This is a genomic window from Streptomyces sp. NPDC057099 (assembly GCF_042671245.1).
In the GTDB taxonomy this organism is placed as follows: domain Bacteria; phylum Actinomycetota; class Actinomycetes; order Streptomycetales; family Streptomycetaceae; genus Streptomyces; species Streptomyces purpurascens.
The window spans coordinates 1-56,361 of the sequence record NZ_JBHUTX010000010.1 but is presented as its reverse complement, the minus strand read 5'-3'; the positions used below and the strand labels follow the sequence as shown (position 1 = coordinate 56,361).

Genomic DNA, 56,361 nt, shown 5'->3' with positions numbered 1-56,361 from the left:
AGAGGAAGTCGGACACGATCATGCCGAGCGTGTCCAGGTACCAGTTCAGGGACCGGGTGAACACGCGGGTCTCCAGGACGACATGGCCCAGCCGCTGGATGCGGGACGGTTCGCGTGGGGGCCGTTGAGTGGCGTTCGTACGGCAGTGCTCGGTGCCGGTGTTGAGGAGGAGCGGCCGTTGTTCGGGCAGCGGCGGCAGGTCCTCGCCGCAGTACGCCACGCGTACGGGGAAGCCCGAGGGGTCGAGCAGGTCGACTGCCTTTCCGCCGCCCGGCACATCGGTGTCCCGTACGGCCGTGCCCGTCGCCCGGGCCAGCCGGTCCAGGTCGGGCCGCTCCGCCGCGCGGAAGGCCGGGCCGATGAAGCGGGACGTACGGCCGCGCCGGATCACCATGCACGGTGAGCCCGCGAAGGTGCCGCGCAGCCACAGTTCCCGCTCGGTGCGGGCGGCGATGGCGAAGCCGAAGTCCCGGGCGAAGACCTCGGCGCGGTCCAGGTCCGGCTTCTCGAACTCCAGCCAGGCCAGGTCGGCCACCTTGATCACCGGGTTCCGGGAGCGACCGGGGGGTTCGCCGCGCAGGGCGCCCTGGTCGCTGTGGAGGTCCTGATGAGCCGTCTTGGACATGACGTCCTCCCACCAACCTTTCCGTAGTGATGAAATCATCAGCATTGACTCTTCGATCGTCAATACCTGCTCCCAGTGCAGGCTGAGGATTTCGTCAGAACTGTGACGCCCTGAGTCGGGTTGTTAGACTCGCGCGCATGCCGTCGTCAGCCCCGCCCCGCAACCGCTTCGAACGGCGCCGTGCCGAGACCCGTCAGGCACTCGTCCGCGCGGCGCGGCAGATCCTCGCCGAGACCGGGGACACCAGCGCGAGCATCCAGCTGATCGCGGAGCGCGCGGACGTCGGCTTCGGCTCCTTCTACAACCACTTCGAGTCGAAGACGGAGCTGTTCGACGCGGCGGTGCGGGACGCCCTCGAAGAGCTGGGCCAGGCCTTCGACGAGCATCTGCGGGATGTCGGCGACCCGGCGGAACTCGTCGCGACCGGTTTCCGCCTCAGTGCGCGTCTGGCCGACTCCCGGCCCGAGCTGATGCAGGTGCTGCGCCATCGCGGCCTCGGGTACATCCACTCGGAAGCGGGCCTGGCACCGCGCGCGGTGCGTGATCTGGAGGCCGGTATCGCCTCCGGCCGGTTCACCATCGCCGATCCCACCGTCGCCGTGACCGCCCTGGGCGGCTCGCTGCTGGCGCTGGTCGAGCTGCGGTTCGCCCGGCCGGAGCTCGACGGCGACGAGGCCGCGTCCAACCTCGCCGAGATGCTGCTGCGCATGCTGGGAGTGCCGCCCGAGGACGCCCGTGACGTCGCCCGCCGCCCCCTGCCCGACCTCGACTGACAGGGGCTTGAGCGCCATGACCAAACCCGTCGTCCGCGAACCGCTGCGCCGCAACTCCCGTTCCAACCGGGCCCGTATCCTCGCCACCGCCCGGCAGGAACTCGGCCGGAACCCCGATGTGACCCTGGAGGAGATCGCCCGGGCCGCCGGGGTGGTCCGCCGTACGCTCTTCGGGCACTTCCCGGGGCGCGCGGCCCTGCTGGAGGCGCTCGCCGAGGAGGCGTCCGAGACCCTGCGCGGCATCGCGGCCGGAGTCCCCGACGCCGAGGAGGCGCCGGAGCGGGCCCTGGCCCGGTTCGTCCTGTCGATCTGGCCCGTCGGCGACCGCTACCGGCTGCTCCTCGCGCTCGCCCGCCAGGATCTGGGCACGCAACGGGTGTCCGAGACCCTCGCCCCGGCCCGTGACGAGGCCACCGCGATCCTGGAGCGCGGGCAGCGCGCGGGCGTGTTCCACGACCATCTGCCGGCGGCGGTGCTGAGCGCGGCGCTGGAGGCCGTCACCCTCTCCCTCCTGGAGAGCGTCAATACGGGTGCGTGGGAGGACGACGGGACCCGGACGGCGGTGGCCTCGCTGGTCGCCGCGGGAGTGTCGGACGAGGCGGCCACGGCGATCGTCCGGGATGTGGCATCGGAGATGCGGGACGGCGACGCGTCCGACAGCTGATCGCGGCGGCACTGGTGAGCCGCTGACCTGCGTGTGAGTTCATCCCGGGGGCCGCATGGTGGTGTCCGCTCCCACCGCGATCAGCGCCGCCCTCGCGCTGCGCGTCCCGTCGTCGCTCCAGGCGCCGGCGTTCACGCAGTCCAGGAGGGCGAGGAGGAGTTTCTCCAGTGCTCTGGCGAGCGGGGCCGGTGGGATGGCCGTGCGGAAGACGCCCTGTCGCTGTCCGCGTTCGATGATCGCCGTCGCCATGTCACGTGCGGGGGCGAGGATTTCGTCGACCCGTGCCGCGCCCAGGTCCTGCGGCGCGAGTCTCAGCAGGATGCGATAGCGGTCGCCGACCGGCCAGAGGGCCAGGACGAAGTGCCGTAGGGCGGTGGCGGCGTCGTCAGGGGGGCCGGGGGTCGCCGCCAGGGCGCCGCGCAGTGCCTCCGCGGCCTCAGTGGCGAGGCCCTCCACCAGTGCGGACCGGCCCGCGAAGTGGCCGTAGACCGTGCGGCGCACCACCCCGGCGGCCTCGGCGATGTCCGTGAGGCTGCTGTCGGGGTCGCGGCCCAGTTCCCGTCTCGCCGCTTCCAGGATGCGGGCCCTGGTGGGGCGTGCCGGGCGGCGTGGGCGGGTCATGGCGGATCTGACCTCCGGGCGACGAGGGAGGGCGGCTCGACGGGCGACTCGATATTTGCACACCGGTGGGCAATAAACTAGTCTGCACATCGTTGGGCAAATAACTGCCCCGTCGCATTGCCCGCCGCTTCGCCCCCGAGGAGCCTTCGATGCCGCTGCTTGCCGACACGCCCGCCGAGAAGACGACAGCCCCCTATCCACGGCGCTGGTGGGCCCTGCTGGTGCTCTGCCTGAGCCTGCTGATCGTCGTCATGGCGAACACGTCGCTGATCGTGGCGGCGCCGGACATGACGAAGGACCTGGGGCTGACCAGCAGCGACCTGCAGTGGGTCGTCGACGGCTACACCGTCCCGTACGCCGCGCTGATGCTCGTCCTGGGCGCGATCGGCGACAAGTACAGCCGTCGCGGGGCGCTGGTCCTCGGTCTGCTGATCTTCGCGGGCGGCTCGGTGATGGGCGGCATGGTCGACGAGACCACCCTGGTCATCACGGCCCGCGCGATCATGGGCATAGGCGCCGCCGTCGTCATGCCGGCCACCCTGTCCCTGCTGGTCGCGATCTTCCCGAGGGGTGAGCGGGCCAAGGCCATCACGGCCTGGAGCGCCACCTCGGGCCTCGCCATCGCCGCCGGTCCGCTCGCCGCGGGCTGGCTGCTGGAGAGCCACGCCTGGGGCTCCACCTTCCTGATCAACGTCCCCATCGCGGTCCTCGGCGTCGTCGGCGCGTTCCTTCTGGTGCCGGCGTCCAAGGCCGAGCGGATGGGTGCCATCGACTACGTCGGCGGGCTGCTCTCCATCGTCTCCATCGGCTCGCTGGTCTACGCGGCCATCGAGGGCCCGCACTTCGGCTGGGGCACCGGCCCGATCACCGCGGCCGTGGCCGCCGGTGTCGGCCTGCTCGCCTTCGTCGCCTGGGAGCTGCGCCACCCCAACCCCATGCTGGACGTGCGCAAGTTCAGGGAGCGCCCCTTCAGCGGGTCGATGCTCGCGGTGCTGTTCTTCTTCTTCGGCACCTTCGGCTCGATCTACTACGCGACCCAGTTCCTGCAGTTCGTCCTCGGCTACAGCGCGCTGGAGACCGGCGTACGGCTGCTGCCGCTGGCCGGAGCCGTCTTCGCCGGTGCCGCGGTGACCGGCCGGCTGGCCCCGAAGCTGGGCGTGAAGCTGGTGGTCGGGACCGGTATGGCGCTAGGCACGGTGGGCGTCCTGCTGCTCACGCAGATCGAGTCGGGCTCCACCTACACCGACTTCCTGGCGCCGCTGCTGCTGCTCGGCTTCGCGATCGGCCTGAGCCTGTCCCCGGCCACCGACACCATCATGGGCTCCTTCCCCGAGTCGGAACTGGGCGTCGGCGGCGGCGCCAACGACACCGCCCTGGAACTCGGCGGCGCCCTCGGCATCGCCGTCCTCGGCTCGCTCCTCGCCACCTCCTACAAGGACAAGCTGACCGACCTGGTCGGCGGGCACCTCCCGGCCACCGCGATGGACACCGCCCAGGACTCGGTGGGCGGCGGCCTCGCGGTCGCCGAGCAGGTCGCGAAGACCCCCGACGGCGGCGCCCGGCAGGCCCAGGCCCTCGTCGACGCGGTCCACGAGTCCTTCGCCCACGCCATCGCCCAGACCAGCCTCGTCGGCGCCGTCATCATGGCCGCCGGAACCATGATCGTCATCGCCGTGCTGCCCGGCCGCAAGGCCACGGTCGAGCCCGGCGACGACGACCCGGCGGCAGAAGCGGACCGGGACGAGGAGTACGCGGAGTCGGCCCAGCGGTAACGCCGCCCGGCCTACCCCCGCAGGAACCCGGTGAAGGACCTGGCCCACCCCTCGACGGTCTCCCTGGTGAACAGGTCCGTCGAGTACTCGAAGGTGACCGTGATGCGGTCGCCTTCGGGCGCGATCACCACGTACAGCTCGTTGCGGGCCACGCCCCGGACGGGGAGGGCGTGTACGGCGGTCGAGACGCCCTGGAGGTCCAGGGCCGGTGGCTCCGTGGTGATCACCGTGAACAGGACCGTCGGGAACAGGGCGCCCTTCAGGTCCGGTGACACCAGGGACACCACATCCGTCAGGGGGAGTTCCTGATGGTCGAGGGCCGTGAAGAGGGAGGCGCCGAGTCGCGCGACCAGGTCGTCGAAGGTCTCGGCCTCGCCCAGCCGGGCGCGCAGCAGTACGGCGTCACCCAGGAGGCCCACGATCTCCGAGCGGTCGCGCCGGACGCGGTTCGCACTGGACGCCGCCAGGACGATGTCGTTCCCCTCGCCGCACAGGTCGCCCAGCCACCTGGCGAACAGGGCCGCCAGGACCGTGTAGGTGGTGGTGCCCAGGCGGGTCGCCGTGTCGGCCAGGAGGGCGGGGGTGTCGTCGTCGATGACCCAGGTGTGCAGGGCGCCCCGGCCGGACAGCGTGCCGGGGTGCGGATGGTCGTAGGGGAGGGACGGGCGCAGGGGGACGCCTTCGAGTTCCGTGCGCCAGAAGCGTTCCAGGGCTGTCCTGCGGTCGTCCGGCAGGGCGTGTTCCGATCGGGCGTAGTCGGTGAACTGCCTTATCTCATCTTGCAGTTGATGAGTTCTTCCCGCCCGTCGCGCGTTGTACAGCTCCGCCAGGTCGCGTCGGACGATGCCCAGGGACCAGCCGTCGCAGACCGCGTGGTGGAAGACCGTCACCAGGATCCAGTGGTCCGGGGTGAGCCTCGCCAGACGGAAGCGGTGCAGCGGGGCCCGGTCCATCGCGAAGGGGGTGGACATCTGCTCGTCGCACCAGTGGTCCACCGCGTCCGCAGACGCCCCCGTGAGGTCGGTGACCGGCAGCGGGACGGGGATCTCCGCCAGGACTTCGACCTCGTACTGCCCGTCCTGCCGCCGGACGGAGCGGCTGCGCAGGGCGTGATGGCGGGCCACCAGGTCCGTGAGGGCCTGGTGCAGGGCGCCGGGGTCCACATCGCCGCGCAGGTCCATGCGGTGGGCGATGTTGTAGACGCTCGGGTCGGTGAGCGCGTGGTGGCGGCGCCACAGTCGGCGCAGGGTGGACGGCATCGGTGCGGTGTCCACGACACGGGGACGGGTCGCGATGCCCCGGATGGTCGGATCCAGGAAGAAGTCGGCCATCGTGAGGTCGACGCCGGCCTCGTCCCGCATGCGGTTCAGCAGCCTGATCGCGCTCAGGGAGTGGCCGCCGAGTTCGAAGAACGACGTGGTGACCGGGACCGGGTCCGCCTCCAGCTCCTCGCACCACAGGTCGTGCAGCGTCTTCTCCAGGACCGTGGCCGGTACGGCGGCCGGAGCCTCGCCGGAGCCGTCGCCCGGCTCGGGCAGGGCGGCGCGGTCCAGCTTGCCCGAGGCGTTCACCGGGAGGCGGTCCAGGGACACCCAGCGGCGGGGCACCAGATGGTCGGGGAGGTCGGCGGCGAGTGTGGCGCGCAGGGGGTCGAGGCCGGCCGTCGGGTCGGCGGGGACCACGTACGCGACCAGTTCCGTGTCGCCGTGGCGGTCGCGGCGCGTGAGGACCGCCGCGTCCCGGACGGACGGGAGTGCCGTCAACGCCGCCTGGATCTCGCCGGGTTCGACCCGGTAGCCGCGGATCTTGACCTGGTCGTCCGCCCGGCCCAGGTAGTCCAGGCTGCCGTCCGTCCGCAGACGGCCCAGGTCGCCCGTGCGGTACAGCACCCCGCCCGTGCCGTCGTCGAGGAACGCCGCGGCGGTCTCGGCGGGGCGGTCGTGGTAGCCGTACGCCACCGGCGTCCCGCCCACATGGATCTCGCCGACCGCCCCGACCGGGACCTGCCGGCCCGTGCCGTCCAGCAGCAGGACGCGTGCTCCCGGCACCGGGGTGCCGATCGGCGGCCACTCCTCGCCGTCCGGGTCGACGCGGTGCGAGGTGACGATGACCGAGGTCTCCGTGGGGCCGTACTGGTTGTACAGCGCGCAGTGCGGGTGCGTGGCGAGGAAGCGGCGGAACGCGGGGGTGAGCTGGAGCGCCTCGCCGGCCGAGAACAGCTCGCGCAGGGAAGGCAGTTCGGGGGCGGTCTCCATCAGGTACTTCAGCGGGGTGCAGGGCATGAACATCCGCTGCACCTCATGGCGGCGCACCGCCTCGGCCACCGCCGCCGGGTCGTGCCGTACCGCGTCGTCGACGAGGACCAGCGCGGCTCCCGAAGCCAGCGTCGTGAAGATCTCCTGCACGCTGACGTCGAACGCCGGTGACGTCCATTGCAGGGTGCGCAGGGCCGGGTGGCGGCTCAGCTGGCCCCGGATCAGATTCGCCGGGCCCCGGTGGGGTACGACGACGCCCTTCGGACGGCCGGTCGAGCCCGAGGTGTGGATGCAGTACGCCGGGTCCTCCGGGCGGGCGCTGTCCGGTACGGGGCCGGTGGGGAGTGTGTCGTCCACCTCGTCCATCCGCTGGACGGGCAGTCCGGTCGCCAGCTCCGGGTGCGTGGTGAGGGCGGTGTCGGAGGTGAGGAGGAGGGCGGGTGTGGCGTCGGCGAGCAGCAGTGCGAGACGGGGGGTGGGCAGGGACGGGTCGAGGGGGAGGTAGGCCGCCCCGCTCTTGAGCACCGCGAGCAGGGCCGTGATCAGGTGCGGGCCGCGCGGCAGGAGCACCGCCACCCGTTCCCCGCGTGCCGCTCCCCGGGCCCGGAGCTGCCGGGCGAGACGGTCGGCCGCCGCGTCCAGATCCGCGTAGGAGAGCCGCTGGTCCCCGCTGATCAGCGCCACGGCTTCCGGAGTGCGGCGGACCTGTCGCTCGAACAGGCCGTGCAGGGTGCCGGGGGAGGACTCGTCGTCCACGCCCGCCGGGTGCTCCCAGCGGGCCAGGGTCTCGTGGTCGGCGGCGGTGAGGGCGGTCAGTTCGGGGAGGGGCGCGTCGGGGGCGGCCAGGGCGCGGCGCAGCACCTGCTCGACGTAGTCCACGAAACGGCGCACCGTGGTCTCGTCGAAGAGGGCCGTGTCGTACTCGACCATGAACCGGACGCCGCCCGTGTGATGGGTGAGATAGACGCTGAGGTCGAACGGGGCACGGGCGCTCGGCACATCGAGCAGGGTGGCCGTCAGACTCGGCGGGTCGAACGGGGCCTCGCCCTCGTTCTCGTACTCCACCATCACCTGGAACAGCGGATTGCGCCCCGGGTCGCGACGCGGGTTGAGCGCGCCCACCAGCTCGTCGAAGGGGACGCCGCTGTGTTCGTACGCCGAGGTGCTGCTCTCGCGGACCCGGCGCAGCAGGGCCGGGAAGTCCGGGTCGCCGGTGAGGTCCAGGCGCAGCGGCACGGTGTCGAGGAACAGGCCCACCTGGTCCTCGGCGCCGGCGGGACGCGCGGCGACCGCCGTACCGATCACCACGTCCCGCTGCCCGCTGAACCGGCCCAGGACCGCGCCGATCGCGCCGGTCAGCGTCATGAAGAGCGTGGCGCGGTGGCGGGCCGCGAACGCCCGCAGGTCGCCGGTCAGTTCGGCGTCGAGGGCGTGGGTGAGGCTCGCGCCCGCGCCTGATCTGACCGGCGGGCGGGGGCGATCGGTGGGCAGGGCCAGCTCCGGCGCGTCGCCGAGTCGTTGCCGCCAGAAGTCGAGGGACGCGGGGTCCGGCTCGGCGGTCGTCGGCAGGTCGGACAGAGGCGGTGGTACGGAATCCCCGCCCCGCCGGGCGCGGTAGTACGCGGCCAGGTCGCGGGCCAGGACGGCCGTGGAGGAGGAGTCGAAGACGATGTGGTGCGCCATGAGGAAGAGCAGGTGGTGCTCCGGAGCGAGGCGGAGCAGGCGGGCCGCCACCAGCGGGCCCGAGGCGAGGTCGAGTCCGTGGTCTGCCGCGAGCAGCGCCCGCAGGGCCTCCTCCTCCGTCGCACCCGTGTGGTCCTCCACCGGGCAGTCCAGCGGCATACGGTCGCTTATCTCCTGGTACGGGACACCGGCCGTGTCACCGAAGACCGTGCGCAGCGCCGGGTGCCGGTCGGCGACCCGGTCCAGCGCCCAGCGCAGCGCCGCTACGTCCAGGGGGCCGTCCAGCCGGATCGCCTTGGGCTCGTGGTACATGGCGGTGCCCGGGTGCAGTTGCTCCAGGAACCAGATACGGCGCTGGGCCGGGGTGAGGGGGGTGCGGGGCGGCGTACGGCGGGGCTCGGGCAGGGACCGCGCCTCAACTGCGGGGGTCGCCCGGCGCAGGCGGTCCAGCACCGGCAGCGCAGCCAGCACCTTCTCCTTCGGTACGCCGAAGTCCACGAAGCAGGCGATCTCGTCCGCTCCGGCGGCCAGCAGCCGCGCTACGGTCTCCGCCGCCGTGCGCTCGTCGCCGATGAGCGCGCGGGACTCGCAGTAGCGCTCGTAGGCGCGTCCGAGAAGGAACTCCACGTCCTCCTCCGGGGTGTTCTCCAGGTCCACCTCGAAGCCGAGACTGTTGGTGACCTGGTCGAAGAGGGAGAGGGAAGACCGCAGATACGACAGGAACGGCCGGTACGCCTCGGCCCGCGCCCGCTCCGCGTCGTCCTCCAGGTACGTGTGCACGAGCACCACGACCCGCCCCGCCGCCGGGTCCAGACCGTGCTCGGCACGACAGCGCCGGTACAGCGCGATGTTCTCGGCCAGCTGCTCCACCGTCTGCGTCATCAGATTGGTGACCACGCCGAGGTCCTCGGCGGCCGCCCGGCGGTAGCTGTCCGGGTTCCCGACGACGGCCACGTACATCGGCGGCCGTTCCTGTACGGGGCGCGGGTGCAGGCGGATCTCCACCGGGGAGCCGTCGCCCGCCGTGGTCTCCAGCGCCTGCCCCGACCACAGGTCCCGTACGGCCGCCAGCTGCTCGTACATCACCTCGCGGTGCCGGCCGAAGTGCTGCGGGGCGAGAGCGAAGTCGGTGGCGTGCCAGCCGCTCGCGAAGCACAGGCCCGCCCGGCCGCCGGAGATGTTGTCGACGACCGACCACTCCTCGGCGACCCGGGCGGGATGGTGCAGCGGCAGCACCACGGAACCGGCGTGCAGCCGGACCCGGCTGGTCCTCGCGGCGAGGGCCGCGGCCAGGACGGAGGGGTTGGGGAAGAGCGCGCCGAAGGAGTTGAAGTGCCGTTCGGGGAACCACAGGGCGTGGAAGCCGTGCTGGTCGGCGAAGTCGGCGGCGGCCATGATCAGGCCGTATTTGTCGTGGTCGGAGTGCTGGGGGTAGTCGCCGAAGAAGTAGAGGCTGAAGTCGACGGCCCCTGAGAAGGTGGCGGGCTCGGGGGCGAGGGGCGCCGGTACCGGTTCCGGAGTGGTCGGTGCCGTGATGGTGCCGGGCGCTGCCGCGAGTACGTCCAACTGGCGGGAGATCATCCCACCCACCTGGTCCACCAGTTGCTCCGCCAGCCGTAGTTGCTGGCCGAACAGGGCGTGGAGGTCCGAGGGCGCCTCCTGGGGAGCGGCGGGCGCCGCCGGTGGGTCCTCGGCCACGGGCTCCCGCACCACCGGCGCGGCCACCGGTGCGACAACTGGTGCGACCACCGGCGCGTCGTCGCCGCGCAGTCGCGCGACGCGTTCGGCCAGTCGGCGCGGTGTGTCGGCCGAGTCGAACACCTCACGGACCGGGACCCGGACGCCGTAGCGCTGTTCCAGCTCCGTCGTCATGCTCATCAGGGAGAGCGAGTCGGCGCCGAGTTCGAAGAAGGAGCTGTCGGGGGTGACGTCGGCGGTCGGGCGGCCCAGCTTGTCCGCCGTCAACTGCCGTATCGCGTCCAGGACTTCATCAGTGCGCGGTTCCGGCCGCTCCGGTGCCGACACCGGTGTCCCGGTTCGGTACGGCACCCTGCTCCGGCGCAGGGGATGCCCGGGGAGCGGCACCCGGCCCCCGTCGTCGCCGGTGAGCGTCCGCCAGTCCAGGTCGGCACCCCTGCGGTACAGCGAGCCGAGCGCCGTCAGGAACCCCTCGGCCTGTTCGGCGGCCCCGTCCCCTTCGCCCTGACCGCTCAGCCAGCGGCTGTCGGGGACGCAGTGCCGGCCGAGCCCGGTGAGGGTCCGCCCGGCGCCGGTCTCCACGAAGTCCCGGAAGCCCTGCTCGACGGCCGTGTCCATGGCGAGGTCGAAGCGGACCGGCTGCCGTGCCTGCCGGCAGAGGTACTCCACGTCGACCGTCCAGCCCGCCGGGCGCGGCTCGCCGTCGGCCGTGGTCACCAAGGGGGTGTGCAGCGGCCGGTACGTCACCTCGCGCGCCCGGGTCCGGAACTCGTCCAGCGCGCTGTCGATGTCCGCGGAGTGGAACGCCCGGTCGACCGGCAGCGCACGCCACCGCAGGCCGTCCAGGTCGAACAGCCGTGCCGCCTCCTTCAGGGCCCCCGGCGGCCCCGAGAGCACCTGGGCGTGCGGGCCGTTGACCGCGGCGAGTTCCGCACCGGCGGCGTCCGCGACGCGTCGGGCGGTGGCCTGGTCGGCCCGGACGGCGAGCATGCCCCCGGCCGGGCAAAGGGCCTGCATGAGGCGCCCGCGCCAGGCGGTGAGCCGCAGCCCGTCCTCCAGGCTCAGGGCGCCGGCCGCGTACAGGGCGGCGTACTCGCCGACGCTGTGGCCGAGCAGGAGCCCGGGGCGTATACCGGCGGCCCGCCAGGCGTCCGCCAGCGCCGCCTGATGGGCGAAGAGGGCGGACTGCGCGGTCTCGGTGGGCCAGATGTCGTCTTCCGCGGAGGGTCCGGCGTGACCGGGGGCGGCCAGGAGCGGTTCCAGCAGGCTGCCGCCGAACTCCCCGACGTAGAGCTTCTCGCACCGGTCGAGCGTGGCCCGTGCGGCCGGGTGCGTGGCGTAGAGGCCGCTCGCCATGCCGTGGCGGGCGCTGCCCTGGCCCGGGAAGGCGAAGGCGACCGGACCGGGAGGTGCGGCCTCGAAGCGGACGTCTTCCTCCAGCGCGCGGGCGAGTTCCCCGGCCGTGCGGCCGACCACGGCGGTGCGTGCCGGGCGGTGCGGTCTGCCCAGGGCCAGGGTGGCGGCCACGTCGGTGGCCGGGAGGTCGGGCCGGGCCAGCAGCCGGTCGCGGAGCCCGGCCGTGAACTCGGCGAGGGCCTCGGTGTCGCGGGCCGACACGGGGACCAGGACGGGACGTTCGAGAGCGGGTCGGGGGCGAGCGGGCGGGGCCTCCTCCAGCACCACATGGGCGTTGGTGCCGCCGACACCGAGTGCGCTGACCCCGGCCCGGCGGGGCACACCGTCCGGCACCGCCCAGGGCCTTAGCTCCGTGGCCAGCGTCAACGTGCCGTCGGCCAGCGGGAGTTCCGGGTTGGGCCGGTTCAGGTGCGGTGTCGGCACCAGGGTGCGGTGGCGCAGCATCAGGACCGTCTTGATGAGCCCGGCCATCCCGGCACAGCTGTCGAGGTGCCCGATGTTCGGCTTCACCGAGCCGACGACGCAACCGCCGGAACGGCCCGAGCCCCCCGCGTCCTCGCCCAGCACCCGGGCCAGCGCGGTGAGTTCCACCGGGTCGCCGAGCCGCGTCCCCGTGCCGTGCGCCTCCACGTACGAGATCGTCCCCGCGGGGACGTCGGCCCTGCGCAGGGCCTGCCGTACGACCTCGGCCTGCCCCTCGACTCCGGGTGCGCTGAAGCCGACCTTGGCGGAGCCGTCGTTGTTGACCGCGGAGCCCAGGATCACCGCGTGCACGGTGTCGCCGTCGGCCAGCGCCCGGTCGAGGCGCTTGAGCAGGACGGCGGCCACGCCGTTGCCGCCGACCGTGCCGTCGGCCTCCGCGTCGAAGGCACGGCACCGTCCGGTGGGGGAGAGGATCGACCCGGGGTGGCTCTGATAGCCGGACTCCTGGGGCAGATGCACGGCCGCGGCGCCCGCCAGTGCCAGGTCCGTGTCCCCGGTCAGCAGCGCCTGGACCGCCAGGTGCACCGCGACCAGCGACGTGGAACAGGCCGTCTGCACACCGATCGCCGGGCCGGTGAGACCGAGCCGGTAGGCGACCCGGGTGGCGAGGAAGTCGGGCTCCTGGCCGATGGCGGTCTGCATTCCGGCGGCCGGGTCGGCCGGGTCGTACGGCGAGCCCGTCGCGGACGGCTGCTGGTGGTCGTAGAGGTTCATGCCCGATCCGGCGAACACCCCGACCCTGACGCCCGGCGCGGTCGCCGCGTGGCCGCCGTCCTCCAGTGCCTGGTGGCAGCACTCCAGGAACAGCCGGTGCGCGGGATGAGTGAGCCCGGCCTCCTTGGGGCTCAGCCCGAAGAAGTCCGTGTCGAACTCCTCGACGCCGTCGAGGACTCCGGCGACGGGTACGTGGCCGGAGGCCGTGAGCTGCGGCTCGCCGAAGACCCGGACACTGTCCACGCCGTCCCGCAGGTTCGCCCAGAACCCCTCCGCCGAGTGCGCGCCGGGGAAGCGCAGCGCCAGTCCGATGACGGCGACCCGTCGCTCGGGGGAGGTGACCTCGTCGAAGACCGCCTCGGGCCCGGCCGTCGCCACCGGCCCGCTCGCGAGATGCGTGGCGAGCGCCGTGACCGTCGGATGCTCGAAGAACGCGGTCTGCGCGATCGGTATGCCGAGACGTTCCGTCAGCCGGTTCCGCAGGCGCACCAGGAGTACGGAGGTCAGTCCGAGTTCGTAGAACGGCACGTCCACGTCGACCGGGCGGCGGCCCAGTACGGCGGACAGTTCCTCCCGGACGGCCCGGGTCACGGTGTCCGCGTCCGGCCGGGCCTCCGGGGCAGCCGTGCCGTCGAAGTCGCCGTCGATCAGCCTGCGCTGGAGTTCCGCGCGGCGCACCTTGCCCGCAGGCGTGCGCGGGAACTCGTGGGCCGGCACGGGCAGGACGTACGCGGCGGTGAGTCTGAGGCGGGTGAACAGCGCCGCCTTCAGCTCCGTGACGATCCGGGTGTCCTCGGGGGCGCCGCGGCTGACGAAGAACACCGCGAGTTCCTCCGTGCCCCGCTCCGGATGCGGGATGCCGCACGCGGCGATCTCGCCCTGCCGGACGCCCTCGACGGCGGTGGCGGTCTCCTCCACCTCGTGGCAGTACACGTTGTGGCCGTTGAGGATGATCAGGTCCTTGCGCCGGCCCGTGATGACGACCTGGCCGGAGTCGAGGAAGGCCAGATCGCCCGTGTCCAGCCAGTCCCGCCCGGCGGGGTAGGCCGCGGCGTCCGCCTCGGGGTTGTCGACGTAGCCGGGGGTGAGCCGCGCGGGGGAGTGGACCTGGAGCCGCCCGATCCGGCCCGGCGGGGCGAGGTCGCCCTGGTCGTCGACGACGCGCAGGGTGACGCCGTGCGCGGGCGAGCCGGAGGCGACGAAGGTGACGCAGTCGGCGTCCGGGGCGTCCGCACCGGCCGGGACCAGGTCTCCGCCCACGCTGCTCTTGAGCAGGCGGTGCACGGTCCCGGGCCGGTCGAGCCGGCCGTAGGTGACGGCCGTGACCGTCTCGGCCATGCCCCACGCCGGGGCGATCTGCTCCTCGCGCACCCCGTACGGGGCCGTCGCGTCGAGGAAGCGGCGCAGCACCGGCAGCACGACCCGCTCGCCCCCGCACACCAGGGACTTGAGGCCGCCCAGGTCCCAGTGGCCGTCGGGCCGCTCGGCGAGCGCGTCCGCGACCAGCCGGTAGGCGAAGGTGGGCGCCCAACTGTGTCGCGCCCGGTGTTCGTGGAGGAGGTCCAGCCAGCGCAGCGGGTCGGTGAGCACATGCTCGGTGGGCGCGTGGACGTTGGTGCAGCCGGTGAAGACCGCGAGCAGGTGGTACAGCAGGAAGGCGCCGCTGTGGTCGACCGGCAGCCAGTTCACCATGGTGTCGTCCGGGCGGACGTCGAGGATCCGCCGGCTGCTCGCCGCGAAGTCGGCCAGCCCGGCGTGCGTCAGCCGCGCCGCCTTCGGTACGCCGGTGCTGCCCGAGGACAGCATCAGCAGGGCGGTGTCGGACGGGTCCGGCGTGACGTGGTGGTCGTCGGCGTCCCCGGCCGGCGTGTTCAGGCAGTCCCCGGAGAGGGCGACACGCGGTGCGGGCGTGGCGTGGGCGAGTGCGGCGGCGCCGGGCGCGTCGGTCAGGACCAGGGGCCGGTCGAGTAACGCGCAGGCCTCCCGCAGCCGTTCGAAGGCCGGGGATCCCGGCGCGGGATGCTCGGCGATGGCCACCGGCAGGGCGCCGCCCAGCACACAGGCCCAGAAGGCGGGGAAGAACTCGGCGAGCGGCAGCCCGCACAGCACCACCGTGTCGCCGCGCCGCAGCCCGTGGGCCCGCAGGCCGGCGAGCATACGGCGGGCCGCGTCCAGCAGTTCGGGATACGACCGCGAGGCGGTCGTGCCGTCGGCGGCGACGGTGACGACGGCCCCGCCGGAGGCGGACCGGGCGGCGCTCAGCAGCGCCCGCACGGCGTCGACCGGATCGGCCTCGGTGCGCTCGGGCTCAGGGCCCTGGCAGAGGGCGTGCCCCCGTAGACGTTCCATGCGTGTTCTCTCCCTTTTCCCCGCTGGTGGACGAACGGTCCGGTTCCCCGCTGGTGGACGATCGGTCTGAGTGGTCCCGGTCTCTACGCGCGTCGCGCCGCCGGAAGGTGAGCAGCAGCAGAAGCAGCGCCCCGCACGCCGCCGCCCCGTGGAAGACACCCACGACGGCGAGCGCGGGCACGGCCTCGAGCGCGGCCGCGGCGGCGATCGTGCCCAGGGCGAACCCGGACTGCTCGGCGGTGGCGGACAGTCCGAACAGCCGGGCGCGCTGCCGGTCGGGGGCCGCCTGGAGGCGTGAGGTGTAGACGATCTCGGTCCAGCCGTCCGCGAACCCGGCCGCCACGGCCGCCGCGATCAGCGCCGGGGCGGGCGGTCCGGTGAACGCGGCCACGAAGCACAGCGACATCGCGCAGGTGCCGACGGCGAACGCGCGCTCGCCCCAGGACGTCCCCTGCGAGCGGCGTTTGAGGACCTGGTGGGCGAGCAGGGTGCCCACCGCCCACGCCGCCCAGAACCGGGCCATGAACACCGCCGGGTCGGACGGCTCGGCCGCGTGCGCCGCCAGCGGCAGGGCGACGTTGTGCGACGCGGAGGCCAGCGCGTCGAGCCCGCGCAGCGCGATCAGGGCGAGCAACGGGCCCGCGAGGCCCGCGATGCGGCGCCGCAGCCGCCCGCCACGCTTCGGCGCGGACCCGTCCCCGTCGTCCTCCGTACCGCCCGGGTCGCTACCCGAGGCCCCGTCGTCGCCGGTGTCCGTACGGGGCCGGAGCAGCAGTACCGCCGCGGCGGACACCGCGAAGCTCGCCGCGTTGACCCCGAACGCGACACCGAAACCGCCGAGCGAGATGACCGGCGCGGCCGACGCGAAGCCCAGCACCGTGGCGACGGACCGGGCCGTGACCAGCACGCCGTTCGCCCGGGCGCGGTCGTCCTGCCCGACCATGACCGGAACCGCGCTGCGCAGGGCGACGTTGAAGTACGTGTTCCCCGCGCCCAGTACGACCACCGCCCCGAGCAGCACCCACAGCGGCGTGCGCGACGCCCAGAGCGCGAGCACCACCATGGCGAGGGTCTGGGCGAGGTCCGTCGCCACCATGACGGTCCGGCGCGTGAGCCTGGCGGTCACGGCACCGGCGGTGAGACCTGCCGTGACACCGGACAGCAGCCGCACCGCCATCACCGCGCCCACGCCCAGGGCGCTACCGGTGACCTCGTACGAGAACAGGCTGAGCGCGATCAGATTCAGGTAGGTCCCGTAGGCCGACACGGCGTGCGCGACCACCAGGGACCGGAACCGTAAGTCCACCCCCGTCACCAGACTCCTCAACCCACAAGGGCCAGGATTCGGCCGCTCGGCATATTCGTTCGCAGCGTAGCCCGACGAAGCGGCGGGGGCGGGGTGTTGTGGAGTATCGGGTGATCAGCGTCGGCGAGTTCGGGTGTTCAGCCCGGCGAGGCGAGCGACCGCTGCCTCACCCGCTCCAGATGCCGGGCGAACACCTCGCGCGCGTCCGGCGTCAGGGTCCGCAGGGCCATCAGGGCCGTGATCGCCACGTCGCACAGCTCCGACTGGACGTCGTCCCAGTCGTGGGTCACGCCCTTGCGCGGGTTCTGGCCGGTCGCGCCGATCACCGCCTCGGCGACCTCCCCGACCTCCTCGGACAGCTTCAGGATGCGCAGGAGCACGCCCTCGCGGCCCTCGACGGGGCGGTTGGTCTCGAGCCACTCCCACAGGGTGTCGATGGTGCCCCACAGCTCGGGCGAGGCCGGGGCGGGCGATGTCTGATCGTTCATGGGGCGGCAGCCTGCCACGAGGGTCTGACAACGAGCCCTCGCCCTACTCCAGGTACTCCTCGTCGAACAGCGGGTCCTGCTCACCCTCCTTCGCCTTCCGCAGCCTCCTCGTGCGCGCCCCCACGACCAGCACCGTCCCGGCCGCCGTCGCCGCGAACGCCGCCGGGATCATCCAGCCCCGGTTCACCGCGTGCCCGAGCAGATGGTCCAGGGAGAGCCGCCCCGGGCCGGTGACGGCCAGACCGGCGGCCGTCAGGCCCAGCGTCGCCGCGTACTCGTAGCCGCCGCCCTGGTTGAAGAACCCGTTCGGGGTGTGCACCGCGGCCGCCCCGGCCATCGCCCCGGCCGCCGCGGCACCGGCCGCCGGAGTGGCCAGGCCCAGGGCCAGCAGCGTGCCGCCGCCGGTCTCCGCGAGGCCCGCGGCCGTCGCGCTCACCTTGCCCGGGACGTAGCCGACGGCCTCCATGAACTGCCCGGTGCCCTCGATGCCGCCCCCGCCGAACCAGCCGAACAGCTTCTGCGTGCCGTGGGCGGCCAGCACACCGCCCGTCCCCAGCCGGAGCAGCAGCAGGCCCAGATCACGTCGGTCGTAACGGCTCACGTCGTCTCCCGGAGCGGACGGCACGGCGAAGGGGTGTTCCTCGTCGTGCTTCCACCGTCGCACCCCTGACCTCCCGCGACACCCGGCGGAGCCGCCCGGGACGCCGTTCGGGTGGCACGGGTGGCGGGGGCCGCCGACCGGTACGAGGCTGACTGGCATGACGATTCAGACCACGCGCCTCAGCGACCCGGCCGTCCGCGCCTTCGTGACCGCCGTGAACAACCACGACCGCGAGAGCTTCATGGAGCTCCTCGCGCCGGGCGCGACCATGGCGGACGACGGCTCCGACCGCGACCTCGCCGACTGGGTGGACCGGGAGATCTTCTTGTCGCACGGCCATATGCAGGTCGACAGCGAGTCCAACGACGGCCGTTCCCTCGTCGCCCACTACAACAACGACACCTGGGGCGAGATGCGCACCCGGTGGAGCTTCACGGTCGACGACGACGGCAGGATCTCCCGCTTCGAGACCGGGCAGGCCTGAAAGACCCGTAAAGCCCGTCCCCCGGGGTCTTGTCTTCGCGTGCGCTCCAACTCATAGCGTCCCGGGGCATGGAGACCACACGCACACTGGGACGCAGCGGCATCGAGGTGAGCGCCCTGGGCTTCGGCTGCTGGGCGATCGGCGGGGAGTGGCAGGGGCCCGACGGGCAGCCGTTCGGCTGGGGCAAGGTCGACGACGAGGAGTCCGTACGGGCGGTGCGGCGCGCCCTCGACCTGGGCGTCACCTTCTTCGACACGTCCGACAACTACGGCACCGGGCACAGCGAACGCGTGCTGGGCCGGGCCCTCGGCAAGCGCAGGGCCGACGTCGTCGTCGCCACCAAGTGGGGCTACCTCTTCGACGAGCGGACGCGGACCGCCGACGGCAGCGACGCCTCCCCGGAACACCTGCGCCGCGCGCTGACCGCGTCCCTGCGCCGCCTCGACACGGACCATGTGGACCTGTACCAGTTCCACATCGGGGACGCCGAACCCGAGCAGGCCGCGCGGCTCCGCGACACCTGCGAGGACCTGGTGCGCGAAGGGCTGATCCGCGCCTATGCCTGGAGCACCGACGACCCGGCCCGCGCCGCCGTGTTCGCCGAGGGCCCCCACTGCGCCGCCGTGCAGCACGCGCTCAACGTCCTCCAGGACGCGCCCGAGATGCTGCGGCTGTGCGAGGAGGCGGGCCTGGCCAGCATCAACCGCGGTCCGCTCGCCATGGGGCTGCTCACCGGGAAGCGCCGGGCCCGTCAGCCGCTGGAGAGCGGGGACATCCGCAGCAGGCCGCCGGCCTGGCTCCAGGGGTTCGGTGACGGATCAGGCGCCGACCCCGAGTGGCTCGCCCGCGTCGAGGCCCTCCGCTCCCTCCTCACCAGCGAGGGCCGGACCCTGGCCCAGGGCGCCCTGGCCTGGCTGTGGGCCCGCAGCCCCGCCACCGTCCCCATCCCGGGCTTCCGCTCGGTCGCGCAGGCGGAGGAGAACGCGGGTGCGATGGCGAAGGGAGCACTGACCGGCGGGCAACTGGCCGAGATCGACCGGCTGCTCGGGCGGTAGCCGTCGTCGAGCTGTGCGGCAGTCGTTCCACGTACCGGTGCGTACCCCGCGGTCCCACGCGGGGTCCACCCCCACCCGGTGCCGTGGAACGACTGCCGCCTCCCCCCTGGATGTGGCTGACGGAAGCTCCCTGCTCCAACTGTGAAGCTTTGGTGTAGGAGAGTTGAGCATAAGCGCCCTACCGGCCGCAATAGTGCGGACGTTGCAATTCCGCTTGTGCAGGTTGACGAGTTGACGACCGCGGGTCCGGCGCTCAGCCGCGCCCGATGTACGGCATCGCCGTGGCCAGTACGGTCGCGAACTGCACGTTCGCCTCCAGCGGCAGCTCCGCCATGTGTCGCACCGTGCGGGCCACATCGGCGACGTCCATCACCGGTTCCGGAGCCACCTCCCCGTTCGCCTGGAGCGCTCCCGTCTGCATACGGGACGTCATGTCGGTCGCCGCGTTGCCGATGTCGATCTGCCCCACCGCGATCCCGTACGGCCGCCCGTCCAGCGACAGGGCCTTGGTCAGGCCGGTCAGCGCGTGCTTGGTCGCCGTGTAGGCCACCGAGTGCGGCCGGGGCGTGTGCGCCGAGATCGAGCCGTTGTTGATGATCCGCCCGCCCCGCGGGTCCTGCTCCTTCATCTGCCGGTACGCCGCCTGCGCGCACAGGAATGCCCCGTTGAGGTTGGTGTCCACCACATGCCGCCACGCGTCGTAGGGCAGCTCCTCGACCGGCACACCGCCGGGCCCGAACGTGCCCGCGTTGTTGAACAGCAGGTCGACCCGCCCGAAGCGCCCGACGGCGGCCTCGAAGAGGGCGGCCACGTCCTCCGGCCGTGAGACGTCCGTCCGTACGGCGAGAGCCGCGCCCTCGGGCGCCAGGGCCGCCGTCTCCTCCAGGGTCTCCACGCGCCGGCCCGCCAGCGCCACCGACCAGCCCGCCCGGAGCAGTTCCACGGCCACCGCCCGGCCGATACCGGAACCCGCCCCGGTCACCACCGCGACTGCATTTTCCTTGGCATTCATGGGCCCGCAGCGTACGGGAGGCCCCGCCATCCGGAACTCATCCGTCCGTCATGTGCGTGCGGTGTACACGTCGACCAGGTGTCGACCCCGGCCACTCGAATGCCCCGTGCAGCCATTCGCCAGGGGAGGACCGGATGACACCCGCAGCACGCCCGTCCCAGCACGCCCCCGAACTCCGCGCGGCCGCCCGGCACATCGGCCGGCGCGGCTTCCTCACCACCACCGGGGCCGCCGCAGCGCTGGCCTTCGCGACCAATCTGCCCTCGGCCGGAGCCGCGGCCGCCGCCGAACTCGACGCCGCGCGGATCACCGAGAACCCGTTCACGCTGGGCGTCGGCTCCGGCGACCCCCAGCCCGGCTCCGTGATCCTGTGGACCCGCCTCGCACCCGCCCCGTTCCAGGCCGACAGCGGACTGCCCGCCGAGCGCGTCACCGTCCAGTGGGAGCTGGCCCACGACGAGCGGTTCCGCCGTATCGCCCGGCGTGGCACCGTCACCGCGCACCCCGAGTTCCACCACACCGTCCACCTGGAGGTGGACGACCTGGAAGCCGGCCGGGTCTACCACTACCGCTTCCGCGTCGGCCGTTGGGTCAGCCCGGCCGGCCGCACCCGCACCGCCCCGGACCCCGGCAGCCGCGTCCAGGAACTCACCCTCGCCGCCGTCTCCTGCCAGGCCTACCACGACGGCTACTACACGCCGTACGCCCATCTCGCCGCCGACGACGTCGACCTCGTCCTCCACCTCGGCGACTACCTCTACGAGTACGCCGTCGACTCCGCCGGCGGGCAGCGCAAGTACACCGACCGCACCCTGCCCGACCTGTTCAACCGCGAGACGCTGACCCTGGACGACTACCGCCTGCGGTACGCCCTCTACAAGTCCGACCCCGACCTGAGCGCCGCACACGCCGCGCACCCCTTCGTCGTCACCTGGGACGACCACGAGACCGAGAACAACTACGCCGACGAGATCCCCGAGAACGACGTCCCGCCGGAGGAGTTCCTGCTGCGCCGCGCCGCCGCCTACCGCGCCTACTGGGAGAACCAGCCGCTGCGCAGCCCCCAGCGCCCCTTCGGACCGGACATGCGGCTCTACCGCCGCCTGCGCTGGGGCCGGCTCGCCCAGTTCGACGTCCTGGACACCCGCCAGTACCGCTCCGACCAGGCCTACGGCGACCAGGCCCACGTCCCGGGACCCGAGTCCGACGACCCGGCGCGCACCATGACCGGCGCGACCCAGGAACGCTGGCTGCTCGACGGCTGGCGCTCCTCGCGGGCGCTGTGGAACGTCGTGCCGCAGCAGGTCATGTTCGCCCGGCGGCACATGGACGCGACCACCCCGTCACGGGTGTCGATGGACGCCTGGGACGGCTACAGCGCCTCACGCCGGCGCGTCCTCGACGGGGCGAAGGCCGCCGGCGTCGAGAACCTGATGGTGCTCAGCGGCGACGTCCACTCGGCGTACGCCTTCGACATCAAGGACGACTTCGCCGACCAGGCCTCGGCCACGCTCGGCACGGAGATCGTGGCCACCTCGGTCTCCAGCGGCCGGGACGGCGCCGACAAACCCCCGACCTGGGACACCTACACGGGCGCCAACCCGCATCTGAAGTTCTTCAACGGACGGCGCGGCTATGTGACGGTCGCGCTGGGGCGGGAGTCGGCGCGGGCCGATTTCAAGACCGTGCCGTACGTGACCACGCAGGGGGCGCCCGTCACGACGGCCGCGTCCTTCGTGACGGAGGTGGGGGAGCAGGGGCTCAAGCCGGCGTGAGGCGCGGCTCGCCGCTCTCGCCGGGGTAGCGGACGCCGACCCGGTCCCGGATCGCGTCGAGCGTCCGCATCACGGCGAGCGTGCCGTCGAGCGGGACGAGCGGCGACTCGGTCTCCCCGGCGCGCACGGCGCGCATCACCTCGGCGGCCTCGTGGCGCAGGCTGTTGCGCGGCCCGTCCGCCGGATCGGCCGTGAACTCCTCGGCGTCACGGCCGTCCCGGTGCAGCACGAAACGGTCCGGGAAGAAGAACCCGCCCGGGACGTCGATCCGGCCCCGCGCACCGGTGACCGAGGCGGAGGTCGCCGTACCGCCGACGATCGAGCAGTGCACCGAGCCGAGAGCGCCGCTCTCCCAGGAGAACAGGGCCGCGGTCTGGAGGTCCACGCCCTCGTCCGAGAGCGTCGCTCGCGCCGTGATGTCCGACGGCTCCCCGAGCAGCAGCTGCGCGAACGACACCGGATACACGCCGAGATCGAGCAGCGCGCCGCCGCCCAGTTCCGGGTTCCGCAGCCGGTGCGAGGGCGGGAACGGGCCGGCCAGCCCGAAATCGGCCTGCACACTGCGCACTTCACCGATCGCACCGTCGTCCACCAGGGACTTCAGCCGCCGCACCAGCGGATTGCAGTACATCCACATCGCCTCCATCAGGAAGCGCCCGTGCTCCCGCGCCAGCGCGACGAGTTCCGCCGCCTCGCGCACGTTCAGGGTGAACGGCTTCTCGCACAGCACGTTGCGCCCGGCCGCCAGACACAGACCGGCGGCGGTCCGGTGCGCCGTGTGCGGTGTGGCGACGTAGACGACATCGATGTCCTCGTCCCGCGCGAGCTGGTTCCAGTCGCCGTACGCCCGGGGTATCCCGAACCGCTCCGCGAACGCCTTCGCCGACTCCTCGGACCGCGACGCCACCGCCACGACCTCCGCGTCCGGCAGGTCGATCAGATCCGCCGTGAACGCGGCGGCGATCCCACCGGTCGCCAGGACGCCCCACCGCACCGTGTCCGCCGTCATACCGCGCCGCCTTCACCTTGTGACCCCGAGCAGTCCGTACGAGCTGAGAGCATAGGGGGCGATCGAATCGAACAGGGAGGGACTCATGCCCGAGGGTGGGGCGTCCATATCGAACACCGCACAGGGGGCACCAGCAGGGACGGAGCGCCCCGACCTCACATCGCACCGCCGCACCGGGCTCCTCGTCACGTTCCTCCTCGGCAGCCTGACGGCCGTACCGCCGCTGGCGATGGACATGTACCTCCCGTCCCTGCCGGAGGTCACCCGCTCCCTGCACGCGCCCGCCGCGACCGTCCAGCTCACGCTCACCGCCTGCCTCGCCGGCATGGCGCTCGGCCAGCTCGTCGTCGGGCCGATGAGCGACCGCTGGGGGCGCCGCCGCCCGCTGCTCGCCGGGCTCGCCGTCTTCGTCGTCGCCACCGTCCTGTGCGCCCTCGCCCCCACCGTCGAGCTCCTGGTCGCCTTCCGGCTGGCCCAGGGCCTCGCGGGTGCCGCCGCGATCGTCATCGCCCGGGCCGTCGTCCGCGACCTCTACGACGGCATGGCCATGGCCCGCTTCTTCTCCACCCTCATGCTGATCTCCGGGGTCGCCCCGATCGTGGCGCCGCTGATCGGCGGACAGGTGCTGCGCGTGACGGACTGGCGGGGCGTGTTCGTCGTCCTCACCGTCATCGGCATCGCGATCGGCGTGCTGGTCTGGACGAAGCTGCCCGAGACCCTGCCGCCCGCCGAGCGCCACAGCGGCGGCGTCGGCGAGGCCCTGCGGGCGATGCGCGGCCTGCTCGCCGACCGGTCCTTCGCCGGCTACACCCTCACCGGCGGCTTCGCCTTCGCCTCGCTCTTCGCCTACATCTCGGCGTCCCCCTTCGTCATCCAGGAGATCTACGGCGCCTCCCCGCAGACGTTCAGCCTGCTGTTCGGCGTCAACTCGGTCGGGCTGGTCCTCGTCGGCCAGATCAACGGCAAGATCCTGGTCGGCCGGGTCAGCCTGGACCGGGTGCTGGGGATCGGCCTGACGATCGTCATCATCGCCGCGACCGCGCTGCTGCTGATGTCCACGGGAGTGTTCGGCGAGGTCGGCCTCGCGCCCGTCGCCGTCGCGCTCTTCGTGCTGATGTCCGCGATGGGCATCACCCTGCCCAACACCCAGGCCCTCGCCCTGATGCGCACCAAGCACAACGCGGGCTCCGCGTCCGCCCTGCTCGGCACGTCGTCGTTCCTCATCGGCGCGATCGCCTCCCCGCTCGTCGGCGTCGCCGGCGAGGACACCGCCGTCCCGATGGCCGTCGTCCAACTGGCCGCCGCACTGGTGGCAGTGGCCTGCTTCGTGGGAATGTGCCGACCTTGGAAGGCCTCGAAGGACGCGACGACTCAGAGCACGCGCGTGAGCGTGGAGGGAGAAGACAGCTGAGCGCACCGAGACTGCGCGACGGCACGCCGGAACGGGCCGGACTCGACCCCGCGGAACTGCGTCATCTCGTCCGGGAGGTCCACGTCCTCACCACCGGGCAGCGCCCCTGGGCACCGGGCGCGGTCCTGGTCGTCGGGCGCGGGCCCGTGATCGCGGTGGAGGAGGCGGCGGGCTGGGCCGTGCGCTACTCGGCCTACGACGAGGACGCCGACGCCGGAGTGGAGCTGCCCGCCGAGGACCGGGTCCCGATGACCGTCGGCACGCCCTTCGACCTGGCGTCCCTCACGAAACTGTTCACGTCCGTGGCCGCCGTGCAGCAGATCGAGCGCGGCACGCTGGGCATCGACGCGAAGGTGGGGGCGTATCTGCCCGACTTCACGGGGGCGGCCCGGCACGGCGTCACCGTGCGGCAGCTGCTCACCCACACCTCCGGGCTGCGGCCCGAACTCCCGCTGTACGACTGCGCCGACGCCGCGCACCGGCTGGCGATGCTCCAGGCGGAGCCGCCGGTCGGGGTGCCCGGCACGTACTGCTACTCCGACCTGAACATGCTCCTCCTCCAGTACGTCCTGGAGCGTGTCACCGGCCGTACGCTCGACGTCCTCGTCCGCGACGGCATCACCCGGCCGCTGGGCATGACGGCGACGGAGTTCGGGCCCTGCCCCGGGGCGGCGGCCACGGAGGACCAGCGGCGGCCGTGGGCCAAGGCGGACCGGGGGATGCTGCGGGGCGAGGTCCACGACGAGAACGCCTGGGCGCTGGGCGGGGTGGCGGGCCACGCGGGCCTGTTCTCCACGGGCCGGGACCTCGCGGTGTTCTGCCGCACCCTCCTCGCCGGCGGCTCCCACGGCCCCGCCCGCATCCTCGGCCCCGACTTCGTCGACCTCCTCTTCACCCCACCCGGCCTCGGCTTCTCCCTCGACCAGCCCTGGTTCATGGGCGACCTCGCCGGCCGTGGCGCGGCCGGCCACACGGGCTTCACCGGCACGTCCCTCGTCCTCGACCCGGCGACGGACACCTTCCTGATCCTCCTGACCAACACAGTCCACCCACGCCGCCGCCGCCCGGACAACGCCCCCAGGGCAGCAGCGGCGGCACGGGTGGCCCGGGCAGTACGGGGGATCTGAGAGCACGGCTCTCCCAGGGGGCTGGAAGTGGGCGGTGGGCCGGTGCGCGAGGTCGGTTGTTCGGCCCGGGGCGCTCGGCTGACAGGCGTCGTCTGCCCCGCCTCGACCGGCCCTGCCGCCCGAGCCCCGTGAGCACCGCTCTCTCCCTCCCGCTCACCCCTCGTAGAATCGCCGGGTGAACGCCCCCGTACCCCCGGCCGCCGAAACCCTCCGTGCCGCTCTTGCCGGTCTGCTCGACGGGCTGCCGCCGCGGCAGGCCTCGCGGGCGGTGGAGCGGCTGATCGCCAGCTATCGGGGGGACACCCCGACCGATGCGCCGATCCTCCGGGACCGGGCCGATGTCGCCGCCTACGCGGCCTACCGGATGCCGGCGACCTTCGAGGCGGTGCGGTCGGCGCTCGAGGGGTTCGCGGATGCCGTGCCCGAGTGGGTGCCCGGCGGGCATCTGGACGTGGGCGGGGGCACGGGCGCCGCGGCCTGGGCCGTGACAGCGACCTGGGACGGGGAGCGGCCCGTCACCGTGCTCGACTGGGCCGAGCCCGCGCTGGCCCTCGGCCGGGAGATCGCCGCGGCCAACCCGGACCTGCGGGACGCGCAGTGGCAGCGTTCGCGGATCGGGGCGGCGCTCACCCTGGAGAGCACGGATCTCGTCACTGTCTCCTACGTCCTCAACGAGCTGACCGCCCCCGACCGCACCGCCCTCGTCGACGCCGCCGCGGCCGCCGCACAGGCCGTCGTGATCGTCGAACCCGGCACCCCCGACGGCTACGCCCGTGTCATCGAGGCCCGGGAACGGCTGATCGCCGCCGGCTTTCACATCGCCGCCCCCTGCCCGCACAGCGCCGCCTGCCCCATCGCCCCGGGCACGGACTGGTGCCACTTCTCGGCCCGGGTCAGCCGTTCCTCCCTGCACCGCCAGGTCAAGGGCGGCTCCCTGCCCTACGAGGACGAGAAGTTCAGCTACGTCGCCGCCGCCCGCTTCCCCGTCGAACCGGCCCCCGCCCGCGTCGTACGCAAGCCCCAGATCCGCAAGGGCCAGGTGCTCCTCGACCTCTGCGAGACCGAACCGTCCCTGAACCGCACCACCGTCACCAAGCGCCACGGCGACCTGTACAAGGCCGCACGCGACGCGCACTGGGGTGACGCCTGGCCGCCCGCACCCTGATCATCGGCCTCTTGTCAGGTACGCCTAAGATCAACTCGCGCCCTTGGGCGTGAGCATGACGTACCAAAAAACGGGAGAACCCTTTGAAGAAGCTTCTGATCGCTCCGGTGGCGGTCGCGACCCTGGCCCTGGCCGGCCTGGTCCCGAGTGCCTCCGGCGCGACGACCGTGCAGAGCGACGACATGACGACCGTCGCGGCCACCGCGAAGTGCAAGAGCCTCACGGCGCTGTCGAACGTCAACGTCCGCAAGTCGGCCACCACCAAGTCGACCATCCTGCGCCTCTGGTACAAGGGCACCAAGGGCTGTGACATCAAGGGTGTCGACGGCGGCTCGTACAAGGACGCCTGCGGGATCAAGAGCTACCACTACTGGCGCAAGGTCAACTACCGCGGCACCGTGGGCTACGTGCCCAACGTCTGCGTGAAGTACTCCTGACCGACCCAGCGGTGCAACGCGTCCTCCGCCGACGACCGGTCGGCGGGGGACAGGTCCGCGATGTCGACGCCGTGATTGCCGCCCGGCACCCACAGCATCCGCGCGTCGGGACCTCCGGGCCGGAAGTGCTCGGCCACGGCCGGGTCCTGGGCGCCGTTGACGAACAGCAGCCGGCTGCCGCGGCGGCGGACCCAGCGGTCGATGTCCGGCATCGCGGCGGAGTCGAAACGCAGCGGGATGTCCCGGGGAACGAAGTTGCGCGGCTCGATGCCGCCCGGGTGGCGCAGCAGATCCGCCAGGTGGGCGGTGGGGACATCGCCGTACCCCAACTGCGTGCCGATCTGATACCAGTACGGGATGTAGTTCCGCGCGGAGTTGTCGGCGTACAGGGACAGCCCCGCCCAGCGGTCCAGCCACGTGTAGAGCTCGTCGACCGTCGCCCGCGGGCCGGGGATCGCGGCGATGTCGGCCGGCGTCGCACGCTGCCAGAACATGAACAGCACACGCAGCACGGCGATTTCGAACGCCTTGTCGGCGCTGCCGACGATACGGAAGGTGTCGCCGGCGGCGGACGCCCAGGCCTCGTAGCGGGCGACCAGCTCGGCCCGGTGCGACAGCATCCGGCGCTGGGCGGCCTTGACGGCCTCGCGGCCGGGGGCGGTGCCGACCGTCTCCAGGAAGCGCAGGCAGGCGGAGTCCTCGCGGTCGTCGACGTTGTTCGGGGCCGAGTAGACCACCGTGCCGTCCACGTCGCCGGGGTGGAAGCGCCGGTGGTAGAGGCTCGTCATGCCGCCCTTGCTGCTGCCGGTGGAGAGCCACGCGCCGGGGTAGAGCCGGCGGAACAGGCACACGACGCGGTGGTGGTCGTCGGCGGCCTGGCGGATGGTGAGATGGGTGTAGCCGGGTCCCGCCGGGCGTGAGGTGCCGAAGTAGCGGTGTTCCACCTGGAGTTGGTTGGCGCCCAGCAGCGTCGCCGGTTCGGAGAGCCGGGGGGTGAGGACCGCGTGGTAGCCGGTGCTGAACAGCACCGTGGGCCGGTCGGCGGCGGTGTGGAGCAGGGTGAGGCGCTGCTCGAAGGTGCCGGCGGCGGGGTCGGTGTGGTCGACCGGCTGGCGCAGGCCCAGGACGAAGTGGCGGTACCCCGGTCCGGCGTCGTTCCGCTCCTCGATCAGCCGCAGTCCGGGCAGCGCCCGCAGGCTGTCCGCGATGTCGGCGTCCCCCGGCCGGGGCCGTCCGTCCGCCGCCCGCGCCGGTCCGGCCGCCGTGACGGCGAGGCCCGCAGCGGAGACCGCGGAGACCGCCGAGACCGCCGAAGCCGCCGAGGTGAGCAGCCGTCGTCTCGTCCACACGCTCATCGTGTTTCCTCCCGGGTGTCCGTCGGTCGCGGTGTTCGGTCGCGGTGTCGCGACCGCTTCAGTACATCCGCCGGACGTCCCGGGAGGATCCCGCGCGCGAGGGGAGTCTCTCCCCCGGGCGGGGGAGGCTCACGACGACCGGTCGGTCGTACCGCCCTCCTGTCCTTCCCGCTGTTGCTGTCGCTTCTCCTGGAGCTTGCGCAGCAGCTCGCGCTTCTGGGCCTGCGGATCGAGACCGCCGCCGATCCGGCCGCCCCGGCCCCCGCCGCGCAGCGCGCCGCGGCCGAGGTTCTTGCGAGATCCGCCGACGCCCAGCATGTTTCCGGCTCCGCCTCGGGTCATGTCGGGGCTCCTCTCCTGTAATGCGATGACGATGCGACGAGACGTTTCGTCTCGCGCGTTACCCTCACCACTGTCAGGCGAGACGCACCGTCTTGTCAACCTGATAAATTCGAGCCATGAGCCTGAAGAAGCCCGCGCAGCCCGCCCCCGACTCCACCCGGCGCAGCGAGAGGTCCCGTCGCGCCATCTACGACGCCGCCCTCGCGCTCGTCGCGGAGGTCGGCTACCCCAAGACCACCATCGAGGGCATCGCGGCCCGGGCCGGTGTCGGCAAGCAGACGATCTACCGCTGGTGGTCCTCCAAGGCCGACGTCCTGCTGGAGGCCTTCCTCGACCTGAGCGAACAGGCCGCCCGGGACGCGGGTCCGGAGTACGAGTTCGCCATCCCGGACACCGGCGACCTCGCCGCCGACCTCAAGGCCGTCCTGCGCCTCACCGTCGACCAGCTCCAGGACCCCCGCTTCGAGGGCCCGTCCCGCGCCCTGGCCGCCGAGGGGGTGGTCGACGAGCAGCTGGGCCGCGTCGCCGTGGCCAAACTCCTCGAACCGTCGCTCCAGATGTACGCCGACCGGGTGCGCTCCGCGCAGGAGGCCGGCCAGGTCCGCCCGGACGTCGACCCGCGCATCGCCCTCGAACTCTGGGTCTCCCCCCTCGCCCAGCGCTGGCTCCAGTACACCGGCCCGATCTCCTACGAGTACACCGACACCCTCGTCGACTACGCCCTCTACGGCCTCACGCCCCGCTGAAAGGCCCGCCGGGCGTCCCGCTGGGTGCCCTCCCGGGCCTCCCGGGCCTGCCGGGCCTGCAGCTCGGCGATCCGCGCCAGCCGCCCCGGCGCGTCCGTGATCACCCCGGTGCACCCCAGCGCCAGTACCCGGTCCCGCTGCGCGTCCGTCACCACCGTGTGCGCCCACACCCGCGCGATCCCCGAGTTCACCGCCCGCGTCAGGTCCGCGTCGCGCGCCCGGTGGTCCACGTCCAGCAGATCGACGTACGACCGCCAGCGCTCCGGGCGGTCCGTGCGCAGCTGCCGTGCCGAGCGCCACACCTGGGTGAGCAGGCCGAGGCGATGGGCGCGCCGGGCCACCCGGGGGTCGTTGGAGTTCACGAAGACCGAGCGGGTCAGGCCGCGGGCCCGGATCAGGCCGGCCAGCGGGTCCAGGCTCCGCGGATCCTTCGCCTCCAGCATCAGCACGGTCCGCCCGCCGAAACGGTCCAGGACCTCCGCGACCGTCGGCGGCCGCTCCGACCGCCAGCTCCCGGGCAGCACGTCCCTCGGGCGCAGCCGTACACCCTGCCACTCCCGGACGTCCAGGCCGCGCACCGCGCCGCCCAGGTAGGTGGTGCGGTTCAGGGTCTCGTCGTGGAACACCACCGGCGTGCCGTCGCGCAGCAGCCGCGTGTCGAAGTCCAGCACCTGCGCCGTACCGCGCCGGTAGGCGGACATCAGCCCCGACATGCTGTTCTCGGGAACCTCGTGGGCGCCGCCGCGGTGTGCGACGTACGTGATCCGGGGGAGTGCCGCCACCGTCAGCGGGCCGCTGCCCCACTCCAGCGGCAACGGGGCGGTGCCGTGTGCCGTGAGGGTCAGCGCGACCACGGAAGCCGCGGTGGCCAGGCCCGTCAGCGCGATCGTTGTGACCATGGCGATACGGTAGGTCGCCATATCAGGTCAAAGCGGGCAATGACACCGATCTCGGTGCGGCATATGCCTCGCTCGCCCCACCGGTACCCGTCTCATAGCTCCTGCCCCGGATGTGGGCACTGGCCCCCCGGTGCGCGGGAAGATGGGACCATAGGGCATGCTGTTCCGCACGACGGCGAGGCGAGGGGATAGATGAGCGCGGAGTTCGGCGGTCGGACCGGCCTGCAGGGCAAACTCACCCAGTGGCTGCGCGCCGGGCGCCGGCCGAAGGAGACCGCCGGTGACGGCGGCCGTGAGGCCCTGCTGCTCGCCGCCGCCGGAGCGGGACTGCCCCTCGCGCCCGCGGCCCACCCGGCCGGCTACCGCTGCTCCTGCGACCGTGTCGGCTGTCCCACCCCGGCCCGGCACCCCGTGTCCTTCGCCTGGCAGACGCAGTCCACCACCGACCGCGCCCAGATCGAGCGCTGGGCCCGCCACCAGCCCGAAGCCAACTTCATCACCGCGACCGGCATGGTGCACGACGTCCTCGACGTGCCCCTGGATGCCGGTCGCGACGCGTTGGAGCGGCTGCTCGCGGAAGGTGTCGAGGTCGGGCCGGTCGCCGAGAGCGACGACGGCCGCATGCTCTTCTTCACCCTCACCCGCGGGACGCCCGAGGATGAGGACGAGTGGTGGCCGTGCGAGCTGGACTGCCACCCCGAGACGGCGGACGAGCACCCCGGGCTGCGCTGGCACTGCCGCGGCTCCTACGTCCTCGTGCCGCCGGCCCGGCTGCCGGGCGACGGCCAGGCGGTGCGGTGGGTGCGCGGGCCCGAGCACGAGCTGCCGGACCCGCTGAGCTTGCTCGAGGTGCTCACCGAGGTCTGCGGCCGGTACGTCGACGCCGACTCGGCGGGGTCGGCGTGGCCTTCGCGACGCTGAGGCCCTGAGCCGGGCCGAGGCCTTGTTACGAGCCCTCCGCGGACGTCATGCCCTGGATCCGGCCCAGGATCGTCACCTTGCCCTGGCCCTTCGGATCCAGCGCCACCTCGTTGGAGACGAACTCCAGCGTGAGGGACTGCTTGATCTCGCCCTTCGTCAGCGCGAGCACGTCCTTGTTGGGGGGCGGGAACTCCGTGCCCGCGTAGGCCGTCTGCTTCTCGAAGTGCCGCGTGCTGAAGAACACCAGTGCGCCGCCGTCCGTCGTGCGCAACGCCAGCGGGCCGTAGTCGCCGTTCGTCAGCGGCTCGTCGATGTACTGGGTGACCAGGCCCGGCCGCTTGGTGTTCTTCTCGCGCAGCGCACGCCACTGGCTGGTGTGCGCGCCGTCCGCGAAGGCGGCCCCGCCGTTCTTCAGATACGTCGTGTACGTCTGGCTCAGATCGCCGGGCTTCGCCGCCACGCTCGTCGAGTTCACCGGGACCGGCTCGGCCCAGCCGTCCGCGTCCTTCTTGAACTCCGGGACCTTGCCGGGGGCGACGAGGGTCAGGTACGCGACCTGGAACGGGTCGTCGAGGCTGCTGCGGGTGAACACGAGCAGCCAGCGGGCGGTGCCGCCCTTGTTGCCGGCGGCGTCGACGACGAACCAGCGGGGCCAGCCGGCCTTCTTCGGGATCGTGAACTTCGCGTCCGTCAGCTTCAGCGGCGAGTGGTTCGGGTTGCCGCCCGGGTTGTTCTTCTGGCCGGCCTCCAGACGAGCCGAGTCGATGTCGGCGAGGGCGCCGGTGGTGTGCTCGGCGTCCAGGGAGGCGTCGTAGGCCTTGTCGGCCTCGTTGTACGCGGTCGTGAACTCCTGGAGGGCCTTGGTGGCTTCGGCGCGGGTGGTCGCCGGGAGGATCTCCCGTTCGCCGTGCACGACGACGCATCCGCTCGCCGTCAACGACAAAGCGGTCACCGAGGCCGATATGAGGGTCCTCCGGCCAAGCGTGCGGAGTGTTCGAGGGTCGCGATCCCTGATCATCGGGTGCCTTCACCTTCCCCTTTCCGGAGGCGAACCCTACCGGGTGCCTCCGGCGGTTGGGGCGGGGTGGGTGCGTCTGGCTGTGCGTCCGCGCCTGACGCCGGGCGGTGCGTCCGCGCCTAGTCGCCGGGTGTGGGTCGGGGCCGCGTCGGGGGGTGTCCGTCCTCGGAACGGCGCGATGGGGTTGGACGCCGACTGGCTGTCCGTTGACGCGCCAACCGCTGCGGGCATGCGTGCCGCCAGGGGCGGCACGGGTGGGCGGTGGGGGAGGCACCTCGTCGCGCCGAGTTGCGCACCCAGCCGGCCTCAGCTGACGCGGGGTCGGCGTTGTGCGAGGCCCGTGGGGGCAAGGAACAGCGCCAACGTCGGGATCAGGTACAGGAGCCACACCGTCACCTGGAGGATCGTCGGGTCGGGCTGGAAGTTGAAGACGCCCTTGAGGAGCGTGCCGTACCAGCTGTCCGGAGGGATCGTGCCGGAGATGTCGAAGGCCTTGTCGTTGAGGCCGGGCAGGAAGTCGGCCTCCTGGAGGTCGTGGAAGCCGTACGCCAGTACGCCCGCGGCCACGACCACGAGCATGCCGCCGGTCCACGTGAAGAACTTCGCCAGGTTGATCCGCAGCGCGCCCCGGTAGAAGAGCCAGCCGAGAGCGACCGCCGTCGCAAGGCCCAGCCCCACGCCCACCAGCGGTCGCGGCGTACCGTCACTCGCCGCGTGGACCGAGGCCCAGACGAACAGGGCCGTTTCCAGGCCCTCCCGGCCCACGGCCAGGAACGCCGTCGCGACCAGCGCCCCCGTACCCATCGCCAGCGCCGCGTCCAGCCTGCCGTGCAGCTCCGCCTTGAGATGCCGGGCGGTGCGGCGCATCCAGAACACCATCCACGTCACCAGCCCGACCGCGACGATGGAGAGAGAGCCGCCGAGCGCCTCCTGGGCCTGGAACGTCAGCTCCTGGGAGCCGAATTCGAGCACGCAGCCGAAGCCGAGGGACAGGGCGACCGCGACCCCGATGCCGGTCCAGATCGGCTTCAGGGCGTCCCTGCGGTCCGTCTTGACCAGGTAGGCGATGAGGATGCAGACGACCAGGCTCGCCTCAAGACCCTCGCGCAGGCCGATCAGATAGTTGGAGAACATCGGGTCTAGGCCTCCCCGGAGAACAGCGTCCGGCCCCACCAGTCGTCCTTGTCGCGGACGCCCGGCGGGATCGCGAAGAGCGCCGAACCCACATGCTGGATGTACTCGTTGAGCGCGTCCGTCGCCAGGCTGCGCTGGATCGGGATGAAGCCCTCGCGGACGTCCCGCTGGTAGGCGAGGAAGAACAGGCCCGCGTCCAGGCGGCCCAGTCCGTCCGTGCCGTCGGTGAAGGAGTAGCCGCGGCGCAGGATCGTCGCCCCCCGGTTGGAGTCGGGGTGCGCGAGCCGGACGTGCGCGTCGGGCTTCATCGCCTTCAGGAACGGCTCGTCGCGCTCCTTCGCCTTGCCGACCGGGGCGCCCTCGCCCTTGTCGCGGCCGAAGATGTCCTCCTGCTCCTGGAGCGAGGTGCGGTCCCACGGCTCGATGTGCATACGGATGCGCCGGGCGACGAGGTAGGAGCCGCCGGCCATCCAGGAGGGGCCGCCGTCCTTCTCGGACACCCAGACGTGCTTGCGCAAGCGGTCCGTCTCCGTGCCCGCGATGTTGCGCGTGCCGTCCTTGAAGCCCATCAGATTGCGCGGGGTCTGCGCCTCGGGCGTCGTCGACGACGTCTTGCCGAAGCCGAGCTGCGACCAGCGGATGACCACCTTGCCGAAGCCGATCCGGGCCAGGTTGCGGATCGCGTGCACGGCGACCTGTGGGTCGTCCGCGCAGGCCTGGACACACAGGTCGCCGCCGCTGCGGGCCGCGTCGAGGTTGTCGCCCGCGAACTTCGGCAGGTTGATCAGTGCTTCGGGCCGGTGGTCCGCTAGGCCGAACCTCTCGAACAGGGTCGGGCCGAAGCCGATCGTGAGCGTCAGGCGGGAGGGCCGGAGGCCCAGGGCCTCGCCCGTGTCGTCCGGAGGCGCCTCGGGCAGGCCGCCGTAGGCGCCCTCGCCCACCGGGTGCCCGGCCGTCATCCGCCGGGCGGCCTCCGTCCAGTCCTTGAGCAGTTGGACGAACTGCGCGCGGTCGGTTGTCGTCACGTCGAACGCGGCGAAGTGCAGGCGGTCCTGTACGGGGGTGGCGATGCCCGCCTGGTGCGCGCCGTGGAAGGGGACCGCGGCTCCGGGGTCCGCCGGGGCTTCGTCGTTGCCGTGGGCCAGGGCGACCGCTCCGCCTGCCGCGGCGGCGCCGAGCGCGAGGCCCGCCCCGCCCCAGCCGAGCAGCGAACGGCGGGAGGGGGAGGCTGAGTTGTTGTCCGTCATGGTGGTGTCCCGCTACTCGGCGACCGCTGCGGCGAGCTTGGACAGCGGCTCGGCGAGGGCGTTCACCGCGTCCGAGAGTTCCTTGCGGTCCGCCTTGCCGACCTTGTCGTACGAGGTGAAGTCGTAGGAGGTGGTGTTCGGGCGGTACTTGTCGAGCAGGGTGTTCAGCGCCGCGAACTGCTGGTCCAGTTCGGTGACGAGGGCCGCGTCGTTCTCCTTGGCGACCGGCTTCAGCAGCTCGTACGACTGCTGCGCGCCCTCGACGTTGGCCTTGAAGTCGACCAGGTCGGTGTGCGAGTAGCGCTCCTCCTCGCCGGTGACCTTGCCGGTGGCGACCTCGTCGAGGAGTTCCTTGGCGCCGTTGGCCATGGAGGTGGGGGTGATCTCGGCCTTGCCGACCCGCTTCTGCCAGTCCTTCAGGTCGGTGATGAGCGTGTCGGCGAGTTCCTTCTCGCGGTCGCCGATCTTCTTGTCCTGCCAGAGGGCCTTCTCCAGGCGGTGCCAGCCGGTCCAGTCGGTGGCCGGGTCCTGGCCGTCCTCCAGGCCGTCCTCGCGGACGTCCACCTTCGGGTCGATGTCGCCGAAAGACTCGGCGACCGGCTCGGTGCGCTCCCAGCCGATGCGGGAGGGGGCGTACGCCTTCTTCGCGGCGTCGAGGTCGCCGTCCTTGACGGCCTGCGCGAACGCCTCGGCCTTGGGCAGCGTCTCGTCGGCCTGGGTCTGGGCGTAGGCGCGGTAGGCCGCGACAGCCTTGTCCAGGCGCGGGTCGCGCTGGACGGCCTTGCCGCCGGTGACCCTGACGGCCTGGCGGATGCCCTTGCCCTTCATGCCGGGCTTGCAGGCGATCTGGTAGTCGCCGGCCTTCACCTCGGCGGTGACGCGCTGCTCGGTGCCGGGGCCTATGTTCTCCCGCTCGGTGACCACGCGGTCGTCGGGGAAGAGGACGTAGACCTCGGTGACCTTGGACCCCTTGTTCTCCACGGCCAGCTCGACGTGCCCGGCCGGGAACTCCTTCTTCGACACCTCGCACTTGTCGTCCGTCGCCGTGACGTGGACGACGCGGTCGCCGTCCTTCCCGCCGCCCTTCTCGGTGCAGCCGGTGACGGCGGTCAGGGCCGCTGCGACGGCGATCGCGACGGAAGCTGGTCTGGCGGGTCGCATTCGGGCTCCAGTGAAGGCAGGGCAGGCAAAGAAGGTGAGCCTCACCTAAGGTGCTCACCTGGGGCACATAAGGATTACCTAAGTGGCCTAAAATCGCCCCCATGAATCAGTCAAAGAAAGGTCAAAGGTCGCGTCTCGGGGTGATGAGGAGCTCCTCGGTCCGCGGGTGCGGGAACACCTCCACGGGCTGGTCGTAGACCTCGGTCAGCAGTCGCTCGGAGAAGACCTCGGCGGGCGGGCCGTCCGCCGCGACGCGACCGGCGCACAGAAGCGCGACCCGGTGCGCGTAGGCCGCGGCGAGACCCAGGTCGTGCACCACCACGACCACCGCGTCACCGGCGTGCGCCCTTGACCGGCACAGCCGCAGCACCAGCTCCTGGTGCCGCAGATCGAGCGCCGCGGGTCGGCTCGTCGAGCAGCAGGAGCGGGGCCTGCTGGGCGAGCACCCGGGCGATTGCCACCCGGGCCCGCTCGTCGCCGCTGAGCGCGGAGAACGGGCGTGTGGCGAAGCCGGTCACCTCGGTGGCGGCCATGGCCTCGGCGACGGCCCGGTCGTCGTCGGCCGGGGTCGAGGCGGGGGACGCGGCGTGCGGGGCGCGGCCCATGCGGACGACCTCCTCGACCGTGAAGGGGAAGGAGAGCGCCGCGGACTGCGGCAGGACCGCCCGGCGCAGGGGCGAGATCGGGCGCGGGCCACTCCGCCGCCGGACGGCCGTGGACGCGTACGACCCCCTCGGCGGCCGGGACATCGGCGGCCAGGGCGCTCAACAGCGTCGACTTTCCCGCCCCGTTGGGACCGACCAGGGCGAGCACCTCACCGGCGCGGACGGCGAGGTCGGCACCCTTCAGCACCTCGCGGGCCCCGAGCCGGACATACAGCCCTCGGGTCTCGGCCAGGACATCGCCGGGCGCGGGCCGGGCGGGGGGAGTGGGACGTCGGGTACGCAGGGTACGCAGGCGGATCACGCCCAGCCTCCTTGTCGGCGCCGGGTGCGGCGCAGCAGCCAGAAGAAGAACGGGCTGCCGAGCAGGGCCGTCAGCACCCCGAGGGGGAGTTCGGCGGGCGCGGCGACGGTACGGGCCGTCAGATCCGCCGCCAGCAGCACGAGCGCGCCGAGCAGCGCGCTGCCCGGGACGAGGAACCGGTGCCCCGGGCCCGCCAGCATGCGCAGCAGGTGCGGGACCACCAGACCCACGAACCCGATGATCCCGGAGACGCTCACCGCCGCCGCGGTCAGCAGCGCGATGACGAGGACCAGCACGATCCGCAGCCGCTCCACCTCGACGCCCAGATGCCGGGCGGGCCGCTCGCCGAGGGACAGGAGGTCCAGGCGGCGGGAGTACAAGGGCGCGACCGCGAGGCCGAGCACCGCGCACGGCAGGACCGCCAGCACCTTCGGCCAGGTCGCCCGGGAGAGCGAGCCGAGCTGCCAGAAGGCGATCTGGTTGACCGCGGCCGTGTCCGCGAAGAACAGGAACAGGCCGATCAGCGCCCCCGCGAAGGCGTTCACCGCGATACCGGTGAGGATCAGCGTCACCACCTCCGTACGGCCGCCCGAACGTGACACCGCGTACACGAGCAGGACCGTCGCCAGCCCGGAGACGAAGGCGAAGACGGACACCGTCCAGGTGCCGAGGACGTTCACGCCGAGGGCGATCGCCCCGACCGCGCCGACCGCGGCCCCGGAGGAGACGCCGATGACGCCCGGCTCGGCGAGCGGGTTGCCGAACACGCCCTGCATCAGCGCGCCCGCGCAGCCCAGCGAGGCGCCGACCAGCAGGGCCAGCACGATCCGCGGGAACCGCACGTTCCGCAGCACCGACTCGGCCACCCGGTCCAGCTCCCCGCCGCCCAGCCCCAGCCGGTGCTGCATGGAGGCGAGGACGTCACCGACCGGGACGGGATGGGCGCCGGTGCAGGACGGTCATCCAGCCTTGCCTGCGCTCTCTGTCGGTCGTCGTGGCGGTGGGAAGTTCAAGGCAGAATTGCCCTCGTGACTGACTACGACGTACTCCGTGTCTTCTGCGGGCCGCGCGGTGGATACGGCAATGAACTCGGGGTCGTTCGCGAGGGTTCGGTGCTGCCCGGGGAGAGCGAGCGGCAGGAGTTCGCCGCGAAACTCGGCTTCAGCGAGACCGTGTTCGTCGACGATCCCGAGCGCGGCGTGATCGACATCTACACGCCGACCCTGCGGCTGCCCTTCGCCGGGCACCCCTGCGTCGGGACGGCGTGGCTGCTCGACGTGCCCGAACTGGTCGTCCCCGCCGGGGTGGTCGGGGCCCGGCAGGACGGCGAGTTCTGCTGGATCGAGGCGCGGGCGGAGTGGGTGCCGCCGCGCACCCTGCGGCAGTACGGCAGCGCCGCCGAGGTCGACGATCTGGCCGTACCGCCGCCGGGGGAGTGGGTCTACGCCTGGGCCTGGGAGGACGAGCCCGCCGGCCGGATCCGCGCCCGGGCCTTCCCCGGCCGCGACGACGGCATCGACGAGGACGAGGCGACCGGAGCGGCCGCCCTACTGCTCACCGACCGACTGGGCCGGGCCCTCAACATCACCCAGGGCGCCGGCTCCCAGCTGCTGACCGCGCCCCAGCCGGGCGGCTGGACCGAGGTCGGCGGCCGGGTCCACCTCGAACGCTGAACCGACGGAGGTCTCGCGGCCCTACGCCGTCAGCGGGAACTCCGCGCCCAGCTCCTCGAACACCGCGTTGTTCAGCGCGTACGCCCGCTTGCACTCGGCCACGACCCGCTGCCGCTCCAGCTCGTCACCGGGCACCGCGTCGAGCAGCGCGCTGTAACTCCGCTTGAAGGCGGCCGGGTTGGAGATCTGCTCGAAGACGTAGAAGCGGACGCCGTCGCCCTTCTTCGGGAAACCCCATGCCTTCTCGGCCGTGTCGCGGATGATCTGCCCGCCGGAGAGGTCGCCGAGGTAGCGGGTGTAGTGGTGGGCGACATAGCCGGCCGGCCAGTCGCGGGCACACTCGGTGACCCGCTCCGCGTACCCCAGCGTGGCCGGCAGCGCGCTGATCCCCGACCGCCAGCCGGGACCGCGCAGATACTCCAGGTCCTGCTCCAGCGAGGCCATACGGAACAGCTCCGGGCGGACGAACGGGCCGGCCACCGGGTCCGCCGCCAGCCGCGCGGCCGCCGACTCCAGCGCCCCGTACACGAACCACAGCTGCTCCGTGTAGCGCGCGAACGCGTCGACGCCCAGTTTGCGCCCCAGCAGGTCGCTCATGAAGGTCGAGCCCCTGACCTCCTCGTGCTGCTCTCGGGAAGCGGTCCGAATGAGGGTCGAGAAGGAATCCATGGGCGAAACTTTCTATGGTTAGGCTAACCTAAGTCAATAGCCTTGCCGACCTGTTGTCGGTAAACTTCCCGACGCGGTGTCGGTAAAAACCTGCCGAGGCAACCGAAAGGCCCGCCCTCCGAGGAGAGCGGGCCGTTTCTACGGGGTGCGTGGGGTGCTACGGCAGCGTGAGGATCTCCGCGCCGGTGTCCGTCACCACCAGCGTGTGCTCGAACTGGGCCGTCCGCTTGCGGTCCTTCGTGACGACCGTCCAGCCGTCGTCCCACATGTCGTACTCGTGCGTCCCGAGCGTCAGCATCGGCTCGATCGTGAACGTCATCCCGGGCTGGATCACGGTCGTCGCGTGCGGGCTGTCGTAGTGCGGGATGATCAGGCCCGAGTGGAACGAGCTGTTGATGCCGTGGCCGGTGAAGTCCCGGACCACCCCGTAGCCGAAACGCTTGGCGTACGACTCGATGACCCGGCCGATGATGTTGATCTGCCGGCCCGGCCGGACCGCCTTGATCGCGCGGTTCAGCGACTCCCGCGTCCGCTCCACCAGCAGCCGCGACTCCTCGTCGACGTCACCCACCAGGTACGTCGCGTTGTTGTCACCGTGCACGCCGCCGATGTACGCCGTCACGTCGAGGTTGATGATGTCGCCGTCGCGCAGGACGGTGGAGTCCGGGATGCCGTGGCAGATGACCTCGTTGACCGAGCTGCACAGCGACTTCGGGAAGCCGCGGTAGCCCAGCGTCGAGGGGTAGGCGCCGTGGTCGCACATGTACGCGTGCGCCACCTTGTCCAGCTCGTCCGTGGTCACCCCGGGGGCGATCAGCTTCGCGGCCTCCGCCATCGCCCGGGCGGCGATCCGGCCGGCGACGCGCATCGCCTCGATCGTCTCGGGGGTCTGCACCTCCGGTCCGGTGTACGGCGTCGGCGCGGGCTTGCCGACGTACTCGGGGCGACGGATGTTTCCGGGCACGGAACGGGTGGGGGACAGTTCCCCCGGTGCGAGCAGCGACTGGCCAGACATGCCAGCGAGTCTAACCAGCGCCCATGGGGGAACATGTCGATGGCGAGAGGAGCTGGTCATGGCCCTGTTCAAGAAGCGCACGGTCGGCAAGCCGGGTGAGTGGTACTACTGCCTGGAGCACAAGAAGGTCGAGGAGGGGCCGGAGTGCCCCAACAAGGACCGTTTCGGGCCGTACGCCTCCCGCCCGGAGGCCGAACACGCGATGGCGACCGCCCGCGAGCGCAACCTCCAGTGGGAGAACGACCCCAAGTGGCACGACGCACCGGCGGGCGGCCGGGACGAAAACTGATCACGCCTCGGCGGCCAGAGCGGCGGCTGCGCGCTTCTCGCGCAGCCGCACCGCGTGCTCGTTGCTCCGCACGTCGTACGTCGTGAGCCTCGGCAGGCACACCGTCAGCAGTGCCACCGCGCCCACGCACAGCAGCCCGCCGGACCAGACCGACGTCCGCACCCCCAGCCAGGCCGCGAAACCGCCGCTGCGCATCTGACCGACCGTCGGTCCGACCGAGTACGACAGCAGCTCGATCCCGGCGAGACGGCCGCGCAGCTCGTCCGGGATGGTCTGGTTCCACATGGCCGCGCGGAAGACGCCGCTGACCATGTCGGCGCCGCCGGCGAGGGTCAGGAACAGCAGCACCAGCCACACGTTGCCGACGACCCCGGCGCCCGCGATGGCCAGGCCCCACAGTGCGGCCGCCAGCACCACCATCCGGCCGTGCCGGTGAACCCGCGAGGTCCATCCGCTGGTCAGGCTCACCACCAGGGCCCCCGCCGGGAGCGCCGCGTACATCAGCCCCAGTGACCACTCCGCGTCCAGCTCGTCCGCGAGGAACGGCAGCACGGCGAGCGGCATCGCCAGGAACATCGCGGCCAGGTCGACGGCGTAGGTCCCGAGGAGTTCCTTGCGGCTCCACGCGTACCGGGCGCCCTCGGCGATGGCCCGCAGCGACGGCTTCACCGCCTCGTGGGAGGCCGGGGAGGCGGCGATGCGCACGACCAGCAGCACGGAGACGACGAAGGTGACCAGGTCGGCGCCGTACGCCCAGCCGACACCGGCGTAGGCGACCACCACTCCTGCCAGCGCCGGGCCCGCGACGCCGCCGACCGTCCAGCGCAGCGAGTTCAGGGAGGCCGCCGCCGGCAGGTGGTCGTAGGCCACGATCCGCGGCCACAGCGAGTCGAGCGCGGGACGCTGCACGGACACCAGCGCCGAGGAGAGGGCGGCGACGACGTACAGCGGCCACACGGCGGGCCGCGGAAGCAGCGCGTTGGCCAGCAGCGCCACGCTGAGCAGACCCTGCCCCGCCTCCGTCCACACGATCAGCTTCCGCTTGTCCCACGCGTCGGCGAGAGCCCCGCCGTAGAGCCCGAACACGACCAGCGGCACCAGTTCCACGGCCCCGATGGCCCCGACCGCCGCGGCCGACCCGGTCAGCTCCTTCAACTGCACCGGCAGCGCGACGAACGTCAGGAACGTCCCGAAGTTGGAGATCAGCCCCGAGATCCACAGCCGGCGGAAGTCGGCGGAGGCCCTCCAGGGGGACAGGTCGGGGAGCAGGCCGCGCGGGCCGGGGGAGCGTTCGGGGGAGTCGTCAGTCACGAAGGGCCATGCTCTGGGTCGGGGTGACGACGGACAACTGCTTTTCGGGACCGGAGTACCGGAGAGGGCCGCGGCCGGGGGTGGGGCCTTGGCTGTGGCTGCTGATCAGGATCGGCTGCTCGGCTGCGGCGGCGTCACCAGCGGGCCGGAGGCGGCGCCGTCAAGTGTTCCGCCAGTCTCGACACCCTGTCCCGGAAGCGGCGGCGGCCCCGTGGGGTCGGCAGGGCGTTCTCGCCGGCTGCCGCGCTGACCAGGTGCTGGACCGTGTCCAGGTCCAGCTCCGAGCCGGTGGGGACGGCCAGGGTCTCGTGGGCCATCGCCGGCAGTTCGCCCGCGGCGGGGCCGAGGGCCAGGACCGTCGCACCGGCGCGGCGGGCGTCGGACACCCGTTCAAGGAGGGGCGCGGCGGGGCCGGGTCCCTCGGGGGACACCACCAGCAGCGTCTCGCCCCGCCGGGCCGCCTCCAGCCGTCCCAGGCCGACCGCGAGATGCGCCGGGTCGCAGGCGCGCGCGTCGTGCCGTACCAGCGTCGGGGCCAGCTCCGGCGTGCCCGACCACGCGGCCTCGTCCACCAGATGCGCCGCCAGATGCCACGGCTCGTACTCCGGCGTGCCGACGAGCAGCAGCCCGCCCCCGTGCGACACCACCGACCCCCGCAGCGCCCCGGCGAACCGGCGCGTGGAGCCCAGCCACTCGGTTCCGGCGAGCACTTCCCGCAGCAAGGCGACCCGTACCGCATCCATGCGACCGCATCCTGCCCGAGCCGGTCGCGGGTGAGGAGGAAGTCGCCACGGATTCGCCCGGCCCGGGCAGTTGGGTCGCTCACCCGTGCCATGAGGGAACGGCTGGGGGAGACATCAGCCGCACGGGCGCGGACGTAGAGTCGGGGCCATGACCTCTACCGACAGTGCTGCCACCGACAACGCCCAGAAGGCCCCCGCCAAGGACCCCTGGGACCTGCCCGACGTCTCCGGACTCGTCGTCGGTGTGCTCGGCGGAACCGGGCCCCAGGGCAAGGGCCTCGCCTACCGGCTCGCCCGGGCCGGCCAGAAGGTGATCATCGGCTCGCGGGCCGCCGAGCGCGCCCAGGCCGCGGCCGGGGAACTCGGGCACGGCATCGAGGGCGCCGACAACGCCGAGACCGCGCGCCGCAGCGACATCGTGATCGTCGCCGTGCCGTGGGACGGCCACGGCAAGACCCTCGAATCCCTGCGTGAGGAACTGTCCGGCAAGCTCGTCGTCGACTGCGTCAACCCGCTCGGCTTCGACAAGAAGGGCGCCTACGCCCTCAAGCCAGAGGAGGGCAGCGCCGCCGAGCAGGCCGCCGCCCTGCTGCCGGACTCCCGCGTCACGGCCGCCTTCCACCACCTCTCGGCCGTGCTGCTCGAGGACCCGGAGATCGAGCAGATCGACACCGACGTGATGGTCCTCGGCGAGGTCAGGGCCGACGTCGAGATCGTCCAGGCGCTGGCCGGCCGTATCCCCGGGATGCGCGGCATCTTCGCCGGGCGGCTGCGCAACGCCCACCAGGTGGAGTCGCTGGTGGCGAACCTGATCTCCGTGAACCGCCGCTACAAGGCACACGCCGGGCTGCGCGTCACCGACGTGTGAGCGGCTGAGGTGGATGGGGGACACTGGACGGCACCAGCAGTGACCGTATGACCCGCAGTGTCCCCCGACAGGAGCCGACCGCCATGCCCCCCTTGCTCCCACCCGACCCGGCCCGGCGACTCGCCCTCTACGCCTCGATCTTCTGCGTCCTCTCCGTGGCCGCGGCCGTGGTCTCCTTCGTGCAGGGCAGCTGGCTGGGGATCGTCTGGGTGCTGCTCGCCGGGCTGTCGTCGAACATGACCTGGTACTACGTGAAGCGCGCCAGGGCCCAGAAGTCGGTCACGGGCTGACCGAGCAGAACTCGTTGCCGCCCTGCCAGAACCGGTACAGCTCCTGACCGCAGTACGTCTCGAAGTCGCTGATCTTCAGAGACTTCAGGATCGTGTCGATCACGTCGAAGAACACGCCGTTCACCGCGGGCAGCCACAGCAGCGCGAACACGAACAGCAGGCCGAACGGCGCGAACGGCTCCACCTGGCGCCGGATCTTGTACGACAGCCACGGCTCGATGACGCCGTAGCCGTCCAGGCCCGGCACCGGCAGGAAGTTCAGCAGCGCGGCCGTCACCTGGAGCAGGGCGAGGAAAGCCAGGGCGAACCGGAAGTCGGTCGGCACGCCGTCCAGGGCGCCCAGCCAGAACGGGGCCGTGCACACGATCGCGAACAGCACGTTCGTCAGCGGACCCGCGGCCGAGATGAGGCTGTGCTTCCAGCGCCCCTGGATCCGCCCCCGCTCGATGAACACCGCGCCACCGGGCAGGCCGATCCCGCCCATGATCACGAAGATCACCGGCAGCACGATGCTGAGCAGGGCGTGCGTGTACTTCAAGGGGTTCAGGGTCAGATAGCCCTTGGCGCCGATCGAGATGTCGCCGCTGTGCAGGGCGGTGCGCGCGTGCGCGTACTCGTGCAGACACAGGGAGACGATCCAGGCCGCCGTCACGAAGAGGAACACGGCGACGCCGGGCTGCTCCGCGAAACCGGTCCAGGTCGCCCACCCGGTGACCGCCGTCACGGCCAGGATCCCGACGAAGACGGGACTGATCCGCCGCTCGCTGTGGCGGCTGGTGGCGGTGGTCATGGGGCTCCCTGCACTCTTCGCACTCTTCGGACACGCGATGGGACTGCCCGACCGTACCGGGCGCACGGGGAAAACGTCTCGCGCGGGGCGGTCGGTTCCGGAGAGGGTGGGGGCATGGGGCTCTGGCACGTGTTCTACGCGGACTGGCAGATGGAGTGCTGCGGCACACCGTTCTCGGTGGGGGACGAGGTGAGCTGGCCGCTGCTCCTGGACCCGGCCGACGTGTACGGCGGTGGCTGGCAGGACGAGCTCACCGAGGTCGCCGGGCCGGTGGAGCACGTGGGCGGCGTCCGGGTGGTGCGGGAGGAGTCGGGCCTGACGGTGGCACTGGGCGGGCAGCCCCGGAGGGCTACCCGCTCGGTCGGGCTGCTCTCCGTCGAGCGGCACGGGGCGTCCTGGCCTGAGATGGCCGGGCGGGTACGGGGCGTGAGGGTGCTCACCCAGGGTTACGTCGAGAACCCACCCGGCTCGCGCTCCTGGCAGCCGGTCCCGGAGGAGCGGAGTCTGAGGGCGGTCGAGCAGTGCCCGAAGTGGTTCGCCGACGGTGACGCGGAGCAGGGGCGTCGGTGGAGGGAGTCGGGGGTGATGGTGGCCCTGGAGTCCCTGAGCATGGGCGTGGCCCCACCGAGGACGAAGGGCGCTGGGCGGCGTCGGGGCTGAGGCCGGGTGGCTCCGCAGCCAAGGCCGCCCGCCGCGCCGTAGAAACCTCGTGACCCGTTCTCGTACCACCGGAGACAATGGACCCCGTGCGCTACCGCATCCTCGGCACCACGCAAGCGCTCCGCACCGACGGCACGGTCGTTTCGGTGGGCGGGGCGCGTTTGCGTGCGCTGCTGACCGTGCTCGCCCTGCGGGCCGGCCGTACCGTGCCCGTGGGGCTGCTCGTCGACGAGGTGTGGGACGGTGCCCCGCCCGCAGACGGGCCGGCGGCGCTGCAGGCGCTGGTCGGGCGGTTGCGGCGGGCGCTCGGGGCGGACGCGGTCGCCTCCGCCGAGGGCGGGTACCGGCTCACGGCCGCCCCTGACGACATCGACCTGCACCGGTTCGAGCGGCTGGCCGGCGAGGGACTGCGGGCCCTGGCCGACGAGGACCCCGCCAAGGCCGCCGTGATCCTCGACGACGCCCTCGCCCTGTGGCGCGGCCCGGCCCTCGCCGACCTCCCCGACCGCACCGCCGAGGCGGCCCGCCGGGACACCCGCCGCCTGGACGTCCTGCGCGCCCGCCACACCGCCGCCCTCGCCCTCGGCCAGGCCGAGCAGTCCCTGCCGGAGCTGACCGCCCTGTGCGACGGCCACCCCCTGGACGAACCCCTCCAGACCCTGCGCCTGCGCGCCCTGCGCGACGCCGGCCGCACGGCGGAGGCCCTGGACGCCTACGAGGAGGTCCGGAGGCTGCTCGCCGACCGGCTGGGTGCCGACCCGGGGCCGGAACTGCGGTCCCTGCACGCGGAGTTGCTGAGCCTCGGGGACAGCCCCGCGCCCGCCGTCGAGCCCCGGCCCGTCGGCAACCTGCGGGCCCGGCTCACCTCCTTCATCGGCCGCGAGAGCGACATCGAGACCATCCGCGGCGATCTCACCACCGCCCGGCTGGTCACGCTGCTCGGGCCCGGCGGGGCCGGCAAGACACGGCTGTCGCAGGAGGCCGCCGAGACCGTACGGCCCGCCATGTCCGGCGGCGTCTGGCTGGCCGAACTCGCCCCGGTCGACGCCCCCGAAGCCGTCCCGGAAGCCGTACTCACCGCCGTCGGCGCCCGCGAGACCGTGCTGTACGGCGCCGGCTCCGAGGGCATCCGCGCCGCCGTGGCCGACCGGCTCGACGATCCCGTCGAGCGGCTCGCCGAGCACTGCTCCCGCCCCGGCATGCTGCTGATCCTCGACAACTGCGAGCACGTCTCCGACGCCGCCGCCCGGCTCACCGAGGAACTGCTGGAGCGCTGCCCGGGCCTCACCGTCCTCGCCACCAGCCGTGAACCCCTGGGCGTACCGGGGGAGTTGCTGCGGCCCGTGGAGCCGCTGCCCGAGCCGGTCGCGCTGCGGCTGTTCGCCGACCGGGGCGCGGCGGCCCGGCCCGGCTTCCGCGTCCAGGACGACCCCGAGGCGTGCGCCGAGATCTGCCGACGTCTCGACGGCCTGCCCCTGGCCATCGAACTCGCCGCCGCCCGGCTGCGGATGCTCACGCCCCGCCAGATCGCCGACCGGCTCGACGACCGCTTCCGCCTGCTCACCTCCGGCAGCCGCACCGTCCTGCCCCGCCAGCAGACCCTCAGAGCCGTCGTCGACTGGTCCTGGGACCTCCTCGACGAGGACGAACGGGACGTCCTGCGGCGGCTGTCGGTGTTCGCGGGCGGCTGCGACCTCCCCGCCGCCGAGGCGGTGTGCGGGCCGGTCGCCCTGGAGGCGCTCGGCTCGCTCGTCGACCGCTCCCTGGTCGTGGCCGCCCCGCCCCGCGAGTCGGCCGACGGCGAGATGCGCTACCGGCTGCTGGAGACCGTCGCCGAGTACTCCGCCGAGCGGCTGGACGAGCCCGGACAGCGCGCCGAGGCCGAGCGTGCCCATCTGACGTACTTCCGCGAACTCGCCCGCCTCACCGACCCGTTGCTGCACGGCCCGGGCCAGCTCGCCGCCATCCACCGGCTGGAGCGGGAGTACGAGAACCTGCGCACCGCCCTGCGCCACGCCGTCGCCCTGCGCGACGAGCAGGAAGCGCTCTGCCTGGCGCTGTCCCTCGTCTGGTACTGGCAGATGCGCGACCTGCGCATCGAGGCCCGCACCTGGTGCCGCGAGGTCATGGCCCTCGGCCCCGACCCCTTCACCGAGCCCGTCCGCCGCGCCGCCCCGGTCTGGCAGCGCTGCACCGACGCCCCGCCCCCGATGACCGGCGAGGTCCTCCAGGAGGCCCGGCGCGGGATCCACCTGGCCCATCTCGCCTGCATGGACACCGAACTGGACGCCTGGCAGACCCCGCGGGCCCAGCAGAAGCTGCAGACGATCGCCGAGACCTACGAGCCCGGCCTCCCGCAGACCTGCCGGCTCCCCGGCCTGCTCTGGTTCTTCGCCGTGATGCTGACCGGCGACATGGACCGGCTGCGCGTCGTCATGGAAGCGTCCATCCGCACCTGCCGCGAGACCCCCGGCTTCGAATGGGAGCTGGCCTCCGGTCTCCAGATGCGGGCCAACTTCCTCGCCAACCGCACCGACTGGGCGGGCGACGCCGCCCGGGACGCCGACGAGTCGCTGGAGATCTACCGGAGGCTCGGCGACGCCTGGGGCACCGCGGAGGCCCTCTCCGCACGCGCAGAGACCCATGAACGCAGGGGCGCCTACGCCCTGGCCGCCGCCGACTACGAGGCGGCCATCGCACACGCCGAACACCTCGGCGCGCACGGCCAGACGGCCGTGCTCACCGCCCGGCTCGGCAACGCGCTGCTGGAGGCCGGCGAGGAGGAGCGCGGCGAGCGGCTGCTGCGCGAGGTCATCGCCGAGCGCGAGGACTCGATCAGCGAGGCCATGCCCGCCGCCCGTCTCTTCCTGGCCGTCCGGCTGGGCCTGACGGACCGGGTGCCCGAGGCACGTGAGCAACTGCGGCGGCTGCGCCAGGACTTCCGCATCGCTCATTTCATCGTCTTCGACGCGTTCATCCTCGGCGCCGAGGCCTGGCTGGACGCCGTGGAGGGGCGGCACGCGGAGTGTCTGGACCTCATCCGCAAGGCGCTGGAGCGTGCCGCCGACCCGCGCTCGCAGCTCATCGCCCCCCATATGCGGGCGGTGTACCTGACCATCGGGGCCGGAGCCCTGGCAGGCCTCGACGGCGGGCACCGCGCCCACGACGCGGCCCGCTGCCTGGGCGCCGCCGACGGCCTCCTGCCGCCGGGCCATGTCGCCGCGCGGCAGGAGCGCGAGATCCGCGAGCAGACGGAGCGGCGGGCCCGGGCGGTGCTCGGCGACCGGGCGTACGAGAGCGCGTACGCGGAAGGCGGCGGCCTCTCCGCCGAGGAGGCCACCGCCCTGGTCTGACGCGAAGGACGCGAACGACGCGACGGACGCGAACGCGGGCCGTCCGCTCAGCTCTTCGTGCGGAACTTGTGGATCGCGATCGGAGCCATCACCGCCGTGATCGCCACCGACCAGCCGAGCGTCACCCACAGATCGTGCGCGACCGGCCCGCCGACCATCAGCCCGCGCGCTGCGTCCGCCAGCGTGGACAGCGGGTTGTAGTCGGTGAAGGCCTGCAGCCAGCCCGGCATCGAGGTCGTCGGGGCGAAGATCGACGAGCCGAACTGGAGCGGGAACAGCACCAGGAAGCCCATCGCCTGCACGGACTGCGCGTTCTTCATGATCACGCCCAGGGTGAGGAACACCCACATGATCGACGAGGCGAACGCCGTGGACAGGGCCACGGTCGCGAACAGTCCGGGCCAGTTGGTGATCTCGAACCCGACCGCGACGGCGACGATCATCAGCACGGCGGTCGCGAACAGCATCCGCAGCAGTTCCACCGAGATCTTCGCGAAGAGCACCGAGCCGCGGCCGATCGGCAGGGACCGGAAGCGGTCCATGACACCGGAGTTGAAGTCCTGGCTGAAGCCGGTGCCGACGCCCTGGGAGAGCGTCATGCTCATCATCGCGATCATGCCGGGGATCACGTACTGCACGTACTGGTCCTGCCCGCCGCCCAGCGCCTGCCCGATCGAGCCGCCGAACACGAACACGAACAGCAGGGTGAAGATGACCGGCATCAGCAGCGCGTCGGCCATCGACTCCGGGTCCTTGCGGATCCACAGCAGATTGCGGCGCACCAGGGCCCCGGTGTGGCGCAGATGGGCGCGCGGCGAGATACGGGCGTCCGCCTCGCCCTCGTGGATGGCTGCGGTGGCGGCGCTCATACGGCGACCTCCTGACGGTCGTCGGCGGGCGTGGTGTCCTGCGGCGCACTGGCGCGGTGGCCGGTGAGGGACAGGAACACCTCGTCCAGGCTGGGCAGTTCGGTGGTGATGGAGGAGAGCGTGATGCCGCGCGAGGTGACCGCGCCGACCACGGCGGTCAGCTGCTCGTCGCTGAGGATCGGCACGAGGACGTCACCCCGGTCGGTGTCCACGGTCGTGGTGGCGAGCCCGGTGATCCCCAGCTCGTCCAGCGCGGCGGCGAGGGGCCGCAGGTGCACCGGATCGGCCGGGCGTATCCGCAGCGCGCGGCCGCCGACCTTCGCCTTCAGCTCCTCGATGGCACCGCCCGCGATGACCTGTCCGCGGTCGACGACCGTCAGCTCGGTGGCGAGCTGCTCGGCCTCCTCCATGTACTGGGTGGTGAGCAGCACGGTGACGCCGTCGCCGACCATGCGCTTGACCTCGTCCCACACCTCGTTGCGGGTGCGCGGGTCGAGCCCGGTGGTCGGCTCGTCCAGGAAGAGCACGGCCGGCCGGCCGATCATCGACGCGGCCAGGTCCAGCCGCCGCCGCATGCCTCCGGAGTACGTCGCCGCGGGCCGCTTGGTGGCCTCGGTGAGCGAGAAGCGCTCCAGCAGTTCGTCGGCCCGGGCCCGTGAGCTCTTGCGGGGCAGATCGAGCAGCCGCCCGATCATGTAGAGGTTCTCCCAGCCCGAGAGCTTCTCGTCCACGGAGGCGTACTGCCCGGTGAGTCCGATCACCCGGCGCAGCTGCCGGGGCTGCCGTACGACGTCGTAGCCGACGACGGTGGCCCGGCCCGTGTCGGGAGCGAGCAGCGTGGACAGGATCCGCACCAGGGTCGTCTTGCCGGCCCCGTTCGGACCGAGCACCCCCATGACGGTGCCCTCCCGCACGTCCAGGTCCACCCCGTCCAGTGCCTTGGTCTCGCCGTAGTGCTTCACCAGCCCCCGCACGGTGACCGCGGCGCCGTCGGCTTGTGTGTCGATTCGCGTCATGAGACAGACAGTCTCAGGACCCACCGACAAACCACCGACAAGCCGCCTACAGCCGGCCGACGGAACCCGACAAGGGGACGGCCCGCCGACTGGGGGAAGGTCGGCGGGCCGTCCGTGGTACCGCTGTGGCTCTAGTGGACGGAGTGCTCCTCCTGCGGGAACGTTCCGCCGACGACGTCCTCGGCGAACGCCTTCGCCGCACCGCTCATGACCTCACGCAGGTCGGCGTACTGCTTCACGAACTTGGGGACGCGCCCGCCGGTCAGACCCAGCATGTCGGTCCACACCAGCACCTGCGCGTCGCACTCGGGGCCGGCCCCGATCCCCACCGTCGCAATCTGCAGCGTCCGCGTCACCTCGGCCGCCAGCTCCGCCGGGACCAGCTCCAGCACCACCGCGAACGCGCCCGCGTCCTGCACGGCCTTCGCGTCCCGCAGCAACTGCTGGGCCGCCTCCTCGCCCCGCCCCTGCACGCGGTAGCCCATCGCGTTGACGGACTGCGGGGTCAGGCCGATGTGCGCCATGACCGGGATGCCGGAGTCGACGAGCAGCCGGATCTGCTCGTGCGACCGCTCGCCCCCTTCCAGCTTCACGGCCTGCACGCCCGCCTCCTTCACCAGCCGGGTCGCCGAGCGCAGCGCCTGCACCGGACCCTCCTGGTAGGAGCCGAAGGGCAGGTCGCCGACGATCAGGGCGCGCGAGGTGCCCCGTACGACCGCCGCGGACAGCATGGTCATCTCGTCGAGGGTGACGGGCACGGTCGATTCGTACCCCAGGTGGCAGTTGCCCGCCGAGTCGCCGACGAGCATGACCGGGATCCCGGCCTCGTCGAAGACGGACGCGGTCATCGCGTCGTAGGCGGTGAGCATGGGCCACTTCTCGCCGCGCTCCTTGGCGGCGGCGATGTCGCGCACGGTGATACGGCGGGTTCCCTTGCCCCCGTACAGCGTCTTGGCGCTCTGGGCAGCCGAAAGCTGCGTCATTGCACGGCTCCTCACACGTCATCTCGAGGCGCCCTGACGGCGTCCCCGGACCACGTCCATGGTGGCACCTCGTGCCAAGCAGGGCTAGGGGAGGCCCTGTGAGTTCCGCCCGGCGGGCTCATGGGGCCGTGCGAGTAAGAGCTCGGTAAGGGTATTCCAATACGAGACGGTCTCGTATCGAAATGGTTCTACGCTCGACGGCATGACTACTCCTGCCGACCGCGCCGCCCCCACCGGCCCCCGGATACCGGAAGCGGTGCACCGGCGCCGCTGGGCGATCCTCGGTGCGCTGATGCTGAGCCTGCTGATCGTCGTCCTCGACAACTCGATCCTGAACGTCGCCATCAAGACGATCTCCACCCCGGCCCCGACCGGCCTGGGGGCCACGCAGAGCGAGCTGGAGTGGGCGATCAACGCCTACACCCTCGTCTTCGCGGGCCTGCTGTTCACCGCCGGGCTGCTCGGCGACCGGCTGGGCCGCAAGAAGGTGCTGCTCGGCGGCCTCGCCGTGTTCGGCATCGGCTCCGCGCTCGCCGCGTTCTCCGGCTCGCCGGGGGAGCTGATCGCCTTCCGGGCCGTGATGGGCCTGGGTGCCGCGTTCGTCATGCCCGCCACCCTCGCCGTCCTGATGAACGTCTTCGAGCGCGAGGAGCAGCCGAAGGCCATCGGCATCTGGGCCGGCGGCGTCGGCCTCGCCATCGCCATCGGACCCATCACCGGCGGTGTGCTCCTCGACCACTTCTGGTGGGGCTCGGTCTTCCTCATCAACGTGCCGATCGTGCTGCTCGCCCTCGCGCTGATGCTGTGGCTGGTGCCCGACTCCCGCGACCCGAAGCCGGGCCGTGTCGACCCCGTCGGCGTCGTGCTCTCCGTCGTCGGCCTGGTCCTGCTCGTCTACGGCATCATCAAGGGCGGCCAGCTCGCCGACTTCACCGACGCCACCGTGCTGTCCACGATCGGCGCCGGTCTCGCCGTCCTCGTCGCCTTCGTGGTGTTCGAGAAGCGCAGCGACCACCCGTCCATCGACGTCACGTACTTCAAGAACAAAGTGTTCTCGTCCGCCATCACCGCCATCGCGCTGGTGTTCTTCGCGCTGATGGGCGTGACCTTCTTCTCCGTCTTCTACACACAGAGCGTGCGCGGCTACTCGCCGCTGCAGACCGGCCTGTTGATGCTGCCGCTGGCCGCCGCCCAGATGATCTTCGCGCCACGCGCCCGGCTGCTGGTCGACCGCTTCGGCAACAAAGCCACCACGACCGCCGGAATGCTGCTCATCGCCGCGATGCTGGCCGCCTTCGCCACCCTGGACGCGGACACGCCCATCTGGATCCTGGAGGTCGTCTTCTTCCTCATGGGCACCGGCATGGCGCACATCATGACCCCGGTCAGCGTCGTCATCATGCAGGCCCTGCCCCGTGAGAAGGCCGGCTCGGCCTCCGCGCTCAGCAACACCTTCCGGCAGGTCGGCGGCGCCCTCGGCATCGCCGTCCTCGGCTCGGTGCTGTCCACGGCGTACCGCAACGGCATCGAGGACAGGCTCGGCGCGCTGCCACCCGCCGTACGCCACACCGCCGGCGAGTCCATCGAGGCCACGCTCGGCGTCGCGGCGAAGCTCGGCCCCGAGGGCAAGTCCCTCGTCACGCCCGCCTACGACGCGTTCCTGCACGCGATGCACATCACGGCCCTGTGGGGCGCGGGCGTCGCCCTCGTCGGCGCGGTCGTCGTGGCGCTGTTCCTGCCCGGGAAGCCCCCGGCGCCCCAGCGGGGCGAGGAGGAGAAGGAGTTGTCGGACACGCGGTCGTGACCCTGCGCGACAATGCACCCCACCAGTCAGCAAAGGACGGAGCGACGTGAGCCTCGCCGAACGGCAGCCCCCGAACGACGGCCCTCCGAGGGGTCGCCCCAGAAGCGAGGCCGTCGAACGCGCCATCATCGAGGGCGTGATGAGGCTCCTGGAGGAGGGCGTGCCCCTCGCGGAGCTGTCCATCGAGCGCGTCGCCCGCACCGCCGGGGTCGGCAAGGCCACCATCTACCGCCGCTGGAGCGGCAAGGAGGAACTCTTCGTCGACGTCCTGCGCGCCGCCGAACCCCCCGACCCGCCGCTGCCCGGCACCTCCATGCGGGACGACCTCGTGGTCCTGCTGGAGCAGGTGCGGCGGCGCGGCGTGGCCAGCCGCTCCTCGGCGATCCTGCACAACGCGCACGCCCAGATGAAGAGCAGCCCGAAGATCTGGGCGGCGTACCAGTCCACCGTCGTCGCACCGCGCCGCCGGCTCGGTCTGGAGGTCCTGCGCCGCGGCCAGGAGAACGGCGAACTGCGCACGGACGTCGACCTCGACCTGCTCAACGACCTGTTCGTCGGCCCCCTGCTGCTGCGCGCCGTCCTGCACCCGGACGCCGACCTGCCCGAGGGCCTCGCCGAACAGGTCGTCGACACACTGCTCGAAGGGCTGCGCCCCGGCGGGCGTCCCGACGGCTCACCGTCCGTCAGTTCGGTCCCGCTGTCGTCCTAGTGTGCGCGTTTCGTCACAGAGGGCGCTTTCACAGGGGGTAACCGGAACTCGCCGCGCCGACTCGCTCGTCCTCGCCCCCGTACGGCCGTCGACGGACGGCGGGAACGGAACGGATCATCCCCTAGGGTCGTATGGACACGGGGGCGATGGTGTGCACGGCAGGCAGTGAGGCGACGGTATGGCGCAGCAGGCGTACATGACGGAGACGGACAACGGCGGCTCGGGACCCGAGCGCCGGGGAAACCGGCTTCGCCGCCTGTTCGACCGTATGGCGGGCGGCCGACGGGGCGACCCGAGGATGTGGCGGCGCGGTCTGTTCACGGCCCTCTGCGCGGTGCTGCTGGCCGTGGTCATGCTGGTGCACTCGCACATCCCCAACGCCATCGGCAATCTGGGCAGCCTCATCGAGACGTTCCTGCCCTGGCTGGGGCTGCTCGTCCCGGTGCTGCTCGTGCTCGCCCTGGTCCGCAGGTCCGCGACCGCGCTGATCGCGCTGCTGCTGCCGTCGCTGGTCTGGCTGAACCTCTTCGGCGGCCAGCTCAGCGACAAGACCGCCACCGGCGGCGACCTCACCGTCGCCACGCACAACGTCAACGCCGAGAACCCGGACCCGTCCGGCACCGCCCGTGACGTGGCCGCCTCCGGCGCGGACATCGTGGCCCTGGAGGAACTGACGGCATCCGCCGTCCCGACGTACGAGAAGGCGCTGGCGTCGACCTACCGCTACCACTCGGTGGAGGGCACGGTCGGGGTCTGGAGCAAGTACCCCCTGACCGGCGTGAAGGCCGTCGACCTCGACATGGGCTGGACCCGGGCCATGCGCGCCACCGTGACCGCCCCGTCCGGACAGGTCGCCGTCTACGTCGCCCACCTGCCGTCGGTACGCGTCAAGATGGAGGCAGGCTTCACGGCCCGGCAGCGCGACCGGAGCGCGGAGTTCCTGGGCGAGGCCATCTCCGACGAGCCGCTGAAGAACGTCGTGCTGCTCGGCGACCTGAACGGCACCATGAACGACCGCGCGCTCAACGCCGTCACCTCCCAGATGCGCTCCACGCAGGGCGCGGCCGGCAACGGCTTCGGGTTCAGCTGGCCGGCGTCGTTCCCCATGGCCCGCATCGACCAGATCATGGTCAGGGGCCTGAAGCCGGAGAGCTCCTGGACCCTCCCGGAGACGGGCAGTGACCATCTGCCGATCGCCGCCCGTGTGAAGGTCGCCACAGACGGCTGAGTGCGGCCGTAGGCGGAATAGCAGGCCTGAGAGACTTTGTTCCGTACTTGAACATACAAAGTACGGATCCCCCAGCAAGACTCGAAAGGCTTCCTCATGCCCCTGGCCCTGCTCGCCCTCGCCGTGGGCGCCTTCGGCATCGGTACCACCGAGTTCGTGATGATGGGGCTGCTGCCCGATGTCGCGGACGACCTGCACATCTCGATACCCAGCGCCGGCCATCTGGTGTCGGCGTACGCGCTGGGCGTCGTCATCGGCGCCCCCCTGCTGGCCGCGGTCACGGCCCGGATGTCCCGCCGCACGGTCCTGATCAGCCTGATGGGACTGTTCGTCGCGGGCAACGCGCTGTCGGCCCTCGCGCCCGACAACGGCTGGCTGCTGGCGGCCCGCTTCCTGAGCGGTCTGCCGCACGGCGCCTTCTTCGGTGTGGGCGCCGTCGTCGCGACGAACATGGTCGCCCCCGAGCGCAAGGCGCGCTCGGTCTCCCTGATGTTCCTCGGCCTGACGGTCGCGAACGTCGCGGGCGTGCCCGTGGCGACCCTCATGGGCCAGAACCTCGGCTGGAGGGCGACCTTCCTCGGCGTCAGTGCCATCGGCCTGGCGGCGATCGCCGCGCTCGCGTTCCTGATCCCGCACGACCACGAGCACACCACCGCACAGGGCCTGCGCGGCGAACTCGCCGCCCTGCGCTCCCTCCCGGTCTGGCTGTCGCTCGGCACCACGGTCGCCGGCTTCGGCGCCCTCTTCTCGGCGTACAGCTACATCACGCCGATGCTCACGGACGCCGCCGGCTACGCCGGTGCCAGCGTGACCCTGCTGCTGGCGCTGTTCGGCGTCGGCGCGACCGCAGGCAACCTGCTCGGCGGTCGGCTGGCCGACCACTCCCTGCGGGGCACGCTCTTCGGCGGCCTGGGGTCCCTCGTGGTGGTGCTGGCGTTCTTCCCGCTGCTGATGCGTACGGAGCTGACCGCGGCCGTGGCCGTGATCCTGCTCGGCATGGCGGCCTTCGCCACCGGCTCCCCGCTCCAGCTGATGGTCATGGAGAAGGCCTCCTCGGCCCCGTCCCTGGCCTCCTCCGCCAACCAGGCCGCCTTCAACCTGGCCAATGCCGGCGGCGCCTGGATCGGCGGCCTCGCCCTGGCCGCGGGCTTCGGCGTCACCTCCCCGGCCCTGGCCGGCGCGGCCCTGGCCGTCCTCGGCCTGGCCGTGGCGGCGCTCGCGTACACGGTGGACCGGCGCCGAGCCCCGGTCACCGGCGGTCGCGAGCGGATCGTGGCGAGCCACGTCCCGCAGGAGGCGGAGGCGGTGCGCCACTGACGGTCGCCGGTACGCCGGCGCTGTGACTCGGGCGGCGGCCCGTGGGGTTGGTCCCACGGCTG

At 72.3% G+C, this 56,361-nt stretch carries 45 protein-coding genes and 2 pseudogenes (1 of these 47 only partly in view); 22 read left to right on the top strand and 25 right to left on the bottom strand.

Going from position 1 to position 56,361, the window contains the following annotated elements:
• Positions 1–625 carry the 5' portion of a VOC family protein gene (locus ACFT4A_RS16180; RefSeq protein ID WP_382830383.1) on the bottom strand. The gene continues 494 nt to the left of window position 1, outside the view, so 625 of the gene's 1,119 nt are visible here — the first part of the coding sequence; its start codon is at positions 623–625; its stop codon lies off the left edge, out of view.
• 137 nt (positions 626–762) lie between these two features.
• On the opposite strand from ACFT4A_RS16180, the gene ACFT4A_RS16175 reads away from it, so the two are divergent.
• Complete coding sequence (locus tag ACFT4A_RS16175) at positions 763–1,398, top strand: TetR/AcrR family transcriptional regulator (RefSeq protein ID WP_382830381.1); 636 nt, start codon at positions 763–765, stop codon at positions 1,396–1,398.
• A 16-nt stretch (positions 1,399–1,414) separates the two neighbouring features.
• A complete protein-coding gene (locus ACFT4A_RS16170) occupies positions 1,415–2,062 on the top strand; it encodes a TetR/AcrR family transcriptional regulator (RefSeq protein WP_382830379.1) in 648 nt (215 codons plus the stop codon).
• 39 nt (positions 2,063–2,101) lie between these two features.
• Here the strand turns inward: ACFT4A_RS16170 and ACFT4A_RS16165 are convergent, their stop codons facing one another.
• A complete protein-coding gene (locus ACFT4A_RS16165) occupies positions 2,102–2,683 on the bottom strand; it encodes a TetR/AcrR family transcriptional regulator (protein WP_382830376.1) in 582 nt (193 codons plus the stop codon).
• Positions 2,684–2,832: 149 nt separating this feature from the next.
• Between ACFT4A_RS16165 and ACFT4A_RS16160 the strand changes: the two genes are divergently transcribed.
• A complete protein-coding gene (locus ACFT4A_RS16160; RefSeq protein ID WP_382830374.1) occupies positions 2,833–4,455 on the top strand; it encodes an MFS transporter in 1,623 nt (540 codons plus the stop codon).
• Between the two features lie 11 nt (positions 4,456–4,466).
• Here ACFT4A_RS16160 and ACFT4A_RS16155 read toward each other — a convergent pair whose 3' ends face one another.
• The 4 genes from ACFT4A_RS16155 to ACFT4A_RS16140 form a co-directional block, all read right to left on the bottom strand.
• Positions 4,467–15,053 (bottom strand): amino acid adenylation domain-containing protein, encoded by a 10,587-nt coding sequence (locus ACFT4A_RS16155; RefSeq protein WP_382830371.1) that lies wholly within the window; start codon positions 15,051–15,053, stop codon positions 4,467–4,469.
• Positions 15,013–16,359 (bottom strand): MFS transporter, encoded by a 1,347-nt coding sequence (locus ACFT4A_RS16150; RefSeq protein ID WP_382830369.1) that lies wholly within the window; start codon positions 16,357–16,359, stop codon positions 15,013–15,015. Before ACFT4A_RS16150 ends, ACFT4A_RS16155 begins: the two co-directional genes overlap by 41 nt.
• A 137-nt stretch (positions 16,360–16,496) precedes the next feature.
• A complete protein-coding gene (locus tag ACFT4A_RS16145) occupies positions 16,497–16,847 on the bottom strand; it encodes a MazG-like family protein (RefSeq protein ID WP_382830367.1) in 351 nt (116 codons plus the stop codon).
• Positions 16,848–16,890: 43 nt separating this feature from the next.
• Complete coding sequence (locus ACFT4A_RS16140) at positions 16,891–17,448, bottom strand: DoxX family protein (protein ID WP_382830731.1); 558 nt, start codon at positions 17,446–17,448, stop codon at positions 16,891–16,893.
• A 157-nt stretch (positions 17,449–17,605) separates the two neighbouring features.
• On the opposite strand from ACFT4A_RS16140, the gene ACFT4A_RS16135 reads away from it, so the two are divergent.
• The gene (locus ACFT4A_RS16135; RefSeq protein ID WP_189724715.1) at positions 17,606–17,932 is read left to right on the top strand and encodes a nuclear transport factor 2 family protein; all 327 of its coding nucleotides are present in this window, start codon (positions 17,606–17,608) and stop codon (positions 17,930–17,932) included.
• A gap of 68 nt (positions 17,933–18,000) precedes the next feature.
• Complete coding sequence (locus ACFT4A_RS16130) at positions 18,001–18,987, top strand: aldo/keto reductase (RefSeq protein ID WP_382830365.1); 987 nt, start codon at positions 18,001–18,003, stop codon at positions 18,985–18,987.
• A gap of 253 nt (positions 18,988–19,240) precedes the next feature.
• Here the strand turns inward: ACFT4A_RS16130 and ACFT4A_RS16125 are convergent, their stop codons facing one another.
• Positions 19,241–19,999 carry an SDR family oxidoreductase gene (locus ACFT4A_RS16125; protein ID WP_382830363.1) on the bottom strand — a complete coding sequence of 253 codons (759 nt, stop codon included), beginning with the start codon at positions 19,997–19,999 and terminating at the stop codon, positions 19,241–19,243.
• Positions 20,000–20,133: 134 nt separating this feature from the next.
• Between ACFT4A_RS16125 and ACFT4A_RS16120 the strand changes: the two genes are divergently transcribed.
• Complete coding sequence (locus ACFT4A_RS16120; RefSeq protein WP_382830360.1) at positions 20,134–21,774, top strand: alkaline phosphatase D family protein; 1,641 nt, start codon at positions 20,134–20,136, stop codon at positions 21,772–21,774.
• Here ACFT4A_RS16120 and ACFT4A_RS16115 read toward each other — a convergent pair.
• Positions 21,761–22,783: a Gfo/Idh/MocA family protein gene (locus ACFT4A_RS16115; RefSeq protein ID WP_382830359.1), complete on the bottom strand. Its 1,023-nt coding sequence runs from the start codon at positions 22,781–22,783 to the stop codon at positions 21,761–21,763. The two genes, ACFT4A_RS16120 and ACFT4A_RS16115, sit on opposite strands and share 14 nt — an antisense overlap.
• 85 nt (positions 22,784–22,868) lie before the next feature.
• On the opposite strand from ACFT4A_RS16115, the gene ACFT4A_RS16110 reads away from it, so the two are divergent.
• The 4 genes from ACFT4A_RS16110 (at position 22,869) to ACFT4A_RS16095 (ending at position 26,923) form a co-directional block, all read left to right on the top strand.
• Positions 22,869–24,194, top strand: a complete 1,326-nt coding sequence (locus tag ACFT4A_RS16110; RefSeq protein ID WP_382830356.1) for a multidrug effflux MFS transporter — start codon at positions 22,869–22,871, stop codon at positions 24,192–24,194.
• On the top strand, positions 24,128–25,321 hold the full coding sequence (locus tag ACFT4A_RS16105; protein ID WP_382830354.1) for a serine hydrolase domain-containing protein: 1,194 nt from the start codon (positions 24,128–24,130) through the stop codon (positions 25,319–25,321). Before ACFT4A_RS16110 ends, ACFT4A_RS16105 begins: the two co-directional genes overlap by 67 nt.
• A gap of 175 nt (positions 25,322–25,496) precedes the next feature.
• A complete protein-coding gene (locus ACFT4A_RS16100; RefSeq protein WP_382830352.1) occupies positions 25,497–26,486 on the top strand; it encodes a small ribosomal subunit Rsm22 family protein in 990 nt (329 codons plus the stop codon).
• An 83-nt stretch (positions 26,487–26,569) separates the two neighbouring features.
• A complete protein-coding gene (locus ACFT4A_RS16095) occupies positions 26,570–26,923 on the top strand; it encodes a hypothetical protein (protein WP_382830349.1) in 354 nt (117 codons plus the stop codon).
• On the opposite strand, the gene ACFT4A_RS16090 is transcribed toward ACFT4A_RS16095, so the two are convergent.
• Together ACFT4A_RS16090 and ACFT4A_RS16085 are read right to left on the bottom strand one after the other, a co-directional pair.
• A complete protein-coding gene (locus ACFT4A_RS16090; RefSeq protein WP_382830346.1) occupies positions 26,890–28,278 on the bottom strand; it encodes a S28 family serine protease in 1,389 nt (462 codons plus the stop codon). The genes ACFT4A_RS16095 and ACFT4A_RS16090 overlap by 34 nt on opposite strands.
• A 129-nt stretch (positions 28,279–28,407) precedes the next feature.
• Positions 28,408–28,620 (bottom strand): DUF6243 family protein, encoded by a 213-nt coding sequence (locus tag ACFT4A_RS16085; RefSeq protein ID WP_382830343.1) that lies wholly within the window; start codon positions 28,618–28,620, stop codon positions 28,408–28,410.
• A gap of 116 nt (positions 28,621–28,736) precedes the next feature.
• Here ACFT4A_RS16085 and ACFT4A_RS16080 point away from each other — a divergent pair, with 116 nt between their 5' ends.
• On the top strand, positions 28,737–29,366 hold the full coding sequence (locus tag ACFT4A_RS16080; protein WP_382830341.1) for a TetR/AcrR family transcriptional regulator: 630 nt from the start codon (positions 28,737–28,739) through the stop codon (positions 29,364–29,366).
• Here ACFT4A_RS16080 and ACFT4A_RS16075 read toward each other — a convergent pair.
• Positions 29,345–30,265 (bottom strand): glycerophosphodiester phosphodiesterase, encoded by a 921-nt coding sequence (locus tag ACFT4A_RS16075; RefSeq protein WP_382830338.1) that lies wholly within the window; start codon positions 30,263–30,265, stop codon positions 29,345–29,347. The genes ACFT4A_RS16080 and ACFT4A_RS16075 overlap by 22 nt on opposite strands.
• A gap of 192 nt (positions 30,266–30,457) precedes the next feature.
• On the opposite strand from ACFT4A_RS16075, the gene ACFT4A_RS16070 reads away from it, so the two are divergent.
• A complete protein-coding gene (locus tag ACFT4A_RS16070; protein ID WP_382830336.1) occupies positions 30,458–31,186 on the top strand; it encodes a bifunctional DNA primase/polymerase in 729 nt (242 codons plus the stop codon).
• Between the two features lie 25 nt (positions 31,187–31,211).
• Here ACFT4A_RS16070 and ACFT4A_RS16065 read toward each other — a convergent pair whose 3' ends face one another.
• The 6 genes and pseudogenes from ACFT4A_RS16065 to ACFT4A_RS16040 form a co-directional block, all read right to left on the bottom strand.
• Positions 31,212–32,204, bottom strand: coding sequence for a hypothetical protein (locus ACFT4A_RS16065; RefSeq protein WP_382830334.1), 993 nt, complete (start codon positions 32,202–32,204; stop codon positions 31,212–31,214).
• A gap of 306 nt (positions 32,205–32,510) precedes the next feature.
• Positions 32,511–33,338, bottom strand: coding sequence for an iron uptake transporter permease EfeU (gene efeU, locus ACFT4A_RS16060; protein WP_382830331.1), 828 nt, complete (start codon positions 33,336–33,338; stop codon positions 32,511–32,513).
• Between the two features lie 5 nt (positions 33,339–33,343).
• Entirely contained in the window at positions 33,344–34,585 is a 1,242-nt protein-coding gene (gene efeB / locus ACFT4A_RS16055; protein WP_382830328.1) for an iron uptake transporter deferrochelatase/peroxidase subunit, read from the bottom strand.
• Positions 34,586–34,597: 12 nt separating this feature from the next.
• Complete coding sequence (efeO, locus tag ACFT4A_RS16050; protein WP_382830326.1) at positions 34,598–35,746, bottom strand: iron uptake system protein EfeO; 1,149 nt, start codon at positions 35,744–35,746, stop codon at positions 34,598–34,600.
• Positions 35,747–35,867: 121 nt separating this feature from the next.
• Positions 35,868–36,703, bottom strand: a pseudogene (locus tag ACFT4A_RS16045) (heme ABC transporter ATP-binding protein).
• 5 nt (positions 36,704–36,708) lie between these two features.
• Positions 36,709–37,659, bottom strand: a pseudogene (locus ACFT4A_RS16040) (FecCD family ABC transporter permease); the annotation flags it as partial.
• Positions 37,660–37,740: 81 nt separating this feature from the next.
• Here ACFT4A_RS16040 and ACFT4A_RS16035 point away from each other — a divergent pair.
• A complete protein-coding gene (locus ACFT4A_RS16035; RefSeq protein WP_376389582.1) occupies positions 37,741–38,385 on the top strand; it encodes a PhzF family phenazine biosynthesis protein in 645 nt (214 codons plus the stop codon).
• A gap of 21 nt (positions 38,386–38,406) precedes the next feature.
• Here ACFT4A_RS16035 and ACFT4A_RS16030 read toward each other — a convergent pair whose 3' ends face one another.
• A complete protein-coding gene (locus ACFT4A_RS16030) occupies positions 38,407–39,054 on the bottom strand; it encodes a heme oxygenase (biliverdin-producing) (protein WP_382830324.1) in 648 nt (215 codons plus the stop codon).
• 157 nt (positions 39,055–39,211) lie between these two features.
• Positions 39,212–40,069, bottom strand: a complete 858-nt coding sequence (map, locus tag ACFT4A_RS16025; RefSeq protein WP_382830321.1) for a type I methionyl aminopeptidase — start codon at positions 40,067–40,069, stop codon at positions 39,212–39,214.
• Positions 40,070–40,127: 58 nt separating this feature from the next.
• On the opposite strand from map, the gene ACFT4A_RS16020 reads away from it, so the two are divergent.
• Positions 40,128–40,358, top strand: coding sequence for a hypothetical protein (locus tag ACFT4A_RS16020; protein WP_382830318.1), 231 nt, complete (start codon positions 40,128–40,130; stop codon positions 40,356–40,358).
• On the opposite strand, the gene ACFT4A_RS16015 is transcribed toward ACFT4A_RS16020, so the two are convergent.
• Entirely contained in the window at positions 40,359–41,669 is a 1,311-nt protein-coding gene (locus ACFT4A_RS16015; RefSeq protein WP_382830315.1) for an MFS transporter, read from the bottom strand.
• 134 nt (positions 41,670–41,803) lie between these two features.
• Positions 41,804–42,412 carry a hypothetical protein gene (locus ACFT4A_RS16010; RefSeq protein WP_382830312.1) on the bottom strand — a complete coding sequence of 203 codons (609 nt, stop codon included), beginning with the start codon at positions 42,410–42,412 and terminating at the stop codon, positions 41,804–41,806.
• 148 nt (positions 42,413–42,560) lie between these two features.
• Here ACFT4A_RS16010 and npdG point away from each other — a divergent pair, with 148 nt between their 5' ends.
• Together npdG and ACFT4A_RS16000 are read left to right on the top strand one after the other, a co-directional pair.
• Complete coding sequence (gene npdG / locus ACFT4A_RS16005; protein ID WP_215121854.1) at positions 42,561–43,280, top strand: NADPH-dependent F420 reductase; 720 nt, start codon at positions 42,561–42,563, stop codon at positions 43,278–43,280.
• A gap of 83 nt (positions 43,281–43,363) precedes the next feature.
• Positions 43,364–43,570 (top strand): hypothetical protein, encoded by a 207-nt coding sequence (locus ACFT4A_RS16000; RefSeq protein WP_382830309.1) that lies wholly within the window; start codon positions 43,364–43,366, stop codon positions 43,568–43,570.
• On the opposite strand, the gene ACFT4A_RS15995 is transcribed toward ACFT4A_RS16000, so the two are convergent.
• Positions 43,560–44,360 carry a site-2 protease family protein gene (locus tag ACFT4A_RS15995; protein ID WP_382830307.1) on the bottom strand — a complete coding sequence of 267 codons (801 nt, stop codon included), beginning with the start codon at positions 44,358–44,360 and terminating at the stop codon, positions 43,560–43,562. The two genes, ACFT4A_RS16000 and ACFT4A_RS15995, sit on opposite strands and share 11 nt — an antisense overlap.
• 114 nt (positions 44,361–44,474) lie before the next feature.
• On the opposite strand from ACFT4A_RS15995, the gene ACFT4A_RS15990 reads away from it, so the two are divergent.
• Positions 44,475–45,020 carry a DUF6578 domain-containing protein gene (locus tag ACFT4A_RS15990; protein ID WP_382830304.1) on the top strand — a complete coding sequence of 182 codons (546 nt, stop codon included), beginning with the start codon at positions 44,475–44,477 and terminating at the stop codon, positions 45,018–45,020.
• A gap of 77 nt (positions 45,021–45,097) precedes the next feature.
• Complete coding sequence (locus ACFT4A_RS15985; protein WP_382830302.1) at positions 45,098–48,373, top strand: BTAD domain-containing putative transcriptional regulator; 3,276 nt, start codon at positions 45,098–45,100, stop codon at positions 48,371–48,373.
• A 47-nt stretch (positions 48,374–48,420) separates the two neighbouring features.
• On the opposite strand, the gene ACFT4A_RS15980 is transcribed toward ACFT4A_RS15985, so the two are convergent.
• The 3 genes from ACFT4A_RS15980 to panB all read right to left on the bottom strand — a co-directional run bounded on the left by ACFT4A_RS15980 (position 48,421) and on the right by panB (position 51,241).
• On the bottom strand, positions 48,421–49,242 hold the full coding sequence (locus ACFT4A_RS15980; protein WP_382830299.1) for an ABC transporter permease: 822 nt from the start codon (positions 49,240–49,242) through the stop codon (positions 48,421–48,423).
• Positions 49,239–50,258, bottom strand: coding sequence for an ATP-binding cassette domain-containing protein (locus tag ACFT4A_RS15975; protein ID WP_382830297.1), 1,020 nt, complete (start codon positions 50,256–50,258; stop codon positions 49,239–49,241). Before ACFT4A_RS15975 ends, ACFT4A_RS15980 begins: the two co-directional genes overlap by 4 nt.
• A 131-nt stretch (positions 50,259–50,389) precedes the next feature.
• Positions 50,390–51,241 carry a 3-methyl-2-oxobutanoate hydroxymethyltransferase gene (panB, locus tag ACFT4A_RS15970; RefSeq protein ID WP_382830294.1) on the bottom strand — a complete coding sequence of 284 codons (852 nt, stop codon included), beginning with the start codon at positions 51,239–51,241 and terminating at the stop codon, positions 50,390–50,392.
• 202 nt (positions 51,242–51,443) lie between these two features.
• Between panB and ACFT4A_RS15965 the strand changes: the two genes are divergently transcribed.
• From ACFT4A_RS15965 to ACFT4A_RS15950, 4 genes are all read left to right on the top strand, one after another.
• A complete protein-coding gene (locus tag ACFT4A_RS15965) occupies positions 51,444–53,045 on the top strand; it encodes an MFS transporter (protein WP_382830291.1) in 1,602 nt (533 codons plus the stop codon).
• A 46-nt stretch (positions 53,046–53,091) separates the two neighbouring features.
• Positions 53,092–53,754, top strand: coding sequence for a TetR/AcrR family transcriptional regulator (locus ACFT4A_RS15960; protein WP_382830289.1), 663 nt, complete (start codon positions 53,092–53,094; stop codon positions 53,752–53,754).
• A gap of 268 nt (positions 53,755–54,022) precedes the next feature.
• Positions 54,023–54,982: an endonuclease/exonuclease/phosphatase family protein gene (locus ACFT4A_RS15955; RefSeq protein WP_382830729.1), complete on the top strand. Its 960-nt coding sequence runs from the start codon at positions 54,023–54,025 to the stop codon at positions 54,980–54,982.
• A 96-nt stretch (positions 54,983–55,078) separates the two neighbouring features.
• Entirely contained in the window at positions 55,079–56,299 is a 1,221-nt protein-coding gene (locus tag ACFT4A_RS15950) for an MFS transporter (RefSeq protein ID WP_382830286.1), read from the top strand.
• The last annotated feature ends 62 nt before the right edge of the window (positions 56,300–56,361 follow it).

Excerpts from the sequence above, each read along its gene's own strand:
- ACFT4A_RS16175 (WP_382830381.1), top strand. The coding sequence starts at position 763 with ATGCCGTCGTCAGCCCCGCCCCGCAACCGCTTCGAACGGCGCCGTGCC.
- ACFT4A_RS16170 (WP_382830379.1), top strand. The coding sequence starts at position 1,415 with ATGACCAAACCCGTCGTCCGCGAACCGCTGCGCCGCAACTCCCGTTCC.
- ACFT4A_RS16165 (WP_382830376.1), bottom strand. The coding sequence starts at position 2,683 with ATGACCCGCCCACGCCGCCCGGCACGCCCCACCAGGGCCCGCATCCTG.
- ACFT4A_RS16160 (WP_382830374.1), top strand. The coding sequence starts at position 2,833 with ATGCCGCTGCTTGCCGACACGCCCGCCGAGAAGACGACAGCCCCCTAT.
- ACFT4A_RS16155 (WP_382830371.1), bottom strand. The coding sequence starts at position 15,053 with ATGGAACGTCTACGGGGGCACGCCCTCTGCCAGGGCCCTGAGCCCGAG.
- ACFT4A_RS16145 (WP_382830367.1), bottom strand. The coding sequence starts at position 16,847 with ATGAACGATCAGACATCGCCCGCCCCGGCCTCGCCCGAGCTGTGGGGC.
- ACFT4A_RS16135 (WP_189724715.1), top strand. The coding sequence starts at position 17,606 with ATGACGATTCAGACCACGCGCCTCAGCGACCCGGCCGTCCGCGCCTTC.
- ACFT4A_RS16130 (WP_382830365.1), top strand. The coding sequence starts at position 18,001 with ATGGAGACCACACGCACACTGGGACGCAGCGGCATCGAGGTGAGCGCC.
- ACFT4A_RS16125 (WP_382830363.1), bottom strand. The coding sequence starts at position 19,999 with ATGAATGCCAAGGAAAATGCAGTCGCGGTGGTGACCGGGGCGGGTTCC.
- ACFT4A_RS16120 (WP_382830360.1), top strand. The coding sequence starts at position 20,134 with ATGACACCCGCAGCACGCCCGTCCCAGCACGCCCCCGAACTCCGCGCG.
- ACFT4A_RS16115 (WP_382830359.1), bottom strand. The coding sequence starts at position 22,783 with ATGACGGCGGACACGGTGCGGTGGGGCGTCCTGGCGACCGGTGGGATC.
- ACFT4A_RS16110 (WP_382830356.1), top strand. The coding sequence starts at position 22,869 with ATGCCCGAGGGTGGGGCGTCCATATCGAACACCGCACAGGGGGCACCA.
- ACFT4A_RS16090 (WP_382830346.1), bottom strand. The coding sequence starts at position 28,278 with ATGAGCGTGTGGACGAGACGACGGCTGCTCACCTCGGCGGCTTCGGCG.
- ACFT4A_RS16085 (WP_382830343.1), bottom strand. The coding sequence starts at position 28,620 with ATGACCCGAGGCGGAGCCGGAAACATGCTGGGCGTCGGCGGATCTCGC.
- ACFT4A_RS16080 (WP_382830341.1), top strand. The coding sequence starts at position 28,737 with ATGAGCCTGAAGAAGCCCGCGCAGCCCGCCCCCGACTCCACCCGGCGC.
- ACFT4A_RS16075 (WP_382830338.1), bottom strand. The coding sequence starts at position 30,265 with ATGGTCACAACGATCGCGCTGACGGGCCTGGCCACCGCGGCTTCCGTG.
- ACFT4A_RS16070 (WP_382830336.1), top strand. The coding sequence starts at position 30,458 with ATGAGCGCGGAGTTCGGCGGTCGGACCGGCCTGCAGGGCAAACTCACC.
- ACFT4A_RS16065 (WP_382830334.1), bottom strand. The coding sequence starts at position 32,204 with ATGATCAGGGATCGCGACCCTCGAACACTCCGCACGCTTGGCCGGAGG.
- efeU (WP_382830331.1), bottom strand. The coding sequence starts at position 33,338 with ATGTTCTCCAACTATCTGATCGGCCTGCGCGAGGGTCTTGAGGCGAGC.
- efeB (WP_382830328.1), bottom strand. The coding sequence starts at position 34,585 with ATGACGGACAACAACTCAGCCTCCCCCTCCCGCCGTTCGCTGCTCGGC.
- efeO (WP_382830326.1), bottom strand. The coding sequence starts at position 35,746 with ATGCGACCCGCCAGACCAGCTTCCGTCGCGATCGCCGTCGCAGCGGCC.
- ACFT4A_RS16030 (WP_382830324.1), bottom strand. The coding sequence starts at position 39,054 with ATGGATTCCTTCTCGACCCTCATTCGGACCGCTTCCCGAGAGCAGCAC.
- map (WP_382830321.1), bottom strand. The coding sequence starts at position 40,069 with ATGTCTGGCCAGTCGCTGCTCGCACCGGGGGAACTGTCCCCCACCCGT.
- ACFT4A_RS16020 (WP_382830318.1), top strand. The coding sequence starts at position 40,128 with ATGGCCCTGTTCAAGAAGCGCACGGTCGGCAAGCCGGGTGAGTGGTAC.
- ACFT4A_RS16010 (WP_382830312.1), bottom strand. The coding sequence starts at position 42,412 with ATGGATGCGGTACGGGTCGCCTTGCTGCGGGAAGTGCTCGCCGGAACC.
- npdG (WP_215121854.1), top strand. The coding sequence starts at position 42,561 with ATGACCTCTACCGACAGTGCTGCCACCGACAACGCCCAGAAGGCCCCC.
- ACFT4A_RS16000 (WP_382830309.1), top strand. The coding sequence starts at position 43,364 with ATGCCCCCCTTGCTCCCACCCGACCCGGCCCGGCGACTCGCCCTCTAC.
- ACFT4A_RS15995 (WP_382830307.1), bottom strand. The coding sequence starts at position 44,360 with ATGACCACCGCCACCAGCCGCCACAGCGAGCGGCGGATCAGTCCCGTC.
- ACFT4A_RS15990 (WP_382830304.1), top strand. The coding sequence starts at position 44,475 with ATGGGGCTCTGGCACGTGTTCTACGCGGACTGGCAGATGGAGTGCTGC.
- ACFT4A_RS15985 (WP_382830302.1), top strand. The coding sequence starts at position 45,098 with ATGGACCCCGTGCGCTACCGCATCCTCGGCACCACGCAAGCGCTCCGC.
- ACFT4A_RS15980 (WP_382830299.1), bottom strand. The coding sequence starts at position 49,242 with ATGAGCGCCGCCACCGCAGCCATCCACGAGGGCGAGGCGGACGCCCGT.
- ACFT4A_RS15975 (WP_382830297.1), bottom strand. The coding sequence starts at position 50,258 with ATGACGCGAATCGACACACAAGCCGACGGCGCCGCGGTCACCGTGCGG.
- panB (WP_382830294.1), bottom strand. The coding sequence starts at position 51,241 with ATGACGCAGCTTTCGGCTGCCCAGAGCGCCAAGACGCTGTACGGGGGC.
- ACFT4A_RS15965 (WP_382830291.1), top strand. The coding sequence starts at position 51,444 with ATGACTACTCCTGCCGACCGCGCCGCCCCCACCGGCCCCCGGATACCG.
- ACFT4A_RS15955 (WP_382830729.1), top strand. The coding sequence starts at position 54,023 with ATGGCGGGCGGCCGACGGGGCGACCCGAGGATGTGGCGGCGCGGTCTG.
- ACFT4A_RS15950 (WP_382830286.1), top strand. The coding sequence starts at position 55,079 with ATGCCCCTGGCCCTGCTCGCCCTCGCCGTGGGCGCCTTCGGCATCGGT.